The 57,362-nt window shown below is 61.2% G+C and carries 49 protein-coding genes (1 of these 49 only partly in view); 14 read left to right on the top strand and 35 right to left on the bottom strand.

From position 1 onward, the window contains the following. Positions 1–29 precede the first annotated feature (29 nt). Positions 30–950, bottom strand: coding sequence for a DUF72 domain-containing protein (locus tag IC234_RS15635; protein ID WP_190926363.1), 921 nt, complete (start codon positions 948–950; stop codon positions 30–32). A gap of 347 nt (positions 951–1,297) precedes the next feature. Between IC234_RS15635 and IC234_RS15630 the strand changes: the two genes are divergently transcribed. The 4 genes from IC234_RS15630 to IC234_RS15615 all read left to right on the top strand — a co-directional run bounded on the left by IC234_RS15630 (position 1,298) and on the right by IC234_RS15615 (position 6,544). Next, positions 1,298–2,179 (top strand): septal ring lytic transglycosylase RlpA family protein, encoded by an 882-nt coding sequence (locus IC234_RS15630; protein ID WP_190926360.1) that lies wholly within the window; start codon positions 1,298–1,300, stop codon positions 2,177–2,179. Positions 2,180–2,347: 168 nt separating this feature from the next. Continuing rightward, the gene (locus tag IC234_RS15625; protein WP_190926358.1) at positions 2,348–4,813 is read left to right on the top strand and encodes a penicillin acylase family protein; all 2,466 of its coding nucleotides are present in this window, start codon (positions 2,348–2,350) and stop codon (positions 4,811–4,813) included. A 49-nt stretch (positions 4,814–4,862) separates the two neighbouring features. After that, positions 4,863–5,354: an energy transducer TonB gene (locus IC234_RS15620; protein WP_190926356.1), complete on the top strand. Its 492-nt coding sequence runs from the start codon at positions 4,863–4,865 to the stop codon at positions 5,352–5,354. A gap of 122 nt (positions 5,355–5,476) precedes the next feature. Further along, positions 5,477–6,544: a TonB family protein gene (locus IC234_RS15615; RefSeq protein WP_190926354.1), complete on the top strand. Its 1,068-nt coding sequence runs from the start codon at positions 5,477–5,479 to the stop codon at positions 6,542–6,544. A 71-nt stretch (positions 6,545–6,615) separates the two neighbouring features. Here the strand turns inward: IC234_RS15615 and IC234_RS15610 are convergent, their stop codons facing one another. From IC234_RS15610 to IC234_RS15595, 4 genes are all read right to left on the bottom strand, one after another. Beyond that, the gene (locus tag IC234_RS15610) at positions 6,616–6,936 is read right to left on the bottom strand and encodes a hypothetical protein (protein ID WP_190926352.1); all 321 of its coding nucleotides are present in this window, start codon (positions 6,934–6,936) and stop codon (positions 6,616–6,618) included. A gap of 189 nt (positions 6,937–7,125) precedes the next feature. Then, positions 7,126–8,703: a DUF1501 domain-containing protein gene (locus IC234_RS15605; RefSeq protein ID WP_190926350.1), complete on the bottom strand. Its 1,578-nt coding sequence runs from the start codon at positions 8,701–8,703 to the stop codon at positions 7,126–7,128. Between the two features lie 19 nt (positions 8,704–8,722). After that, entirely contained in the window at positions 8,723–10,450 is a 1,728-nt protein-coding gene (locus IC234_RS15600; RefSeq protein WP_190926348.1) for a DUF1800 domain-containing protein, read from the bottom strand. Between the two features lie 248 nt (positions 10,451–10,698). Then, positions 10,699–11,385 carry a C40 family peptidase gene (locus IC234_RS15595; protein WP_190926346.1) on the bottom strand — a complete coding sequence of 229 codons (687 nt, stop codon included), beginning with the start codon at positions 11,383–11,385 and terminating at the stop codon, positions 10,699–10,701. Positions 11,386–11,720: 335 nt separating this feature from the next. Between IC234_RS15595 and IC234_RS15590 the strand changes: the two genes are divergently transcribed. Both IC234_RS15590 and IC234_RS15585 read left to right on the top strand, forming a co-directional pair. Next, positions 11,721–12,071 carry a DUF4157 domain-containing protein gene (locus IC234_RS15590; RefSeq protein ID WP_190926344.1) on the top strand — a complete coding sequence of 117 codons (351 nt, stop codon included), beginning with the start codon at positions 11,721–11,723 and terminating at the stop codon, positions 12,069–12,071. A gap of 167 nt (positions 12,072–12,238) precedes the next feature. Continuing rightward, complete coding sequence (locus IC234_RS15585; RefSeq protein WP_190926342.1) at positions 12,239–13,096, top strand: hypothetical protein; 858 nt, start codon at positions 12,239–12,241, stop codon at positions 13,094–13,096. Positions 13,097–13,184: 88 nt separating this feature from the next. On the opposite strand, the gene IC234_RS15580 is transcribed toward IC234_RS15585, so the two are convergent. Beyond that, entirely contained in the window at positions 13,185–14,111 is a 927-nt protein-coding gene (locus tag IC234_RS15580) for a helix-turn-helix domain-containing protein (RefSeq protein WP_190926340.1), read from the bottom strand. Positions 14,112–14,269: 158 nt separating this feature from the next. Further along, a complete protein-coding gene (locus IC234_RS15575; RefSeq protein ID WP_190926338.1) occupies positions 14,270–15,430 on the bottom strand; it encodes an acyl-CoA dehydrogenase in 1,161 nt (386 codons plus the stop codon). A gap of 193 nt (positions 15,431–15,623) precedes the next feature. Here IC234_RS15575 and IC234_RS15570 point away from each other — a divergent pair, with 193 nt between their 5' ends. Next, positions 15,624–15,980, top strand: a complete 357-nt coding sequence (locus IC234_RS15570; protein ID WP_190926336.1) for a DoxX family protein — start codon at positions 15,624–15,626, stop codon at positions 15,978–15,980. A 46-nt stretch (positions 15,981–16,026) separates the two neighbouring features. Continuing rightward, positions 16,027–16,605 carry a hypothetical protein gene (locus IC234_RS15565; RefSeq protein ID WP_190926334.1) on the top strand — a complete coding sequence of 193 codons (579 nt, stop codon included), beginning with the start codon at positions 16,027–16,029 and terminating at the stop codon, positions 16,603–16,605. 14 nt (positions 16,606–16,619) lie between these two features. On the opposite strand, the gene recJ is transcribed toward IC234_RS15565, so the two are convergent. The 12 genes from recJ to pdhA form a co-directional block, all read right to left on the bottom strand. After that, positions 16,620–18,359, bottom strand: coding sequence for a single-stranded-DNA-specific exonuclease RecJ (recJ, locus tag IC234_RS15560; protein WP_190926332.1), 1,740 nt, complete (start codon positions 18,357–18,359; stop codon positions 16,620–16,622). A 233-nt stretch (positions 18,360–18,592) separates the two neighbouring features. Beyond that, complete coding sequence (locus tag IC234_RS15555) at positions 18,593–20,416, bottom strand: tetratricopeptide repeat protein (RefSeq protein ID WP_190926330.1); 1,824 nt, start codon at positions 20,414–20,416, stop codon at positions 18,593–18,595. 189 nt (positions 20,417–20,605) lie between these two features. Further along, positions 20,606–22,729, bottom strand: coding sequence for a SurA N-terminal domain-containing protein (locus IC234_RS15550; protein ID WP_190926328.1), 2,124 nt, complete (start codon positions 22,727–22,729; stop codon positions 20,606–20,608). 176 nt (positions 22,730–22,905) lie between these two features. Next, on the bottom strand, positions 22,906–23,169 hold the full coding sequence (locus IC234_RS15545; protein WP_190926326.1) for a hypothetical protein: 264 nt from the start codon (positions 23,167–23,169) through the stop codon (positions 22,906–22,908). Positions 23,170–23,193: 24 nt separating this feature from the next. Continuing rightward, on the bottom strand, positions 23,194–23,763 hold the full coding sequence (lptC, locus tag IC234_RS15540; protein ID WP_190926324.1) for an LPS export ABC transporter periplasmic protein LptC: 570 nt from the start codon (positions 23,761–23,763) through the stop codon (positions 23,194–23,196). A 27-nt stretch (positions 23,764–23,790) separates the two neighbouring features. Next, entirely contained in the window at positions 23,791–25,134 is a 1,344-nt protein-coding gene (locus tag IC234_RS15535; protein WP_190926322.1) for a hypothetical protein, read from the bottom strand. Further along, a complete protein-coding gene (locus IC234_RS15530) occupies positions 25,121–25,861 on the bottom strand; it encodes a type III pantothenate kinase (protein ID WP_190926320.1) in 741 nt (246 codons plus the stop codon). The genes IC234_RS15535 and IC234_RS15530 overlap by 14 nt, the downstream gene beginning before the upstream one ends. A gap of 83 nt (positions 25,862–25,944) precedes the next feature. Next, the gene (locus IC234_RS15525; RefSeq protein ID WP_223827716.1) at positions 25,945–27,867 is read right to left on the bottom strand and encodes a pseudouridine synthase; all 1,923 of its coding nucleotides are present in this window, start codon (positions 27,865–27,867) and stop codon (positions 25,945–25,947) included. 153 nt (positions 27,868–28,020) lie between these two features. Beyond that, entirely contained in the window at positions 28,021–28,404 is a 384-nt protein-coding gene (locus IC234_RS15520) for a TraR/DksA family transcriptional regulator (protein ID WP_190926318.1), read from the bottom strand. A gap of 185 nt (positions 28,405–28,589) precedes the next feature. After that, positions 28,590–29,066 carry a 6,7-dimethyl-8-ribityllumazine synthase gene (ribH, locus tag IC234_RS15515; RefSeq protein WP_190926316.1) on the bottom strand — a complete coding sequence of 159 codons (477 nt, stop codon included), beginning with the start codon at positions 29,064–29,066 and terminating at the stop codon, positions 28,590–28,592. 123 nt (positions 29,067–29,189) lie between these two features. Beyond that, on the bottom strand, positions 29,190–29,957 hold the full coding sequence (locus tag IC234_RS15510) for a tetratricopeptide repeat protein (protein ID WP_190926314.1): 768 nt from the start codon (positions 29,955–29,957) through the stop codon (positions 29,190–29,192). Between the two features lie 114 nt (positions 29,958–30,071). After that, positions 30,072–31,103, bottom strand: coding sequence for a pyruvate dehydrogenase (acetyl-transferring) E1 component subunit alpha (pdhA, locus tag IC234_RS15505; protein WP_190927132.1), 1,032 nt, complete (start codon positions 31,101–31,103; stop codon positions 30,072–30,074). Positions 31,104–31,315: 212 nt separating this feature from the next. On the opposite strand from pdhA, the gene recF reads away from it, so the two are divergent. Together recF and IC234_RS15495 are read left to right on the top strand one after the other, a co-directional pair. After that, the gene (recF, locus tag IC234_RS15500) at positions 31,316–32,431 is read left to right on the top strand and encodes a DNA replication/repair protein RecF (RefSeq protein ID WP_190926312.1); all 1,116 of its coding nucleotides are present in this window, start codon (positions 31,316–31,318) and stop codon (positions 32,429–32,431) included. A gap of 70 nt (positions 32,432–32,501) precedes the next feature. Next, a complete protein-coding gene (locus IC234_RS15495; protein ID WP_317173389.1) occupies positions 32,502–32,810 on the top strand; it encodes a DUF721 domain-containing protein in 309 nt (102 codons plus the stop codon). Between the two features lie 272 nt (positions 32,811–33,082). Here IC234_RS15495 and IC234_RS15490 read toward each other — a convergent pair whose 3' ends face one another. Next, a complete protein-coding gene (locus IC234_RS15490; RefSeq protein ID WP_190926310.1) occupies positions 33,083–33,469 on the bottom strand; it encodes a helix-turn-helix domain-containing protein in 387 nt (128 codons plus the stop codon). Between the two features lie 262 nt (positions 33,470–33,731). Further along, positions 33,732–34,586 (bottom strand): glycerophosphodiester phosphodiesterase family protein, encoded by an 855-nt coding sequence (locus IC234_RS15485; RefSeq protein WP_190926308.1) that lies wholly within the window; start codon positions 34,584–34,586, stop codon positions 33,732–33,734. A 139-nt stretch (positions 34,587–34,725) separates the two neighbouring features. On the opposite strand from IC234_RS15485, the gene IC234_RS15480 reads away from it, so the two are divergent. Then, positions 34,726–35,349, top strand: coding sequence for a hypothetical protein (locus IC234_RS15480; RefSeq protein WP_190926306.1), 624 nt, complete (start codon positions 34,726–34,728; stop codon positions 35,347–35,349). 82 nt (positions 35,350–35,431) lie between these two features. Here the strand turns inward: IC234_RS15480 and IC234_RS15475 are convergent, their stop codons facing one another. The 3 genes from IC234_RS15475 to IC234_RS15465 form a co-directional block, all read right to left on the bottom strand. After that, entirely contained in the window at positions 35,432–35,701 is a 270-nt protein-coding gene (locus tag IC234_RS15475) for a PLD nuclease N-terminal domain-containing protein (protein WP_190926304.1), read from the bottom strand. A 101-nt stretch (positions 35,702–35,802) separates the two neighbouring features. Beyond that, positions 35,803–36,453, bottom strand: coding sequence for a rhomboid family intramembrane serine protease (locus IC234_RS15470; protein WP_317173388.1), 651 nt, complete (start codon positions 36,451–36,453; stop codon positions 35,803–35,805). Positions 36,454–36,459: 6 nt separating this feature from the next. Beyond that, on the bottom strand, positions 36,460–37,431 hold the full coding sequence (locus IC234_RS15465) for a polyprenyl synthetase family protein (protein ID WP_190926302.1): 972 nt from the start codon (positions 37,429–37,431) through the stop codon (positions 36,460–36,462). A 153-nt stretch (positions 37,432–37,584) separates the two neighbouring features. Here IC234_RS15465 and IC234_RS15460 point away from each other — a divergent pair, with 153 nt between their 5' ends. After that, positions 37,585–37,821: a hypothetical protein gene (locus IC234_RS15460; RefSeq protein ID WP_190926300.1), complete on the top strand. Its 237-nt coding sequence runs from the start codon at positions 37,585–37,587 to the stop codon at positions 37,819–37,821. A 208-nt stretch (positions 37,822–38,029) separates the two neighbouring features. Here the strand turns inward: IC234_RS15460 and rnr are convergent, their stop codons facing one another. The 8 genes from rnr to IC234_RS15420 all read right to left on the bottom strand — a co-directional run bounded on the left by rnr (position 38,030) and on the right by IC234_RS15420 (position 52,928). Beyond that, positions 38,030–40,513, bottom strand: coding sequence for a ribonuclease R (rnr, locus tag IC234_RS15455; protein ID WP_190926298.1), 2,484 nt, complete (start codon positions 40,511–40,513; stop codon positions 38,030–38,032). Between the two features lie 336 nt (positions 40,514–40,849). Continuing rightward, positions 40,850–42,754, bottom strand: a complete 1,905-nt coding sequence (locus IC234_RS15450) for an ABC transporter ATP-binding protein (protein ID WP_190926295.1) — start codon at positions 42,752–42,754, stop codon at positions 40,850–40,852. Between the two features lie 156 nt (positions 42,755–42,910). Next, positions 42,911–43,270, bottom strand: a complete 360-nt coding sequence (locus tag IC234_RS15445) for a hypothetical protein (RefSeq protein WP_190926293.1) — start codon at positions 43,268–43,270, stop codon at positions 42,911–42,913. A 118-nt stretch (positions 43,271–43,388) separates the two neighbouring features. Continuing rightward, positions 43,389–44,057, bottom strand: coding sequence for a lipoprotein signal peptidase (locus IC234_RS15440; protein ID WP_190926291.1), 669 nt, complete (start codon positions 44,055–44,057; stop codon positions 43,389–43,391). Between the two features lie 268 nt (positions 44,058–44,325). Beyond that, positions 44,326–44,997 (bottom strand): lipoprotein signal peptidase, encoded by a 672-nt coding sequence (locus tag IC234_RS15435; protein WP_190926289.1) that lies wholly within the window; start codon positions 44,995–44,997, stop codon positions 44,326–44,328. Between the two features lie 167 nt (positions 44,998–45,164). Continuing rightward, positions 45,165–48,605 carry an isoleucine--tRNA ligase gene (ileS, locus tag IC234_RS15430; RefSeq protein WP_190926287.1) on the bottom strand — a complete coding sequence of 1,147 codons (3,441 nt, stop codon included), beginning with the start codon at positions 48,603–48,605 and terminating at the stop codon, positions 45,165–45,167. Positions 48,606–48,739: 134 nt separating this feature from the next. Next, entirely contained in the window at positions 48,740–51,187 is a 2,448-nt protein-coding gene (locus tag IC234_RS15425; RefSeq protein ID WP_190926285.1) for an efflux RND transporter permease subunit, read from the bottom strand. Positions 51,188–51,425: 238 nt separating this feature from the next. After that, complete coding sequence (locus IC234_RS15420) at positions 51,426–52,928, bottom strand: glycine--tRNA ligase (RefSeq protein WP_190926283.1); 1,503 nt, start codon at positions 52,926–52,928, stop codon at positions 51,426–51,428. 291 nt (positions 52,929–53,219) lie between these two features. On the opposite strand from IC234_RS15420, the gene IC234_RS15415 reads away from it, so the two are divergent. Then, positions 53,220–54,629 (top strand): inorganic phosphate transporter, encoded by a 1,410-nt coding sequence (locus IC234_RS15415; RefSeq protein ID WP_190926281.1) that lies wholly within the window; start codon positions 53,220–53,222, stop codon positions 54,627–54,629. Between the two features lie 186 nt (positions 54,630–54,815). On the opposite strand, the gene IC234_RS15410 is transcribed toward IC234_RS15415, so the two are convergent. Both IC234_RS15410 and IC234_RS15405 read right to left on the bottom strand, forming a co-directional pair. Next, positions 54,816–55,301: a hypothetical protein gene (locus IC234_RS15410; protein WP_223827715.1), complete on the bottom strand. Its 486-nt coding sequence runs from the start codon at positions 55,299–55,301 to the stop codon at positions 54,816–54,818. Positions 55,302–55,417: 116 nt separating this feature from the next. Next, positions 55,418–55,912: a DUF4385 domain-containing protein gene (locus IC234_RS15405; protein WP_190926279.1), complete on the bottom strand. Its 495-nt coding sequence runs from the start codon at positions 55,910–55,912 to the stop codon at positions 55,418–55,420. Positions 55,913–56,292: 380 nt separating this feature from the next. On the opposite strand from IC234_RS15405, the gene IC234_RS21890 reads away from it, so the two are divergent. After that, positions 56,293–56,622 carry a hypothetical protein gene (locus IC234_RS21890; protein WP_223827714.1) on the top strand — a complete coding sequence of 110 codons (330 nt, stop codon included), beginning with the start codon at positions 56,293–56,295 and terminating at the stop codon, positions 56,620–56,622. A gap of 301 nt (positions 56,623–56,923) precedes the next feature. Here the strand turns inward: IC234_RS21890 and IC234_RS15400 are convergent, their stop codons facing one another. After that, a protein-coding gene (locus tag IC234_RS15400) for an Ig-like domain-containing protein (RefSeq protein WP_190926277.1) crosses the window boundary here: on the bottom strand, positions 56,924–57,362 show its end. 1,196 nt of this gene lie beyond the right edge of the window; the window shows 439 of its 1,635 coding nt (coding positions 1,197–1,635); its start codon lies beyond the right edge, outside the window; its stop codon occupies positions 56,924–56,926.

Raw genomic sequence — 57,362 nt, 5'->3', positions numbered from 1 at the left:
GACAGGTGATTTACGGATGTTACTGTTCCTCAAAACCCAAACAGATTTCCCTGCACTGGCTGCGGGATGATGAACGGCGGCGGCACCACTATGCCCGTGAGCAGGCGCATTTTCTCCAGGAAATACTGGGCAAACACCGGGGCGTGGCGCACGTCTTTCTGGTGAATGAAGAAGTAGATGTCGTGCACGCCCTGGGCCACCCAGGCGGCCAGGCGTTCGGCCCAGGCGTCGGCGCGCTGGTAGTCGGTGCTGTGCAGGCCGTGGCCGTTGAAGCGGATGAAGGCCACCGGCGTGGTGAGGCGCATGGGCAGCACGTCGCGCCGGCCGGCCACGTCGGTTATCACCAGCGTTTTGTTGAGGGCCTCGAAGGTGGCAAACACCGCGTCGGCCAGCACGGGGTCCGAGTACCAGCGCGGGTGGCGCAGCTCCACGGCCAGCGGCACCGACTCCGGAAAGTCGAGCAGAAACCGCTCCAGCCGCGGCAGGTGCTCGGGGCCGAAGTGCGGCGGCAGCTGCAGAAACGCCCAGCCCAGGTTCTCCTCCAGCGCCGCAAACGCCCGCTCCATGGGCACCACCAAGTCATCGGCCTGAAACAGTTCCCGCTCGTGGCTGATGCTGCGCGGCAGCTTGGGGCAAAACTTGAAACCGGGGCCCACGGCCTCGCGCCAGCGCCGCACCGTGCCGGCGTCGGGAATGCGGTAGTGCGTGGTATTCAGCTCGATGCTGTTGAACTGCTGGGCGTAGTAGTGCAGGTAATCGGGCTCCTTGATGCCGGCCGGAAAGTAGCTGCCCAGCCACTCCTTGTTGGTCCAGATGGGGCAGCCCACGTGCAAACGAGCGGGCGCGGGCTGCGCAGGACGGGCCCGGGCCAGCACGCGGGCGGTTTCGGGGTGGTCGGGCGGCAGCCGAAAATCAACGTAGCGTAAGTCGGGCAAACGGCCGAAATCCATGGGGCAAAGGTAGGGTTGGCGAGCCGGCGAGCGGGCACTGCTCTTACGAAAAAAGCTGGACTTATGCAACCGGGTTTCGAAGAAGGCAACCCCACCGATGCCCGAATTTTATACACGCCGCATAATCTAATTTTTGCACCTGCGCAATGGGTTGGCCCGTTTTCGGCAAAATATAGTTTGAGGCATCCTCACGGCTACTTTTCTTACCAACATGAAGATTAATTAAATGCAAGTTTTCTAGCAAAAGGACAATTTTTATCCCAATGCGGTTAGAAGTCGGATTTGGAATTTAGCATTCACTTGGCGGGGTAGGCCTATGTTTGTTTTGCTCACCATCTGCAAAACGCATGATTTTATTTCGTCCCTCGGTAGTACTCGTCCTTTCCAGTTGCTTCTTCTTTCTGCTGACTTTCCTGGGCGCTCCGGCGCACGCCACCACTGCCCGTGGCACCCACAAAGCAGCTTTTTCTGCCCCCAGCGCCGCCGGCACCACGGTATTGCGCGGCCGGGCCTCCTGGTACGCGAGTAGCTTTCAGGGACGACGCACCACCAGCGGGGAGCGTTATAACCGCTTCAAATACACCTGCGCCCACAAAACGCTGCCCTTCGGCACCCGCCTGCGGGTGACCAACGTGAAGAACGGCAAGTCGGTGGTGGTGCGCGTGTCGGACCGCGGCCCCTTCCGCCACCAGCGCATTCTGGACCTTTCCGAGATTGCCGCCCGCCCGCTGGGCATCACCGAATGCGGCGCCGCCACCGTGGTGGCCGAAATAGTGGCCGAAACCACCCCCCTGGGCCCTGCCACCACGCCCGAAAACCTGGCCGCCCTCTACGCCGCCGACCCCAACCCCGACGCGGCCTTTACCACTTACTTGGTGCCCGCCGCAGTCGACTCGGCCGCTTCGAGCGTGAAGCCGGCCCTGGTGGCCGCTTCGGCAGCGCCCAAGGGCAAGGCCACCACTCCGACCGAAGCCGTGAATTGCCCGGTGGGCTTCCTCATTCAGGCCGGCTCGTTTGTGGACGCGGCCAACGCCCAAGCGGTGCAGGCCAAGATTAAATCCCTGCTGCCCGAGGTGAGCGTGAGCATTTCGCAAGAGCTGCTCGACGGCCGCCAGCGCAGCCGGGTGCTGGTGGGCAACTTCGGCGAAAAGCCCGAGGCCGAAGCCGTGCGCCAGCAACTGCTGGTGTGGGGCATTGGCGGGCTGGTGCGCGAGGTGGCGCTGCGGTGATTTTAGTTGCTGGTTTTTAGTTGTCAGTTGTTAGGCCTGCTTGTTTGAGAAGCTGGGTTCGGTTGATGGCGACAGTTTTCGTAAAGGCCAATTGGCGACATTGTCGTTAATTGGCCTTTGCTTTTGCTCAATGACCGGACAACTGACAACAAGCAACTGACAACTAACATGATTAAAGCCCTGTTGGCGCTGGCCGCCAGCCTGACCCTGGTGTGGGTGCTGAACACCAAGCACGGCGATTTGCCGCCGTTTGGCAAGCTGCTAAGCCCGTACCGCGGCTTCTGGCAAAACGGCGAGGCCGCCGACGACTTTCCGGCGCAGCAAACGCTGGCACTACCCGGCCTGCAGGCCCCCGTGACGGTGCGCTACGACGACCACCGCGTGCCGCACATTTTTGCCCAAAACGACCACGACCTCTACTTCGCCCAGGGCTACCTCACGGCCCGCGACCGGCTCTGGCAGATGGATTTCGTGACGCACGTGGCCGCCGGCCGGCTGGCCGAAATCGTGGGCCCGGCCCGGCTCGAAACCGACCGGTTTTTCCGGCGCATGGGCCTGCCCTTCGGCGCGGCCAATTCGCTGAAGGCCATGCGGGCCAGCCCCACGACGAAGGTGGTGCTGGACTCCTATTCGGCGGGCGTCAACGCCTACATCGGCCAGCTCACGCCGAGCACGCTGCCCTTTGAGTACAAGCTGCTGGACTACCAGCCCGAGCCCTGGGAGCCGCTGAAATGCGCCTTGCTGCTCAAGTACATGGCCTGGGACCTGAGCGGCCGCACCGACGACCTGCGCATGAGCAACATCCTGCGCAAGTACGGCCCGGCCGTGACCAAGGACCTGTTTCCGGACTACCCCACGCGCGAAGACCCCATCGTGCCGGTGGGCACGCCGCTGGATTTTAAGCCGCTGCCTGCGCCGCCGGTGCCGCAGTCGTTTGAGGCGGCTTACGCGGCCCACCAGCTGCGCGACGAGCCCGACCCGGAGCTGGGCTCCAACAACTTTGCGGTGAGCGGCGAAAAGGCGGCCTCGGGCTACCCGCTGCTGGCCAACGACCCCCACCTGCAGCTCAACCTGCCCAGCATCTGGTACCAGGTGCAGCTGAGCGCGCCGGGCGTGAACGTGTACGGCGTCACCATTCCGGGGGCGCCCACGGTCATCATCGGCTTTAACGAGCAGGCGGCCTGGGGCGTGACCAATGTGGCGGCCGACGTGCTGGACTTTTACCAACTGAAGTTCAAAGACAAAGCCATGCGCGAGTACTGGCACGACGGCCGCTGGAAGCCCGTGCGCCGCGTGGTGGAACACATTAAGGTGCGCGGGCAGCCCGACCGGCTCGACACGGTGCTGTATACCCACCACGGCCCGGTGGTGTACGACAAGCCCGAAAAGCCCTTCCTGAACCAGACGCCCATTGCCCACGCCATGCGCTGGACCGCCCACGACGGAGCCGACGAGATATTGACCCTGTACCGGCTCAACCGCGCCCGCTCCTACGCCGACTACACCGCCGCGCTGGCTTCGTGGGGCTCGCCGGCCCAGAACTTCATTTTTGCGGATAACGAGAAAGACATTGCCATCTGGCCCAACGGGCGCTTTCCGCTGAAGTGGCGCGACCAGGGCAAGTTCATCCTCGACGGCACCGACCCGGCCAATGACTGGCAGGGCTGGATTCCGCAGGCCCAGAATCCCCACGTGAAGAACCCGGCGCGGGGCTTCGTGAGCTCGGCCAACCAGTTTTCGGCCGGCCCCGACTACCCGTACTACCTGAACTGGACCTTTGGCAGCTACGAGCGCGGCCACCGCATCAACGAACGCCTGGCGGCCATGAGCGGCATCACGCCCGACAGCCTGCGCGCGCTGCAAAACGACGTCCTCGACCTCAACGCCCAACTCATGCTGCCGCGCCTGCTGGCCTTGGTGAGCGAGCACAATAGCGGCGCCACGCCTCCCGCCGCCGACTCGCCCGAAGGCCGGGTGCTGGCCGAAATGCGCCGCTGGCGCTACCAATTCGCCGCCGATGCCATCGGGCCCAGCGTGTTCAACCTGTGGTACAACGACCTGGTGAAACGGCTGTGGGAAGACGACTTCCCTTCCACGCCCAACGGGCCGGCCTACCGCTACCCAGCCCGCGACCGCACCAACAACCTGATTCTGCGCGAGCTCAATTCGCCCTGGGTAGACAACCGCAACACCGCGGCCAAAGAGACGCTGCCGCAGCTGGCGCTGCAAAGCCTGCACTTCGCCACCGACTCGCTCACCCGCAAGTTTGGGCCGCTGTCGGCCAAATGGCGCTGGGCCAGCCAGAAAAGTACCGACATCCTGCACCTGCTCCAGCTCCCCGGCTTCGGGCAGATGGACGTGGACTGCGGCGGCGGCGCGGGCATTGTGAACGCCACCTCGGAGCGCAACGGGCCCTCCTGGCGCATGGTGGTGGCGCTGGGCCCGCAGGTGAAAGCTTACGGCGTGTACCCCGGCGGCCAGAGCGGCAACCCGGGCTCGCCCTACTACAATAGCATGCTGGAAACCTGGCGCGTGGGCCAACTCGATGAGCTGGTGTTTCTGCGCTCGGCCCAGGAAACCAACCCCCGCGTGAAAGCCGCCTGGACCCTAAGCAGCTCCGCCAGCGCCCGGTAGCGGCGGGGCCGTGGCTACCTTTGAATTCGCCCTCTTTCCTCGTCTCATAATGCCCTGCTCACCCGTGTTTCTACCCCGCATTCTCAGCCTCGCGACGGCTTTTTTCTTTGTTGGAATCGGCTTTGCCGCTGCCCAAACGGCGGCGCCCGTGCCCGAGCCGGCTAAACCAGGCAACGGCCAAGAAGTCGTTATTGACGGCAAAGTGTATACATACGTGGAGCAAATGCCCCAACTGCCCGGCGGCGGCGGCAATCGGGCCATTGTCAACGCCATTCAAGCCAACGTAAAGTACCCCGCGGAGGCACTGAAGCATGCGGCGCAAGGCCGCGTGTTCGTGTCTTTCACAATAGGCGAAGACGGCATGGTGCGCGACAGCAAAATTGTGAAAGGCATCGGCTGGGGCTGCGACGAAGCCGTGCTGGAGGCGGTGAAGCAGCTGCCTCAATTCACGCCCGGCACCCAACAGGGCCGCCCCGTGTCGGTAAGCTTCACGGTGCCCGTCACCTTTCAAATAACCATGCCGCCCCCCGCCAGAAAGTAGAACGTACAGAGCCAAAACCATTCGAACGGGTTTTGCCCTGGTTATACATTTGCGGCATGGATAACCGCGCTGTTTTGCTTCCATTTCGGTTCCATTCCGGACGTATCTCCTGGGCGGCTGGGATGCTTTGCCTGCTGCTTACCGGGCGCCCGCGCCCTGCGGCGGCGCAGTACTACGGCCGCTATGAGCCCGATACGGCCCAAGTGTTCAGCTACGTAGAACAAATGCCGTCCCTACCCACGGGCGGCGGCAACCTAGCCTTGGTAAAAGCCGTGCAGAAACAACTGCAGCTGCCCGCCGAAGTGCGCGAAGGCCGCGTGGAGGGCCGCGTGTTTGTGCGCGTGGTGATTGGGGTGAGCGGCGTGGCCCGGCAAGCCGCCGTGGTGCAGTCGCTGAGCCCTGCCTGCGACGCTGCGGCGCTGGCGGCCGTGCGGCGCATGCCGCGCTTGCTGCCCGGCCGCTACATCGGCCAGCCCGTGGCCACGATGCTCACCGTGCCGGTTATGTTCCTCTCGCCGCGCCACGTATTCGCCGCCAACGAAGTGGCGCAGGCGGCCCGCTTTCCGGGCGGGGAGGCCGCGCTGGAGCAATACGTGCAAAAGAACCTGAGCACGCCCGACGAAGTGCGCCAGCGCGACTTGCAGGGCCGCGTCACGGTGCGCTTCGTGCTGAAGGCCGATGGCCGCGTGGGCGCTGCCGAAGTGATGAGCCCGCTCTGCACCACCTGTGACGAAGAAGCGCTGCGCCTGGTGCGCAGCCAGCCGCGCTGGCAGCCCGCCCTAGGCTACGACGACCAGCCCGTGGCCGTGTACCAGACGCTGAACATCTGGTTTCGGCCCCCGGCCCCGGCAGCGGGCGTGGCGCCGCCCGTGCCCGAAAGCCAGGTGTATAGCCAGGTAGAGCAAATGCCGGAGCTGCCCGAGCACAGCGGCCCCGGCGCCCTGCAATCGGCTTTGCAGGAGCTCATCCGCTACCCGGAGCGGGCGGCCAGCGGCGAGGGCCAGGTGAGCTTCGTGGTGGAGCCCGACGGCCGCGTGACCCGGCCCGTGATGCTCAAAAGCATCTCCGGCCCTGTAGACGACGCCGTGGTGGCCGCCGCACTGCGCCTGCCGCGCTTCACCCCCGGCCGGCACCGCGGGCAGGCCGTGGCGGTGCGGCTGGTGGTGCCCGTGGTGGTCGACATTCGCTGAGCGGGCCAGCCTCCGGGCACAAAAAAAGCGGCGCCTTCTCGGGCGCCGCTTTTCGGGGTTCGTTTCCGAACCTATTTCTTGTCTTGGTCTTTGCCGCCCAGCTGACGCTTGCTGTCGCGGTTGCTCACGTCGCGGGCTTCGCCTTCGTGGTCGTCGTCGCTGGTGGCGCGGTTGATGAGCACCACGGCCACCGCGGCCAGCGCCGCAATGCCAACCACCATTTGGGTGGGCGTGAAGCGCTGCGCGGCTTTGCGCAGCAGCACGCCGCCGTTTTTCAGCAGGTCGTCCATGTGCTCGTGGTTGCCCTGAAACACGTGGTAGGCACTCTCAAACGTCCGGGCGAGGTCTTCGGGCAGAATTTTTTCGAGTTGTTGTTCGATTTGCGCTTCCATAAAGAAGGGAATGAAGGAGGAGGTGAAAGGAATCGGGGCCCAGGCAGGCCCCGAAAAATCCTCTACGCAAAAGGGCTTGGCGGGGCTACTTTTTCCTGCACTTTCCCGCAAAAAACCGACAATAGCGCCGGCCACCTCCTGAAGGCAAGGCCGGCGCTATTGTCGGTTATATTCTGCTGGTTAGCCTGCTTACTCCACCACCACGATGCGCGAGCCGGTGCGACGGGCTTCGCGCACCTGGCAGTAGTAGGCGCCAGCGGCCAGCCCGCTCAGGTCGAGGGGAAGTTGCTGGGCGCCGCGGGGCAGTTCGCGGTCCACGGCGCGGCGCACCTCGCGGCCCAGCGTGTCGAGCAGCACCACCTGCACGTGGCCGCCGGCGCTGTCGTAGGCCACGGTCGTGCGGCCGTCGCGCGGGGCCGGGTTTGGATACACCGTAAAGTCGGCCACTTCGGCCGGGCCGGCGGTGGCCAGCAGGGCACCGGGCCGCAGCACCGGCACGTAGGGAAAGCTGCGCCCAAACAGCTGCGTGAGCGTGGCCGGCGTCACCTGGAACCAGTCTTGCAGGATGCTGGTGTAAATGCTGCGGAAGTCGAACTGCATGGCCACGTTGTCGTTCACGCCGGCGTTGGCCGGCAGCGTGGGGTTGGGGCCGTGCACCATGGGGTTCACCTTAGTGCCGAACACCAGCAGCGGGGCCGCCGAGCCGTGGTCGGTGCCATTGCCGGAATTGGACTTGATGCGCCGCCCGAACTCCGAGAACGTGAGGCCCACCACCCGGTCCTGCACCGAGTGCCGCCGCAGGTCGTCCTGAAAGGCGTTCACGGCCTCGGCAATCTTGCCCAGCAGCGTGGCGTGGGTGCCGGTGGTGGTGCTGCCCGTGGCGGGCACCTGCAGGGTGTGGGTATCGAAGCCGCCCAGGGTGCACACGTAAATGCGCGTTTGCAGCCCGCCCGATACGAGCTGGGCCACAATTTTGAGCTGGTCGGCCAAGGAGTTCTGGCCAGCGGCGGGGTACAAGGGCGAGAGCGTCTGCGCACGCGCCGCCGCCGCCTGAATGGCCGAGGTATACACCTGCGTCTGGCTCACCACCTGCCGGATGAACATGAGCTCGTGCCCGGCCGGCGTGTTGGGGGCGGCGTCGACGCCACCGCTCAGCAGCTGCAGAAACGACGTGGTGCTGGCAATGGCCATGCCCATGTTCACGCTCGGGCCCTGCACGCAGTTGCTCACCACCGAGCCGATGCTGATGGCCAGCGGGTCGGGGTTCTGCGCGTTGGGGAAACCCGTGGGGAAGCCGGGGTATTCGCCGTCGAGGTAGCGGCCGGCCCAGCCCGTGGTCAGCGTCACGTTCGAGTCGGAGCCCGACGTCCAGATGTCGGTGGCCCGGAAGTGCGAGAAGTTGGGGTTGGGGTAGCCCACGCTTTGCACCACGCCCACCTGCCCGTTCTGGTAGAGGTTGTGCAGCGCCGCCATGGCTGGGTGAATGCCCGTGGCCGTGGTGAGCGGCAGCACCGACGTCTGGGGCAGGGCAATGTTGCCGCGCGCCGCCATCAGGGCCGGGTACTGGTCCAGCGGAATTATCATGTTCAGGCCATCATTGCCGCCCTGCAGCTGGATGATAACCAATACCTTGTCCGACTGCGTGGTGGCGTTGGTGAGGGCCGCCAGCTGCGGCGAATACCCGTAGGCGCCAATGGGCATGCCGCTCAGCAGGGCGGTGCCGGCCGCAGCAGCGGCCGTGGTCTGTAAAAAGTCGCGACGCTTCATAGAGAGTAGGCCGTTGGCGTTAAGACAAATGGTATTCGGCCAGGCCCATCAGCGCGCGCAGCATGGCTTGCAGCTTGGTGGTCACGGCGGCTTTCTTGGCGGTGTTGGTGGGCGCGGCCAGGTACTGCTGCCACTCCACGGTCCACTCGAAGTCGGGCAGGCCGGGCAGCAAGGCGTTTTTCAGGAACGTGAGCTGGTTGGCCGTCAGCGGAATGGGCACCATCAGCCGCACAAACTCGGCAATGAGCAAGTTGCAGTCCGAAGCCGTGGCCGCGGGCATGGCCAGCGTGAGCGCCAGCGGGTCAATCACAATCTTGACGCCGTTGCGCGTGTAGCCGTTGCCGATGAGCAGGTCCGTAATCTGGTTGCGGCGCGGCAGCGTCACGGCGTTTATCCACAGCTCGTGGAACTGCGGGGTTTGGTAATAGGCGGCCCAGCCGGCCACGTTGGGCGGGTCGCCGAGGGTTTGCTGCTGCAGGGCCACCACGCCGTTGAGGTAGTTCCACATGCCGTATTGGGCCACCACGCCGGCGCTGGCCGCCGGAAACGCTATCTGCATCTGCCGGCACAGCCCCACCGTGAAATCGAGCGGGCTTTTGATGAGGCAGCCCATGTTCAGCACGTCGAAGAAATGCTCGGAGCTGAGCAGGGCGCGCAGCACCGGCGCCACCTCGTAGTTGTTCTGAATCAGCAGCGTGGCCAAGGGCTGAATGATGTCGGTTTCCACCTGCGCATCAATCACATAGTACACAAACCAACGGTAGAGCTTGCGCACCAGAAACCGCGCCGTCTCGGCCTGCTGAAATATCAGGTTCACCAGGTCGAGGTATTCGCTGGCGCCGTTGGGCGCGATGCGGGCGTTGCCGAAGCAGGACGAGAACACCTTGGTGGTGCCGTCGTGCCGGCTGGCGGTAAAGTAGCTGCCCACCGGCGCGGCCTGGTCGCGCCAGCCGGTGAGGACTTTGGCGGCGGCCTGCACGTCGGCCTCGGTGTAGTTGGTGTAGTTGCCGGGCGCTATCAGCGGGCCCTTGCCCACGGTAAACAGCTCCAGCAGCTCGCGGCCGTAGTTTTCGTTGGGCGCGCCGGCGGTGCTCTGGTTGCCGTTGAGGTAGCGCAGCATGGCCGGCGTGACGGTCACGTCCTTGGCCAGCTGCTTCACGTTGCCCAGAGCGTGCTGGCGCAGCAGCCGGCAGTACTCGTAGCCCATGCGGGCGTCGTTGATGTCGCCCAGCTCCACCACAAAGTGGTTGTGCCAAAAGAGCGTCATCTTCTCGGCCAGCGAGGCGCCCTGGCCCAGCAGCTGCCCCAGCCACCAGTCGCGCAACGAGGCGCGGCGCACGCCCTCGAAGTTTTGGTCAAATACTTCCGCCGTCCACGTCTGGCCAATGGGAACGCTCGTGTCGGTGGTCGACACGTTCACGGGCGGGGCCGGCGCGGCGGGCGCCGTGAGCAAGCCGTTGAGCACGGCCGACAAGCTGGAAGCCGCCGCTGCCTGAATTTCGGGGCGCGTCGGGCCGAACAGGGTGCGCCGCAGCAGGTGTGCGGCCTGCTCGTAGCCCCACGGGCCGGCGTAGGGCACCAGCGTGCTCGTAGCCCGCGACAGGCCCGTGGGCAGCACCTTGTTGGCGTAGCGGCTCACCTTTTCGGGCGGGTCTTGCGCGGCCGTGGCGGCCGTAGGCGTCGCTGCCGCTGCAGTTGGAGTCTTGAGAACGGCGGCGTTTCGTTGGAGGAAAAGTCTACGATTCATAAGCAGGCGCGTGAATGTGAAGCCCAAAAAACTCGTCGGGTCCTGTGATGACTCAACAGCTTTTTCTTATCACCCAATGGTTTAGCATAGACCTGCAAGCGCAGCGCGGGTTTAACTACAATATCTACTTTCTTTCATTAAGCTGCAATGCCCGCTCCGCCAACGGCACCAATCTCTCGGCCAACGCCCAAAAAAAGCGCCCGGCCGTGGGGCCGGGCGCGGTGCCTTACAAGTCGGTTGGGCAAGAATTAATTGTCCGTAGCGTCGGCCTCGGCGGCGCGCACGCGGCCGGCAGCGTAAAAATTGCGGTGGTAGTACGGCTGGTTCAGGGAGCTCACCATCACGCCGCCGTTGGTGGCGGAGTGGGCAAACTTGCCGTCTTTCAGGTAGATGCCTACGTGGTAAATCGGACCTTTGCCCCGGCGGAAAAACACCAAGTCGCCGGTTTCCATCTCGGCCTTGGCCACCCGCTTGGTGGTGCTGAACATGGCGCGCGACGAGTGCACCAGGTTGATGCCGTAGACCTCCCGGAACACGCGCGTCACGAAGCCGGAGCAGTCGGTGCCTTTGCGCGAGTTGCTGCCATACGAATAGGGCGTCCCAATCCAGTCGGTCACGGTGCGGAGCAGGTCCTTGTTCTCGTCGAACGCCAGGCGCAGGCCCAGGGTTTGGGCATAGTAGTGGTAGGCCAGCGAGTCGCGCGAGGCGGCCAGTTCGGCGGCGGTGGGCGCGGCGGGCTTTTCTACGGGCGTATTGGCGGGCGTGCAGGCGGGTTTAATGGGCTCGCTCATCGTCAGGGTCGGAAGCAGCGATGCTTCGGCTACGACCGGTGCCGCGGTGGCACGAGCCGTGGCCGAAGCATCGGGAGCACGTTCGAAGAAGAAAGAGAGGGCCAGGGAGCCAGCGGCGAGGCAATACAGAATGCTATGTTTCATTGTCCGTCGTTAGGGGTTGGGAGCACAAATCCGGGTTTCTGCAAAGGCGCAAAAAGAGCCGGGCTAGTAGTTTTCTTAGGCGATAGGCGAAGCCGTGTTGGGCCGGATGAAAAGAAGTGAAAAGGCAGTCGGACCGGGAAAATTATATTCCCTTTAAAATTGGTCGTTGGGTAAAGCTAACCTAAACTTTTGATAAGCTCAGCACTTTTTGTGAAAAAAATTCAATTTTTCTTTGTTAAATATAATTTATTAACCGAATAATGTTCTTTCCTCTTGCAACCATGCCTTTCCCTTTGCCGTAATAGCGCGGCTTCACTATTTCGCTATCTTGCTTTATGCAAAATCTCCGGACCTGGACACGTTCTCCCCTCGCCCGCGTTGCCCGACTGGTGCTGCGTGCCCCTCGTGTGGCCATGGTGGTGGGCCAAACGGTGCACCTGAGCGGCGCCACCCGCGAAGAGTTTCTGGCCGACGCCGAATGGGTGGCCCACGAAGCCGTGCACCTGCGCCAATACCGGGAACACGGCTTGGTGCGCTTCCTCTGGAAATACCTCGTGGAATCGGCGCGGGTGGGCTACTTCCACAACAAGTATGAGGTAGAAGCCCGCGAAGAAGCCCGCCGCGTGGTGCTGGCCGACCCCGCCCACGTGCTGCGGCCATTGCCCCGGCACGCCACCCGGCCCTAGCCAGCGGCGGGCACCGCGCGGGCCCGTAGACGCGGGCTTGGCTGGCCAAAAGATTGAGTGCTAACGCAACTTATCCCGGAGGTCTTACGAATAAAAGCCCCCGTAGCCCTCCGGCTGCGGTTAGCTTTTCCTTTCCATTTCCACCTCCACATTTCCTTCCTTTCACCATGGATAACCAACCCAATCAACCGGGCTCGCCGATGGCGGGCGACGACGTGCGCAACCAGAACGCCGGCAACAGCACCGGCAGCACCGGCCTCGGCAACGACGCCACCGCGGGCGCCAATAGCCGCAAAACGACCACTAGCCGCAGCAACCCCAGCGCCCAGAACAGCTCGGCTACTCCCAACGCATCGGGCCAAACCTCGGCCAACGCCGGCGCCGAGCGCCAGGGCGAGGGCCAGCAGACCAACGGCGAGCAAAACAACCTGCTCGACACGGCCATGGAAAGCGGCAAAAAATGGATTCAGGATTCGGGCGTGCTCGACAGCGTGAACCAGCTGCCGCAAGGCGTGAAAGACTGGGGCTCGCGGGCACTGTCGCGCGTGGGCGAGCTCAGCACCACCCAAAAAGTAGTGGGCGGCGCCATTCTGGCCGCCGGCCTGGGCTGGCTGGCCCTGCGCAAAGGCAAGTCGTCTGACTCTTCTTCGTCTTCTTATAACTACGGCCGCCAAAGCAGCGGCAGCTACGGCCGCCGCAGCTACGGCTACCAGGCCCCCGACGCGTCCACGAGCCGTCGCTCGGCCTCGGGCACGGCCAGCCGCTCCGACAGCGGCTCGCCCTACGGCAACAGCGGTAGCCGCTATGGCGGCAGCGGCTCTGGCTACACTAGCGGCAACCGCTACGACAACAGTTCGGCTGGTTCCAGCCGCAGCAGCGCCAGCGGCAACACCGGCATCTTAGGTGGCGGCCGTTCGGACAGCGGCTCGGGCTTCGGCTCGTCGTCTTCCGCTGCCGGCGGCGACTACGGCTCCCGCACCTCGGAAAGCAGCCGCACCGACGACAACTTCCGTAGCATCGAATAAGCTGCTCGTTTGCTGAGTAACCAAAAAGCCCCGCTTCGATACGAAGCGGGGCTTTTTGGTTGTGCCGAATGCACGTTGGCCACTCGGCTTAGATGTTCATGGCCGACTCGCGGCGGCGCATCTTGCCGGCCGGGATGCCGAACATCATCTTAAAGCGGCGGCAGAAGTAAGCCGTGTCTTTGTAGCCCACTTCCTTGCCGATGTCGCGGATGCTTTTCTTGGTGGTGCGCAGCAGGAACACGGCGCGCTCCATGCGCTGGTACTCGATGTAGTCCTGCGGGTTGATGTTGGTCAGCATCTTGAAGTACTGGCCCACGTAGTCCTCGCTCACGTTGGCCACGCCCGAGAGGACTTTGTTCGAGAGGTCGCCGCCCAGGTTCTCCTTGATGTAGTTGAACAGGTCAATCAGACGCGGGTCTTTGAAGTAGGTGCTGTTGGTGGCCAGTTGCTCCACAAACATGTTGTTGCGCAGCACGTAGCGCACCACTTCCACCACGATGTTTTCGGTGTAGATGTTGATGAGGCGCTCGCGGCCGGGCAGGTCCTGAATGCTCTCCTCTACCACCTTAATCACGAGGTTGGCCAGCTTGGGCTGCCCCGAGATGAGGAAGGCCGGCACGTCGAGCGAGGCGAAGAAGTTAACCGAATCAAACACCTTGGCCTCGAAGCTCACGAAGCTGTGGCTTTCGTCGGCTTCGCCGATGAGGTCGAGGTTGTCGTTGGAATGAAAGAACTTGTCCTTATTAGTGATGAGGTCGTCGTTGGTGATGACGCGGCCTTTGGGGTCTTGGCCGTAGCTTACGCGGGTGGGGCGGCCACCGGGAATGAACAGCATTTCACCCTCCTCCACTACCATCTCTTCCTCGCCAAACGTGATGTGGCCTTTGTGCAGCAGGATGAGGTTATTGCCGACGTCGTAGGAATTGCGCACGGTGAAAGGCTGGTGCAACACCAGGTTCTTCGCTTTGATGTAGCGCACGCCCAACGATTCGATGACTTTATTGTAATCTTCCATAATTCAAGGTGCCAAAGCGGCGGATTTAGGGAGCGGCTGGACCGGATGTGCGGCTACCGCAGTGCAAGATAACACCTTGAAATTCACAAAAACTAAAAACCCAGCCAAAAAGTGGCTGGGTTTTGTGCAATGAATCTGAATTTTAGGCAATTCGCGGTTTACTTGAGGATATCCCGCGAAATCACAATTTTCTGAATTTCAGAAGTACCCTCGTAAATCTGGGTAATCTTGGCGTCGCGCATCAGGCGCTCCACGTGGTACTCCTTCACAAACCCGTAGCCGCCGTGAATCTGGACGGCTTCCACGGCCGCGTCCATCGCCACTTTCGAGGCGAAGAGCTTGGCCATGGCGCCCGACTTGCCGTAGTCCTGGCCGGCGTCTTTGTCGGCGGCGGCTTGCAGGCAGAGCAGGCGGGCGGCGTCCACGTTGGTGGCCATGTCGGCGAGCTTGAATTGGATGGCCTGATGCTGCGAAATGGGCACGCCGAAAGCTTTGCGCTCCTTGGCGTACTTCAGGCTCAGTTCCAGCGAGCCCGAGGCAATGCCCAGGGCCTGCGCCGCAATGCCGATGCGGCCGCCGGCCAGCACCTGCATGGCGAACTTGAAGCCGAAGCCGTCGTCGCCGATGCGGTTTTCCTTGGGCACTTTCACGTCGGTGAACATCAGCGAGCAGGTGTCGGAGCCGCGGATGCCGAGCTTGTTCTCTTTCGGGCCCTGCACGAAGCCGGGCATGTCCTTGTCCACAATCAGCACGTTGATGCCGCGCGACTTCAGCTCGGGGTTGGTTTGGGCAATGACGAGGTACACCGAGGCGGTGGTGCCGTTGGTAATCCAGTTTTTGGTGCCGTTCAGCAGGTAGTGGTCGCCTTTGTCTTCGGCGGTGGTGCGCTGGCTGGTGGCGTCGGAGCCGGCTTCGGGTTCCGAGAGGGCGAAGGCGCCGATGATTTCGCCCGAGCACAGGCGGGGCAGGTACTTGCGCTTCTGCTCTTCGGTGCCGTATTTCTCCAGGCCCCAGCACACCAGCGAGTTGTTCACGCTCATGATGACCGAGCAGGAGGCGTCGACCTTCGAGATTTCTTCCATGGCCAGCACGTAGCTCACGGTGTCGAGGCCGGAGCCGCCGTATTCGGGGCTCACCATCATGCCCATGAAGCCCAGCTCGCCCATCTTCTTCACCTGCTCGGCGGGGAATTTCTGGTGCTCGTCGCGCTCAATGACGCCGGCCCACAGCTCGCTCTGAGCAAAGTCGCGGGCGGCGTCGCGCACGGCGAGCTGCTCTTCGGAAAGTTGGTAAATGTTAGAGGACGTGGCGGTTTGCATGGGCGTGGTGGGAATGATTATTTATTGACACAAAAGTACGACCCTAACGGGCGTTAGGCAAGGCAGGTCGTCCCGTCGGCCCGCCTTGCCTATGACAACCGCTGCAGGCCAAAAGATTCTTCCGCAACGCGGCATTTTCAGTATAAACCACTGAGGCTCGGGGGCAGCTTTTCTGCCGCACTTTTGCCGTCTCATGTCCCTTCGCCTGCTCAGTCGCGTTGCCCTGGCCCTGCTGTTTACGGCCGCTGGCTTTTGGCACTTTATCCACCCGGCCACTTACCTGGCCATCATGCCGCCGCAGTTGCCGCAGCCCTTGGCGCTGGTGTACGCGAGTGGGGCATTTGAAATTCTGGGTGGACTGGGGCTGCTGTTCGGTCCTACGCGCAAGCTGGCCGGCTGGGGGCTGTTGGCGCTGCTGGTCGCGGTGTTTCCGGCCAATGTGTACATGGCCCTCATCCACGAGAAGCTCGGCATTCCCGGCTGGGTGGCCTGGGGGCGGCTGCCGTTGCAGCTGCCACTGCTGTGGTGGGTGTGGCGGGCCATGCGATAAGCCAGCGCACAGTAGCTTGCGCCCGTTTTCTACCAACCTATTTTTTATGACCAGCAAACTTTTGCTGACCGGCCTGCTGCTGGGCAGCTCGGCCTGGGCCTGCGCCCAAACCACCTCCCAACCGGCAGCTTCAAACCTCACCCCCGACCAGGCCGCCCGCTACACCGCCGCTCACGACTCGCTGATGCGCCGCGTGGCCACCGTGCGCAGCGAAGCCGAAAGCCGCATGGGCTTTTTTAAGTCTTCGCAGGGCTCGCTCGGCAGTGCCCACCGCCGCGTGCAGGCCTACGCCAAGGCTAAGGGCGTGTCGTCGTTCTATTCCGGCGTGAGCACCCCGGCCGGGGCCGGCGTCGTCAAAACTCAAACCATCAAGCGGCGCTTCGGCGTGGAGCTGGAGAAGGTGGTATTCTACGACGCGAAGGGCCGCCAAACCCTGATTGAACGCCGCGAAAACCACGTACTCACGCGCTTGGAGCTGCGCGAATACCCGCAGGACCTCAGCCTGCCCAACTCGCGGTGGCTGTTTGTGCGCGGCGACTATTTGATGCACATGGCCCAGCCCACGCTGGCGCTGGCCACCAAGAAGACGTTTTACTATTTCCGGGCCCTGCCTACGGCCGACTAGCCGCCGGCCCCGGGCTACTCCCAGCGCACGTCGAGCAGGCGCAGCTGCACGCTGCGCTGGCCGCGGTACTCGTTCAGCTCCACCGTGTAGCAGGCGCTGAAGGGCTGGCCCTGCTCAATCTGGGGCAGGTAGTCGGCCAGGCCGAAACCGATGGCATCCACGGCCGGGCCCTGGGCGTCGGCCGAAGCCAGGCGCAGCTTGAGGTGGCCCTGGCCCACCACGCGGGCGCTGTGCGGCACGGCCACGAGGCGCTGCGAGGCGAACACCGGGTTGGGATTGCCGGGGCCGAAGGGCTCCATGCGCCGCAGCTCGGCGAAGAATTCTTCGTTGATGCGGCCAATGGGCAACACGGCCGCCACTTCCACCGGCCGCACCAGGTGCTCGGTGGTGAGGGTGCCGGCCACCACCTCCTCGAAGCGGCGCTGGAAGGCAGGCACGTTTTCGACCTTCAGCGTGAGGCCAGCGGCGGCGCGGTGCCCGCCAAACTGGTCGAGCAGTGGCGCGCAGGCCTCCAGGGCCTCGTGCACGTCGAAGCCGGCCACGGAGCGGGCCGAGCCGGTGGCTTTGCCGTCGCGCTGCGTCAGGATGACGGTAGGGCGGTAATACTGGTCCAGGCAGCGCGAGGCTACGATGCCGAGCACGCCCTGGTGCCAGTCGGCCTTGTAGAGCACGGTGGCGTGGGCATTTTGCAGCGTGGGGCTGCCCGCAATCATGTCCAGCGCTTCCTGGGTGGTGTGCTGGTCGGAGCCGCGGCGCTGCTGGTTCATTTGGTCCACCACTTCGGCGGTGTAGCGGGCTTCCTGCTGGTCGGGGGCCAGGAGCATGGCCACGGCGCGGCGGGCGTCGCCCATGCGGCCGGCGGCGTTGATGCGCGGCGCGAAGCCGAATATGAGGCTGCTGATGCCCAGCGGGCCCTCGCGCAGGGTGGCCAGCTCGCGCAGGGCCGCCAGGCCGGGCCGCAGCAAGTGGGCGTCTTCATTAAACCGGCGCAGCCCGTGGGCGGCCAGAATGCGGTTTTCGCCGGTGATGGGCACAATGTCGGCCGCAATGCTCACCGTCACGAGGTCGAGCAGGTCGTGCAGCGGCTCCTGCGGCAGCCCGAGGTGCTCCCCGAAAGCCTGCATCAGCTTGAAGCCCACGCCGCAGCCGGAAAGCTCCTTGTACGGGTACTCGCAGTCGGCACGCTTGGGGTCGAGCACGGCCACGGCGGCGGGCAGTTCCTCGCCGGGCAGGTGGTGGTCGCAGATGATGAAATCGACGCCGCGGCTGCTGGCGTAGGCCACCTGCTCCACGGCCTTGATGCCACAGTCGAGCGCCACGATGAGGGCAAAGCCGTTATCAGCCGCAAAATCGACGGCTTTCTGCGAGATGCCGTAGCCTTCGGTGTAGCGGTCAGGGATGTAGTCGCGCAGGCGCTCGGCGCCGAACAAGGGCGTGAGGTAGCTCATCACCGTGGCCACGGAGGTAATGCCGTCCACGTCGTAGTCGCCCAGCACCAGCACCTTCTCGCCTGCGCGGTGGGCGCGGGTGAGGCGTTCCACGGCGCGGTCCATGTCGCGCATCAGCAGCGGGTTGGGCAGCTGGCGCAGGTCGGGGTGGAAGAAGGCCGCGGCGGCGGCGGGCGTGTCGATGCCGCGCTGCACCAGCAGGGCGGCTATCTCAGGGGCAATGAAGAGGGCCTGCGTCAGCCGAAGGGCGGCAGCGGGGTCGGTTTCGGGGATATAATTCCAGCGCTTACCAGCGGATATGGGCATCGGATACTTCGTCAAAATGGCTGCAAAAGTACGACCAAACCGGGCCCGCAGCGGCGCGGCGTACCTTTGCCCGGCGCCTCCCCCATTGCCGCAGACCATGAGCAAACTACCAGAGCTTTACCGCAAATACCGCCAGTACATCGGCACCGATGTGCTGATGTATGGCACGTTTATTTTGGTGCTTGCGCTGATGTTCGTGTTTTTTGGGTAGTAGCTCAAACGGTGCTTGGGCATTACACCCCGTCGCCACGCAGCTTGCGGAAGCGCTTGCGGGCTTCGGCCACGTAAATACTGCCGGGGTACTTCACTATCACCTGGTTGTACAGCTCCTGGGCTTTGCCTTTGTCCTTGAGGTCTTCTTCCTGAATGCGGGCCATGAGAAAGAGGGCGTCGTCGCTCAGCACGTCGTATTTCACGTTGTTGGTGATGCGCTCGAGCGTGGCGATGGCGCCGGGGAAGTCGCCGGTGCGGCGCTGCAGCTGGGCCTTGAGGTAATAGGTATCGTCGGACAGCGAATGGCCGGGAAACTTCTCCAACAGGGCGTCAAGCCCGGCAATGGCTTCTTTTATCTTGTTCTGAAACACCAGCTGCTCCACGGCTGCGTAGGCCTTGAGGCCCAGGCCCAGCGTGTCTTCCACGGTGTTGTCCTGAATCAGCAGCGAGAGCTGCATGGCGTCGTTGGCTATCTCGCGGGTGGTGGCTTCTTTGAGGATGTCAAGGTGGCTTTGGGCCAGCTTGAAATCGCCGGCGTAGTAGCTCAGGCGGGCGTTGCGCAGCTTGGCTTCGTAGCCCAAGGGCGAGTCTTTGTGCGACTTTTCCACCTGCGAGTACAGCAGCGTGGCCTCCCAGGGCTCCCCTTTCAGCAGGTACAGGTCGCCCTGCGTGATTTTGGCCTCGTCCACCACGTCGTCGCTGGCCCGCGGCATGTCGATGACTTCCTGCAGCAAGGTCATGGCCTTGGGCCGGTCGTTGAGCTGGAAGGCGTACAGGTTGGCCAAGTTGCGCAGCACGGGGGCCGTGTCGGGGGTGCGGCCCAGCTCGGCCAGTAACTGCTCGTATTCCGTGACCAGGGCGCGCACTTTGGCCACGTCGACGGGGTAGGTGGTGCTTACCTGCGCTTCGCGCGCTTGCAGCAGACGCTGGCGGGCAAAATTGCCATACGGACCGTTGCGGTATTCCTTGGCCACATAGGCGTAGCCGTCGATGGCGCTTTCGTAGTCCTTGTTCTGCTGCGCAATGGCGGCCAGCTCAATCACGCGGCGGCCTTCTCCTTTGCTGCGCCGGTCAAGGGCCCGGGCCTGCACCAGCGCCCCGCTAAAATCCTTGCGCTGCACCTGCAGCCAGAGCAGCAGCTCGCTGTAGGCCGCTTGGTCGGGGTGCTCCTGCGTGGCGGTCAGCAACAGCTTCTCCAGCGCGTCGAAGTCTTTGTCGTCGCGCAGGGCATTCTGCAGCATGTTGCGCACAAAGGGCAGCTGCTTCTCATCCTGTGCCACCAAGTGCAGGGTTTCGGCCAGCACCTGGGGCTGGTTCTGGGTTTGGGTGTAGAGCTGGATGAGCTGCGGGGCGTATTCCGTGTCGTTTTTGGCCAGGGCGCGGCCGCGCAGGTAGGTGCGCTCGGTCCATTCGGGCAGCTCGCGCCGGCCAAACTCGGTGGCCACGGGCACTACCTGCGCGGTGTTGAGCTGGGCCAGCACCTTTTGCCACTGCTTGTCGGCCGCGAATTTATCGCCGGCGGCCGCGTACACGCCCCCCAGGGCCACGCCATACGTGGCGTCCTCCGGGTGCAGCTTCGCGGCTTTCTTGGCCACTTTTTCGGCGTCCTTGTAGCGCTTCAGGGCCTGCAGCGAATTCAGGTATACCGGAAACACGGCCAGGCTGGCCTGCTCTTCGGCCGGAAGCTTGTCGAACAGAAACACCACCTTCTCGTGCTCGCCGCGGCGGGCATAGTCCTGCGCCAGCGCGGTGCTGCTCACCGGGCCCCAGGTTTTGGTGGGCTGCGCCTGCGCCGGCAGCGCCAACAGCAGGGAAGCAGCAAGGAAGAAGGAATGCGGACGCATAGAATTTACGACGAAGGATTCGGTGGCCGAGGGCCTGGCGCTGAACGCAAACGTTGGGCGCCAGCGCGTTCGTTCAATGCCGACCCAGGCGTGGCCGGGCAGTTTGCGGCGCCTCGGGCAATGACGCCGAAAAACGAAAAAGGGCCGCACCCGAAGGTACGGCCCTTTTCAACCCAGCGTTTGGGCGCCTTAGAAAAACTTGGCGCGGTTGTCTTTCACGTTGGCGTGGGCCTTGATGGCCTCGTAAATCTTGCCGTCCTGCTGCTGGGCGCGCTGCTGGGCCAGCTGCTGCTGCACGGCCTTCAGGTCGGCGGGCGCCGGGGCGGTGGTCACGGTCTGGGGCTCTACCACCAGCACGCCCTGCTCGCCTTGGATGGGTGCCGACTTCTGGCCGGTTTTCAGGCCGAAGGCCTTGCCCACGGCCAGGGGCTCGAAGCCCACGTTGGTGAGGCTGCCCTGGCCCAGCACCACGTTGTCGGCGGTGCCTACCTGGGCGGTGGGGCCGTATTTGGCGGCCATTTCTTCCAGCGTGCCGGCGGTGGGCAGCTTGGCCATGATTTGCTTGGCCTTCTCCTCGTTGCGCACCAGGGCGGTGAGCTCGGGACGCAGGCTCTCCACGGTGGCGGTGCCTTTGGCGCGCTCATCGGTGAGGACCGCAATGACGTACTGGTCGCCCATTTCATACACTTCCGACACGTCGCCTACGTTGGTTTTGGCACCGTTCGGGTTGAAGCCGAAGGCCCAGCGCACCATCTCGCGGGCGTTTTGCAGGTTATTCACGGTGCGGGCCGAAGCGTCGAGGTTCTTGGCTTCCTGCTTCACCAGGGTCTTGTCCTTGGTGGTCAGGGCGCGGAAACTGGCCAGGTCCGTGGCCTGGCCTTTCAGGGCCTGGGCGCGGGCGTAGGCCGCGTCGCGGGTGGCGTCGCTCGGGGCAATGGTCTTCTTCACTTCAGCCACTTGGTAGGTCTGCTTGGTGGGAACGGCCGTGATTTTGATGACGTGGTAGCCAAACGACGTTTCCACCACGTTGGGCAGCAGGCCAGTGCTGGTGGCGCCGAAAATGGCTTTCTCGAACTCGGGCACCATGCGGCCCTGGCCGAACCAGCCGAGGTCGCCGCCCTGGTCTTTGGTGCCGTCGGTGCCGAACTGACGGGCCATGGCCGCAAAGTCAGCGCCGCCTTTGATTTTGTTCAAGATGTCCTGGGCCTTGGCCTTCGCGGCGGCTTTGGCTTCGGGCGTGGTGCCTTCGGGCTTAATGAGGATGTGACTGGCGCGGGCGGCAGCGTCTTTGCCGGTGCTCACGCCCGTTACCTTATACAGCGAGTACGTGCCGGCTTCGGCATAGGGGCCATACACTTTGCCAGTGGAGAGGGGCAGTTGCTTGCGCAGCTGCTCGGGCAGGTCGGCGGGGCTGCGGAAGGCCTTGTTGTAGGGCTGCTCCGAGTTCTGCATCACAAACAGTGAGTCGACCGGAGCCGAGGCAAATTGCGTGGTCAGCTCCGCAATCTGGCTCTTCACGGTTGCGCTGTCTTCCTTCGAGGCCACCACCGGAATGGTGATGTATTCCACCGAGCGGCCTTCTTCTACTTTGTACTTGCTCTTGTTCTTGTCGAGGTAGGCCTGCAGCTGCTCGTCGGTCACCTTCACGGCCGAGTCCGAGATGGTGGCATAGGGCACAAACAGGTACTTCACCACCGCCTTGGTGTTCTGGTTCATCCCGAAGCGCTTGGCTTCGGCCGAGGTCACGTACACCGAGTTTTTCAGCAGGGCGTTGTACTTGTTGGCCAGGCGCTCAGCGGGCAGGTTGGCTTCGAAGTTGCGCCAGGCGGCCTGGTTTTCGGGGGGCAGCTTGTCGAGGTTCTGCAGGTACTGGATGAGGCGGGCTTTGTCGAACTGGCCGGTTTTCTGGTCGGTGAAGGCCTGCTTGATGCCGGGGTTCACGTTGTCGCCCTGCACCATGTCCCACAGCTCGTCGTCGCTCACGGTCAGGCCCAGCTTTTCCCACTCCGGCTGAAAGGCCAGGCGGTAGATGGTCTGGTTCCAGGCCTGGTCGCGCAAGTAGCCGAGGGCCTGCTCGTCGGGCTGGCGCTGCTGCTGGGCCGCGAAGGCTTGCTTGGCTTGCTCCAGAGAGGCATTGTATTCTTCAAGCTCCACCTTTTGGCCGGCCACTTCGCCTACCACGGTGTCGTTGCGGTTAAACAGGCGGTTTTTACCGCCCACCAGGTCGCCGCCCACAATGAAGAGCAGCATGCCGATGGCCACAAGGCCCACCGCTACGCCTGATTTTTCCCGAATCGTGTTAATTAAAGCCATTTACTTGTCAAAAAATTCAGCGTCTGTATTGGTCAAAAGAGGCGCAAAATAACCAGAATTTGGCCGGGAATCAAAGTTTTGCCAGATTTAAAGTCCCAAACTAGCTCGCTAAAACCCACCCCGTTAGCCGTGGTTGGCCGGGGCATGCGCTTCGCGCCGAGCCCGGCGGCGCCGGCTTAGCGGCGCTTTTTGGTCGATTTGGCCGGGGTTTTGGCGCGGTTTTGCCGGGCCAGCTTGGCTTCCTGCTCGGCAATTTTGGCGGCCACCCGCTCCTGCTGCCGCCAGTACAGCAAGGGCATCCAGCACAGCATCGACACCATGAAAATCCAGTAGTTGCGGCCCAGGTCGTTGTAGTAAATGGTCTGGTAAATGCCAATGACCAGCGCCACCACGCCCACGGCAAACAGGACGGTGCGCATCAGGGATTTGTCGAATTTCATAAGTAGCAACGCCGGGCGGGCGCGTTAGAGGCCCGCGCCCACCTTGTCGATGATGCCCGTGGGGTTGTAGATGCGGTAGGGGTTCAGGTCCTGCTTGGCCCAGAGGCCGTGTCCGGACAAGATTTCCGTGGGCGTTTCTACCCGCACAGCCATGGCCGAGTCGGTGTAGATAATTTGTTTGTTCTTGTCGAAAAACAGCTCTTCGGTGTCCATGCGCTGGGCCTTGGGCACGTTCACCACCTGCACCGCGCCGCGCATGGTGTAGAGGTTTTTGGCCTTGTCGTACTTGCCGTACTTGGCCGTCAGGGTGTTCACGACAGTCTTCTTCCCGTCGGGTGAGTAGAAGGTTACCTTCACTCCCTTGGGCCACACAAAGTCGCTGTTTTCAAACTGCTGCTGCAGCGGCGCCGTGAGCTGAAACTTCAGCTTAGCCGAGTCGCTGATGAGCTCCACCACGTTGGTGGTTTCCATCAGCGGGCCGGTGTACACCAGCGTGGGGCCGGTCACTTTCTGCTTGTCGCAGCTGGTCAGGGCCAGCACCGCCAGCACCAAGCCCGCCGCACTCCCCCACCCTTGCTGCTTGCTCGTGCACACGTCGTTTGGCTGTGGTTAAAGCGTGGACTATTGCAGGCGGCGCTTGATGAACCAGCGGTTGTTCAGCGTGATGCCCAATTGCCCGCGGATGTAGTTTTCCTGCACGTTGCTGGTGCCCAGCGACGCGTTCAGCACGTCGGTGTTGCCGCGCACGCCGTAGGTGAAGGCCAGGCTAATGGTGGTCGCCTCCAGGGCCGAAGCCGTGGGCATCGGAAAGCCAAAGCCCCAGCTCACCGACCGGTCGTAGAGCGTCTTGCCGTTTACCTGGTAAGGCATCTGGCCCAGGCTAACACCGGCGCGGTACGACACGCGCTGGAAGTAGTGTTCCACCGAGCCGGGGTCCGGAGTGATTTCGCCGCCCAGGCCCACGCGCAGCGTGTTGCTCAGGGCCGGACCCGTGCCGTTGAAGTTGCTGAACTTCGACCACTGCTGCTGCGAGGCGTCGAGGTTCAGGCTCCAGTTTTTTTCGTTGTCGAAGCTGACGCCCACTTGCGCCAGAGCCGGCACGTAGGAACTGCCGCGGCCGTCGCTGATGGTGGTAGGCGCGCTGTTGAGGGTACCATCGGCGTTTTCGCGCTCTTGGGTGTTGGTTTGCTGGCCGTTGAGGTTGTGCGCGAAGCTATACACGCCGGCCAGGTTCATGCTCAGGTCTTTGGCAATGCTCTTGCGGTAGTGCCCGCCAGCCCTGAAGGCAAAGTCCGAATACCGCGTGTGCTGCCGTTCCACCACCTTCACCGAGCTGATGCTGTTGTCGGTCGTCGACACGGTGGTGGCGGTGGTTTCGTCAATCACCCCAAACACGTACGACGCCGTGAAGCCCAGCGTCAGGCCCTTGGCCACGCGGAACCCCTGGCCCAGGTAGGCCTCCGAAATACCGCCTTCGCCCCTGTACTGCTTCAGCGACTGCGCGGGCTGGCCGCTGGGGGTGTTCACCACCGCCTGCAGGATGTTCGATTCGTAGTCGACGGCGCTCAGGGGCTTGAGGCCCACGGCGGCGGCCCACTTCGAGCTCAGCGGCACCGACAGGGCTAGGTAGCCCAGCGTGCCGCTGCCGCTGCGGTTGGAAGCCGTGGCGTTTTTCACCGTTTTGTACTGGCCGTTGAAGCCCGCTTCAAACGTGGTGCGGTTGGTGTAATACAGCAACGCCGGGTTCAGCTCGTTCACATTCACTGCGTTGGGCGCCGCCAAGCCCACGCCGCCCATGCCCATCTGGCGCACGCCGCCGGTATTGGCGTTGAACTCGCCCAAGCCAATGCGCGAGTACGGCGAGTTGCCGAGGCCCTGCGCCTGCGCGCCACCGGCCAGCAACACCATCGACCCCACCAGCACCAGGCCCAACCCCGTGCGCCCCATCTCTTTATTTGACAACATGATAAGCTAAAATCCGATTTAGGCCGAGCAGCACCAGCTCAGGCACCACAAAGATACGAGCCGGGAGGCGGGCCGACAGAAAAGCGGCGTCGCCCCCGGTAAGCAGCACGCCGAGGCGCGGGTAGCGTTGCTGGTACTGCGCCAGCAGGCCCGTGATTTCGGCCACGGCCCCGTTCACCACGCCGCTCAGCAGGCTCCCGGTAGTGGAGTCGCCCACCAGCGGAATCGTTGCATCGGGGGCCGGCAGTTCCAACAGCGGCAACCGCCCGGTGAAGCTGTGCAGCGCCCGCAGCCGCATGCTCAGCCCCGGCGCAATGCTGCCGCCGTGGTAGGTGCCGTCGGCCGTCACGAGGTCGAGCTTCAGGGCCGTGCCTGCGTCGATGACGAGCGTGTCCTGGCCCGGCCGTAGCGCAGCCGCGCCCACGGCGCCTGCTAGCCGGTCGGCGCCCAGGGTGTGCAGCGTGGCGTAGGCATTGCGCAAGGGTACGGGCGTGGTGCCCGGGCTAAATGCCAGTATTTCGCCTGGCACTAGGTCCTGCAGGTCTTCCACGGCCAGCACAGCGGCCTCGGCCACCGAGGCCACGATGAGGCGCTGCGGCGCCCAGCGCTTCACCAGCGCCCGCACCTCGGCCGCCGTGAGGCCCGCCGCCATTTCGCGCAGCGCCGGGCCATCGAAACAGCCGGCCTTCACTGCCGTGTTGCCAATGTCGAGGGCAAGGGTGTGCATCGATAGAACAGGTTGCGATTTAAAAAGAACGTCATGCTTCGCTGCGCGCTGCATGACGTTCTTTTACCGAAAGGCGGAAAGCTTTACAGGAAATACTTCAAACGGATTACCTCTTGCTCGCTCAGGAAGCGCCACTTGCCGCGGGGCAGGTCTTTCTTGGTGAGGCCAGCGTACTGCACCCGGTCCAGGGCCACCACTTCGTAGCCGAGGTGCTCGAAAATGCGGCGCACAATGCGGTTGCGGCCAATGTGAATTTCGATGCCCACGAAGTGCGCATTACCGGCCACCACGGCCACGTCGTCCACCACGGCTTTGCCATCTTCCAGCTCCAGGCCGGCGGCGATTTTGCCCAGGTCTTCTTCCGTGAGCGGGCGACTAAGCTCCACTTGGTAGATTTTCTTGTTCTTGTGCGAGGGGTGCGAGAGCTTCTGGGCGACCTCACCGTCGTTGGTGAACAGCAGCAGGCCGGTGGTATTACGGTCGAGGCGGCCCACCGGGAAGATGCGTTCCTTCGAGGCGCCAGCCACCAGGTCCATCACCGTGCGGCGGCCTTCGGGGTCTTCGGTGGTGGTGATGAAGTCCTTGGGCTTGTTCAGCAGCACGTACACCGATTTCTCGCGGTTGAGGTTGGTTTTGCCGTACTGCACCGTGTCGGTGGGCTGCACCTTGTAGCCCATCTCCGTCACCACTTCGCCGTTCACCCGGATTTCGCCGGCGGCAATAAGCGCGTCGGCCTCGCGGCGCGAGCAAATGCCCGCGTTGGCGATGTAGCGGTTCAGGCGCGTCTCGTCGGTGCCGAAGTCATCGGCTTCTTCGCGCCGACGCTTGTTGCCGCGGTTCTTGTCCTGCTCGTAGTGCTTCAGGTTTTTGTAGTCGGGTGCCTCGCCGGGCTTTTCGCCGTAGCGGGGCTTGTCGGCGCGGTTGTCCAGCCCCACGGGGCGGGCCGGGCGGGGCTTGTCCACGCTGGCGCCGTAGCCGGTGCCCGAGCGGCGCACGCTGCGCTCCTGGGCTTTCAGGGCCTCGCGGCGCTCGGCAAAGCTGCCGGGCGCGGGTGCCCACTTTTCCTTCGGGCCGCGCTTTTCGTAGCTGCCGGGGCGCTCGCCGGTGCTGCGGCCCGCCGGGGCCCCATCGCGGCGGCCAAAGGCGCCGGGCGTAAACTTCCGGCCGAAAGCGGCCTGGTCGGCGCGGTAGTCGGCGTCGCCCTGCTCGTCACGGTCGGCACCGAAGCCGCGGCGCTCGCCTCGCTCTTCGCGCGGCTGCGGCGGGTTGGCCTCAAACGGCCGCGCCGCGCGAATGGGCCGGTTCGGGCCACGCTCCTCGCTGCGCTGGAAATCTTCGGGCTCGCGTGGGGTGCTGCGGCCGAAGCTGCCGCCGGGACGCGAATAAATGGTTTCGTCCTGCGGCGCGTTGGGGTTCTGCTTCTGGAACTTGCGGTTGCGCTCGCCGGGCAGGCCGCGCGGCACGGCCTTCTCGCCCTCGCGGCGGTAGGGCTGGCCCTGCCAGTTCTCCTTGGGCTGGTACTCGCGGACGGGACGACCGTCGGCCGAAGCCGGGCTGCTGCGCTCCGGACGCTCGGCGGTGCGGCCGTAGCTGGTGCCGCTGCGCTGCTCTCCGCCTACGCGCGGCCGGTCACGGTCGGCGCCGGGGCGGAAACCGCCCGGCTCGCGCTGGCCAAATTCCCGGGGCGCAAACTTATTGCCGCCAAAGCCTTTGTTGAAGCCGCTGCCGCCTTCGCGGTTGCCCGCGCCGTACGGACGCTTCTCGCCATCGCCAAAGCTGCGGCCACCGAAGGCCCCGCCCGCCGGGCGACCAAAGGCGCCGTTCGTGGGCGGACGGCCGTTGCCGGGGCGGGCGCTGGAGTAGCCACCTCGCTCGCCGCGGTCGGCACTGCGGCCGGCCGGGCCGCCCTGGCCTGCCCGCTCGTTGTTGCCAAAGCCGCCGGGGCCGCCCGTGTTGCGGCCGCCGCGACGGTCCGCCTTGTTGTCAGAAAAATGCTTCTTGCCCATGGGGAGAAAAGTTGCGTGCCGTATCGCTACGGTACAGGTTAAAAAGAGCGGCCGGTACTGCGCCGGCAGTAGTCAGAGCGGTTGAACAGCGTCAACGCAAAAAACATTCTGACTACTGCCGCGCAGTACCGACCACCAGGAAATTGTTGCCGTTTAGTCGCGGCGAGCCATTTTGGCTTCAATCGAATGCTGGGTGTGGGGCACCGCACGCAGGCGCTCCTTGGGGATGAGCTTGCCCGTGCCGATGCACACGCCGTAGGTGCCGTTTTTGATGCGGACCTGGGCGTTCTCGAGCTGCTGAATGAACTTCATCTGACGCGAAGCCAGCTGGTTCATGCTTTCTTTCTCGGCGGTGTCGGCGCCGTCTTCTAGCACCTTGGCCGACGAGGCCGTGGTGTCGGTGCCGGAGTCGTTGCTGCGGTTCAGGGTTTCCTTGATGAAGGACAACTCCTTGCGAGCCGCCGTCAGCTTCTCCTGAATAATCTGGTCGAACTCGTTGAGGTCCTCCCGGGAATAGCGAATGTTGTCGTCGTTCATCGAATGGGTAAAAAAAGACTGCGAAGTATGGTATGAAATTGCCCCATGCGCCGCACCGGCAACGCCATGGGCCCCTAAAAGGTTTAGCAGGTGCTAAGAACGGCTATTGCGTTGGCTTAAAGCCGTTGCGTGCTTCATTTTGCGGCCGCAAAGTTACGGCTTTTATCGCGCTTTTCGCTAACTGGTTAAAAACCCAGCATTTGGATGGCCGCCACGGCGGCTTCTACGCCCTTGTTGCCGTGCTTGCCGCCGGCCCGGTCCCAGGCTTGCTCCAGCGTATTGGTGGTCACGAGGCCGAAAATGACCGGTTTGTTAAATTTCAGTGCCACGTTGGTGATGCCCTGCGCCACGGCGTGGCAGATGTAATCGTCGTGCTTGGTTTCGCCCTGAATCACCACGCCCAGGCATATCACCGCGTCCATCTCGTCGTGCTGCGCCAAGAACTGGGCCCCCAGTGTCAGCTCGAAGCTGCCCGGCACGGTGTTGCGGAAGATGTTGTCGGGGTTGGCGCCGTGCTTGAGCAGGGTCTCGTAGGCGCCGGCGCTCAGCACGTCGGTTATCTCGCGGTTCCAGTCGGCCACCACCAGCCCAAACCGCTTTTCGCTGATGTCGATGAAGGAGGAAGCGTCGTAGTCGCTCAGATTCTGGAGGGCAGTTGCCATGGGATTGATGCGTAAAAAAGCGTCATCCTGAACGCGGCGAAGGACCTCATCACGGTTGAACGAGCTTCGTTCGGGTGCGACAAGGTCCTTCGCTGTGCTCAGGACGACCGGTAAGCTAAGTCTTTATTTGGCCAGTTTGGCCTTGTACTGGCGGGCTTCGGCTACTTCCTGGGCCGTGGGGTATTCGTTGATGATGCGGTCGTAAGCCTTCACGGCGCCGTCGGTGTCGCCGGCTACTTCGCGGGCCGTGGCTTCCTTCATCAGGTAGCCGGGCGAGAAGTACTCGTTGGCGTTGTGGTCGGCGGCTTTGGCGTACAGGTCGGCGGCTTCCTTGGGCTTGTTGAGCTCCAGCTGCGCGTCGCCCATCAGGGCGTAGGCGCGGCTCTGCACCAGGTAGTCGTCGGAGCTAAAGTCTTCGAGGTAGTCGAGGGCTTCTTTGAACTTGCCCTGCTTCAACGATGCCACACCGGCGTAGAAGTTGGCCAGGTTGCCGGCCTTGGTGTTGCCGTACTCGTTGGCCACCGTCACCAGACCCGGCGCTTTGCCGTCGCCCTTGATGGCTTTGTTCAGCGAGTCGGCTTCCCAGTTGTTCACGGCGCGGAACATGCTGGCCTGCGCTTTCTGGTCTTGCTGGTTGCGCCAAGTGTAGTAGCCGAAGCCGCCCACCACCGCCAGCACCACCACGGCCAGAATGGTCAGCAGCACGTTGCGGTTGTTGCGCACGAAATCTTCCGACTCGGCCAGGCGGGCAGCCAAGGCGTCCGGGTCTTCCAGCAACGGGTTTTCGGCCGGCAGGTTCTCGGCCGGTGCCAGCGGGTCGGCCGGCACGTTCTGGGTTACTTGCCCCTGGCGGGCCTGCTGGCTTTTGCCAGTGTACGGAATCTTCGACATATCAGAGAAGCTGCTAGCTATTAGCCGTCAGCTGCTAGCTTTTAGTTAACAATCGGGGTGGTTAGAATCTGTAAAGCTAATGGCTGCCAGCTATTCGCTCGCAGCCATTCCTGTTTAGTCGTGGATATAGGGATAGTCTTCCTGCACGTACACGTCCTTGTAGAGCTCGTCGGGCGTGGGGTAAGGCGAGGTCTCGGCAAACTCTACCGACTCGGCCACCTGGCCCTTCACGCGCTCATCAATGGCTTCGAGGTCGGCCTCCGTCGCCATGTTGTTGGTGAGGATGGTGTGGCGCACGGCTTCGATGGGGTCGCGGTGACGGTAGTCTTCCAGCTCTTCCTTGGTGCGGTACTTGGCGGGGTCGCTCATCGAGTGGCCCTTGTAGCGGTAGGTCTTGAACTCAAGCAGCGTGGGGCCTTCGCCGGCGCGGGCGCGCTCGGCGGCGCGGGCCACGGCCTCGTGCACGTCTTCCACGCGCATGCCGTTCACCGGCTCCGAAGGCATGTCGTAGCTCAGGCCAATCTTGTAGAGGTCGGTCACGTTGGAGGTGCGCTGCACCGACGTGCCCATGGCGTAGCCGTTGTTCTCAATCACGAAGATGACGGGCAGCTTCCACAGCATGGCCATGTTGAAGGCCTCGTGTAGGGCGCCCTGGCGCACGGCGCCGTCGCCCATCGAGCAAATGCAGAGCTTGCCGGTCTTGTTGTATTTCTCGGCGAAGGCAATGCCCGCGCCCATCGGCACCTGGCCGCCCACAATGCCGTGGCCGCCCATGAACCCTACTTCTTTGTCGAACATGTGCATTGAGCCGCCTTTGCCCTTCGAGCATCCGGTGGCTTTGGCAAACAGCTCGGCCATCACGGCATTGGGCGAGGTGCCCAGCGCCAACGGGTGGGCGTGGTCGCGGTAAGCGGTGATGTATTTGTCGCCCTTCTCCAACGCCGACACCTGACCGGCTACGCAGGCCTCCTGGCCGATGTAGAGGTGGCAGAAGCCTTTGATTTTTTGCTGGCCGTACAGCTGGCCGGCTTTATCCTCAAACTTGCGCATGAGCTGCATCTGCTCGTACCAGCGCAGGTAGGTTTCCTTGGGGAAGTTTGTTCCCGCCTTCGCCTCCTGGGACAGGTCGGTGCCCGAAGCCCCCATCTCGGGCGCATCGGTGCCGGGCATCACCGGGTCGGGCTGGCCACCGGTTGTAGCGGCTTTGCCGTTTGCTTTGGCTGCAGCTGCGCCATTAGATGCCGTCGTTTTTTTGGAAGCAGCTTTTACTTTCGTATCCGCCATAGCAAGTTCGAGGAAAAGAATATTTCGCGTTGGGAGGGCGAAATTACGTAAAAGTGCTGGCAATACCGAACCTTATGACCCTTGACTCCCTCCAGCTGCTTTTTTTTAAAAACTATGACGACGCGGCGCTTCGCCTTTCCCCTGGCCTCAATTGCTTCATCGGGGACAATGGCAGCGGAAAAACTAACCTGCTCGACGCCATTCACTACCTGTCGCTCACTAAAAGCGCCATCACCTCATCTGACGCTCTTTGCATCAAGCAAGGCTCTGATTTCTTTGTAGTTAAGGGTGTTTTTAGCTCGGAATTGCCTACTAGCCCCGAAACCATTCAGGTTAGCCTGCGCGCTGGGCAAAAAAAGACCCTTACCCACAACAAGCAGGCGTATGAGCGCATGGCCGACCACATCGGTCGCTACCCTGCCGTGCTGATTTCGCCTTACGACACCGACCTCATCCGCCAAGGCAGCGAGGAGCGCCGTAAGTATTTCGATAGCCTCATGGCTCAGTTAGACCACGAGTTTCTTGAACTACTCATTGCCTACAATGCCTTGCTCCGCCAGCGCAACGCGGTACTAAAGCAAGGGAGTGACCGGCCCGCGCATGGCTTCGACCGTGAGTACCTCTTGGCCTTGGATGAGCAGTTGGCTCCCATCGGCCAGCAGCTTACCCTCCTGCGCCAAGCCTTCCTGGATGAGTACGTGCCTATGTTCCAGCGGCACTACCAGCAGTTGGCTGATGGCCGGGAGCTCGTCACGCTCACGTACAAGAGCCAGCTCATTAGCGCCGACTTTGCGCAGCTGCTGCGCATGAATGAGCGACGCGACTTTGCCCTGCAGCGCAGCACAACCGGCTCGCACCGCGACGACTTTGTATTCCTTATGGACGAGTTGCCAGTGAAAAGCCATGCCTCTCAGGGTCAGCAGAAGTCTTTTGCCATTGCGCTGAAACTTGCGCAGTTTGAAATGCTCGCAGCCAAGCAGCAGCATAAACCCCTTTTGCTGCTCGACGACATCTTCGATAGGCTGGATGATAAACGCATTGCCCGCCTGCTCGAACTTGTCGCCGATGAAACCTTTGGCCAAGTGTTTTTGACCGACACGAACCTAGAGCGAACCGACCAAGCCCTTGCCCGCGTTACCATTCCCATCCTCCGTTTTCGGGTGCAGGATGGCAGTGTGGCGCCCGTTTAGCGGTACCCTTGCGCTACCTTTGCACTGCAAAACCGGGGCTTCTTTGCCCGTGGTTTAGGTTAACATTTCTGTGAAAAAGCACTCCTCCCCTTCCCGTTCCGGCGACATCTCTCTCAAGGAGGGTCTCGAAGCATTGGTCCGCACCTACCGCCTGCAAGGCAAGCTCAATGAGGTGACGGTGGTGTCGAGTTGGGAACGGGTCATGGGTAAGGCTGTGGCTTTGAAAACCCAGGAGGTGTACGTTAACAAAGGCCGCCTCTTTGTGCGCCTCACTTCGGCTCCCCTTAAGCACGAGTTGCTCATGGCGAAGACTAGGGTAGCCGAACTCATCAACGCAGAAGTAGGCGAAACGGTGGTTACCGAGGTTATTTTCCTCTAGGCGCCCGGCCTCTTCTTTCCTGCACCACCTCCCTCTACATAACCTTGGATTAAGGCTGCTTGGCAGCCTCCCTTCCCCACAGTCTGGCAGTGTCGGCTTGCGCGCCAGCAGCAATTCAGTGTAATCTTGTTTGGCAAAATCTGGGCTGTATAAGAACAGCAACTCGGTTGGCTCAGCAATCCTTTCGGCTACGCTTTTCACGCACAACAGTATTTGCGTGTTCAGCGTTCCGCTCAGCCACGAACAAAAATGTTTCACGTGGAACATTTTTGTCACTTAGGGCCATACACCTTCAACAGAAGTTCATTGTAGGCTTCTAGAAGGGAAATATACTTCGCCTGTAGTATTAAAAGCTGCTTAGCGGGGTCAGAATCTGATTGTTGAGGCTGTGTTACACGTTGCGTTACAGTATGTGTAACAACAGGCTTTTGTACAGGAGTTACAAATGGCAACATCGATTGTTGTAACGATGTAAAGTCATTAGAAAAATCATGATTGATGATGTCACCAATTCTTTTTACAAAGGTGTAATCAATTGTTTCTTCTTTGAATTTACGATAAATGGTAGGACGTGTAATCCCCATTTCCTCTACGATACGCGTAATGGAAATACCGCTGTTTTTGATGGCTTCCTGCAGGATTTCGCCTTGATGTGGCATATTGAGAGTGTTGCGTAACGCTGATGCAAATATGTTACTTATAATTCGATTAAACAAAACTGTTCGAATAAATATCGTACAGAAATGTACATAAATTACAAGTATTGCACTTGCGCAGAACGTTACATTTACAAAATATGTTTGTTGCAAATAGTGTAACACTGTATAAACAACAAAGTGTGTTACACCTAGATTGTAATTACACCAGTCTACTCGAGTCGGTTTGTACTAGCTGGCAATAGCTTGCTAGAAGGCAAAGGGCTTAAAATAGCTGGCCAAGCAGAGGCAGAAGTCGGTCGGGGTAGTCGGTGGTTATACCATCTACACCAAGCCGTATAAATCGACGCAGGTCGTCTGGCTCGTTTACAGTCCAGGGAACAATGCGAAGACCGGGGAATGCGGTACGCAGGGCTGTAACAGCCGTAACGGAAGCAGAATGAAAATCGGGACCCAGGGTAGTTGGAACGAAGCCTAGTTGTTGGACACTCTCTATCCAAGGCTGATGAGCTTCGAGCAGCAAGCAGGTGGCAAGGGAAGGCAAGGCGCGGTGGGCCAGTTGCAGTATGCGCGCATCAAAGCAAAGAAGTGTGGTGCGCGAAAGCACGCCCATGGAAGTGAGTTCAGCCAGCACCAAGGGCAGAAAATCGGAAGGTGATGGGGAAAAGATGTTATCGTATTCGGGCTCGCTTTTTATTTCAATGGAATAACCTACCGGGCGGCGCCCAAGCCGAAGGACCGCGCTTTCAACCGCGGCCAGAACTTCACTCAGCAGCGGCTTATAGGAGGGGTCAGCTACTTGTTCCGGGAAGCCCGGATGCGATTGCCCACAGTCGCACTGGCGAATGGAGACATAAGGCATACGGTACAGGTTGTGTTGCTGCGGAGGCGCATCTACGGCGATGGGATGCCCCTCGGGGCTGAGACAAAACAGCGGGTTGAGCCAGGGCTCATGCGAGACGACAACTTGCTTATCGGCCGAAATGACAACATCCATTTCCAGCACATCGACGCCCAACTCCAATGCGTGGAGAAAGGCGGAGAGAGTGTTCTCGGGACGTAGGCCGCGGCAGCCGCGGTGGCCGTGTACTTCGGGACGATGACGAACAGTGGGGTTCATATTGATTAGGCAAGGGAAACAAATTGGTTGTGAGCGGCCCAAACGTGCCGGAGGAAGCAGCTGATGGCAGAAAGCCATGGCCGCTTTTTACCCGCACTGTGGGGTACTTTTGCAGCTCACTTATCAGGCATATGCTTTCATGAAAAAACTGCTTCTACTTGTGTTGTTGCTGGCGCTAGGTGCCGGAGGCTATTACTACTACCGGAGCCTGAAAAATGGCCCCAAGGGTGCTTTGGTGTCGGCCGCGGCGGCGGTGCAGGCCCACGACATGGCTTCCTTTGAAAAGTACGTGGACGTAAACAGCGTCACTTCGCATCTGGTAGATGACGTGGCGCAGCAGGGCTCGGCGCTGACTTCTTTACTGCCGGGGGGCAGCCTGATGATGGGTGGCGCTCTGCGCATGCTCAAGCCCACGCTGGCCAAGGCTGCGCGGCAGGAGGTGCAACGCTACGTCGAAACGGGCTCGTTGGAGGCGGCTGCCGCGGCCGCACCGAAGCGGCTGGTGAACATCTCGCTGACGGGCCTGGCCGGGCGGGTGGTGAGTCCGGAAAGCGAATTTAAAGGCATCAAATACACCAGGGAGGAAGGCGACAACGCCTTTGTGGGTTTGGAGGTGACGCAGCCGAAATACGACACCACAATGGTGGTGGAAGTGAAGATGCGCCGGCAGGGCGACCATTGGCAGCTGACCCAAATCACGAACAGCGGCGAACTGCTGCGCGGCGTGGCCCGGCTCGAAAAGAAGCGGCTGTTGAACCGGTAGGACAACTAACGGTTGCTCGTTTCAAACAAAAAGCCCCGACCACATATGGTCGGGGCTTTTTGTTTGAAACGAGGTGGAACGACTACTTCCGGCCCGAGAAGAGGAAGTAGATAATGGAACCACCAATGGGGAAGAACCAGATAATAACGCCCCAGATGAGTTTCTTGCCTAGGCTCCAGTCTTGTTTCAGCAGGCTGATAACCGCTGCGATGGCGAGGATGAGGTAGATGACGCCGGCAATGGACAGGCTACCGTTGTCGTTGTAGCGGCTGCAGGAAGTGGCCAGCAACATCAGGGGAAGCAAAAGGGCCGTGAGGGGCAAGCGGGAAGCGAAGTGACGAAGGGTGTTCATGAGTAAGAGGGCAAAGTGAAAGAATGAACTTGCCCCTCATTACGCAACGCTCCACAAATAGATTATCTAAAAGCAATATTACTATTATAAATAGTTGTAAATCAAAACTTTGACTGAATAAACAAGCTAATTTGCTGCAGGAAGGCAGGGCCGGCTGTCGGAATGAAGGCTAATAGCAGCACTACGCCGAACAGCGCCCCGTAGAAGTGAGCGTCGTGGTTCACGTTGTCGGCGCGGCGGCGGGCCATGTAGTAGGAATAAGCGAGGTAGAGGAAGCCGAACAGGAACGGCTGAATGGGAAACGGGATGGGGAAAATGATGATGCCCTGCCCCGCGGGAGCAACCGGCATAAGCAGGATGCTGGCAAACAACACCGACGACACCCCGCCCGAAGCGCCAAGGCTGCGGTAGCCGGGGTCGTGCCGGTGCCGGAAATAGGTGGGCAAATCGGAAAGGATGATGCCTCCGAGGTACAGCGCCAGAAACAACCCAAGGCCTACGCCCTGGCCGTAGCCTTCGTATAGCGACCCCAACACGACCGGCGCGAAGGAATAGAAGGCAAACATGTTGAACAGGAGGTGGGCCCAGTCGGCGTGCAGGAAGCCGGAAGTGAGCAGGCGGTACCACTGGCCGCCGGAGCGGGCCATGCGGTAGGGGTCCATTATCCAGGAGTTCATCAGCTCGTCTTTCGACCAGGCATAGATGGAAATGGCGACCGTGAGGCCGATGAGAATGAGAACGGGACTGAGCACAGAAGATTAGTTTTCGCGGTCCATGAGCTGGAGCGCGAGGTGATGCAGGGGTTGCTTGCGCTCATTTAGCGCCGTTACGCGCTCCAAATGCTGCAGCGCGTCCTGGAAGTAGGTGTTGATGAGTGCCTCCGTCTGCGGGCGAATTTTGAGCTCATCGTAGATGGCCCGCACGGCCTGTACCTTGGCGTCGGCATCGGACACGGGCTGGCCGATGTGCTGAGCCAGGGTGGCCTGCTGAGCATCGTTAGCTTGGGCCTGGGCGGAGAGCAGGAGGAAGGTTTTCTTGTCGGAGATGATGTCGCCGCCCACGCGCTTGCCGAAGGTGGCGGCGTCGCCGTACACGTCGAGCAGGTCGTCGCGCAGCTGGAAGGCCAGGCCAATATCGGTGCCGAACTGGCGCAGGTGCTCGGCATCGTCCTCGGAAGCGCCGGCGAGGCGGGCGCCCAGCTCCAGGCAGAAGCCGAGGAGGACGGCCGTTTTCAGGCGAATCATGTCTAGGTATTGGGCGATGCTGACCTGGGGTTCGGTCTCGAAATTCATGTCCCACTGCTGGCCTTCGCAAACCTCGGCGGCCGTCTGGCTAAAGCGGGCGAGGATGCGCGGGAGCAGTGCGGACGGCACGTCCAGGAACAGTTCGTAGGCCCGCACCAGCATCACGTCGCCGGAGAGGATGGCGACGTTGGGGTTCCACTTTTCGTGCACGGTGGCCTGGCCGCGGCGCAGGGGGGCCTGGTCCATCAGGTCGTCGTGGAGCAGGGTGAAGTTGTGGAAGACTTCGGTGGCCAGGGCGGGCTTGAGGATGCCGCTAAGCTCATCGGTGAAAAGGTGGGCGCCGAGCAGCGTGAGCAGCGGTCGGATGCGTTTGCCGCCCAGGCCCATGATGTAGCGGATGGGAGCGTAGAGGGTATCGGGCTGCTCGCCGTAGCTGAGCTGCGCCAGGGCGGCGGTGATGTTAGCGGGGAAGTCGGCTGGGGTCATAGGTGGTACAAAGAACGGGGGCATCTGTCATTGCGAGTGAGACGCAGCGGAACGCGGCAATCTGTCCTCTCAAAGCCAGACGCCTGATAAAGCGACAAGCCCCGGCTCTAGTTAGAATCGGGGCTTGTCGAGCTTTAGATTTCCTCATTGTTCATGCATCGCTGCCCCGCTATTGGCACAATAAATCCAGTAGCCAAGGTGCAAGAGAAAGGCAATCGCGAAGAACATATCGGCTTTTTCAGGCCTGCCTTTCCGGAGGACTACGGTCGCCAAGAAGATGCTGAAAAGGTGCACAAGCAGCAAGAAGCCGGACAGCATCATCCCGAAGAAGATGGAATCATCATTGAAGTACTCCCGCCCATGTTCACCGTAGTGCAACTTGTATGCTGAGTTGAGAAACGTCAGATACAGTAAGCCGATTGAGGAGAAGGTGTACTTGATAAATCGGAGCATCAGCGAGGCCTGCAGGGTGCTGGTAAAGCTAGACGAAAAAGCCCCGACTCTGTAGAGCCAGGGCTTGTCACATCTCAAGGTTGGTTACATCGAGAGGAAGGATTGCCGCGGTTCGCTGCGCTCCCCTCGCAATGACAGGCGAAGGCTAGCGGCGCTTGTTGCCCTTGTGGCCACCCTTGCTGTGGCCCTTGCCGCTGCTGTGGTCGCGGTAGCCGCGGGGCTCGCTGTTGCGCTGCTTGCGCTCGTCGGCTTCGCGCTTTTTCACATGGTCGGGGCGGTCGTCGACCAGCTCGAAGTCGATGGTGCGGTCGAGCAGGTTGGCAGATTTTACGACCACCATCATCTCGTCGCCGAACTGGATGATGCGCTTGTTGCGGCGGCCCACGATGCGGTAGTTGTCCTTGTCGAGCTCGTACTCGTCGCCGGGAATGTCGCTGATGCGGACCATGCCCTCGCACTTGTTCTCCTCGATTTCGATGTACATGCCGCGCTCCGTCAGGCCCGACACCACGCCCTTGAAGACGTTGCCGATTTCATCGGCCATGAACTCGACCTGCTTGAATTTGATGCTGGCGCGCTCGGCGTTGGCCGCCAGTTTCTCGCGGGCCGAGGAGTGCTTGCACTCTTCTTCCACGGGCTCGACGGCCACGTTCTTGCCGCCGAGCAAGTAGTGCTCCAGCAGGCGGTGCGCCATCATATCCGGGTAGCGGCGGATGGGCGAGGTGAAGTGCGAGTAGTGGTCAAAAGCCAGGCCGAAGTGGCCGAGCGGCTCGGTGGTGTAGATGGCCTTGCTCATGGTGCGAATGGCCAGGCCCTGGAGCACATTCTGCTCGGGCTTGCCCATCACCTCGGAGCTAAGGTTGTTGAGCTCGGTGCTGATTTTTTTCGGGTTTTCGAGCTTGAGCTTGTAGCCGAATTTCTGGGCGAAGAGAGCGAAGGTCTGGAGGCGTTCGGGCTCGGGCGCGTCGTGGGTGCGGTACACCATCGTGAAGCGCGGCTTGGTCTTTTTGAGGTTGAACACGAACTCGGCCACCTTGCGGTTGGCCAGCAGCATGAACTCCTCAATCATCTTGTGGGCGTCCTTCCGCTCCTTCACATACACGCCGAGGGGCTTGCCGTTCTCGTCGAGCCGGAACTTCACTTCCTGGGTTTCGAAGGTGATGGCACCCTGCTTGAAGCGCAGCGCACACAGCTTATGCGCGATGCCGTTCATCAGATTTATCTCCTCGGCGTACTCGCCCTCCTTGCTTTCGATGCGCTCCTGCGCCTCCTCGTAGCTGAAGCGGCGGTCGGAGTGAATGATGGTTTTGCCGAACCACGACTCGTAGAGCTTGCCGTTTTCATCGAGCTCGAACACGGCCGAAAAGGTCAATTTGTCCTCGTGCGGGCGCAGCGAACAGAGGCCGTTGGAGAGACGCTCGGGCAGCATCGGAATCACGCGGTCGACCAGGTAAACCGAGGTGGCGCGGTGCTTGCCCTCGCGCTCCAGCTCGGTGCCGGGGCGCACGTAGTGGGTGACGTCGGCGATGTGCACGCCGATTTCCCAGTGGCCGTTTTCCAGCTTCTGAATGCTCAGGGCATCGTCGAAATCCTTGGCGTCGGCGGGGTCGATGGTGAAGGTGGTGATGTTGCGGAAGTCGCGGCGGCGGGCAATTTCATCCTGCTCAATAACCTCGCTGATGCCTTCCGATTCCTCTTCCACTTCGGAGGGGAATTCGAAGGGCAAACCGAACTCGGCCATGATGGCGTTTATCTCGGCCTCGTTGCCGCCGGCCGCGCCGAAGTTGCGGATGACCTCGCCCACCGGCTGCCGGCTGCTGTCCTCCGGAAACTCGTTGATGCGGACCAGCACCTTGTCGCCGTTGCGCGACTCGTGCAGCAAATGCGGCGGCACGAACACGTCGAAATACACCTTGCGGTTGTCGGGCTTCACGAAGCCGAGCGTGCCCTGAATCTGGATGCGGCCGACGATTTCGGGGCGCACCCGCTTGAGCACTTCCACCACGTCGCCCATCGGCCGGCCGTCGCGCGAGCCGCTGCGCAGGCGCACCCGCACCACGTCGCCCTGCAGGGCGAACTTGAGTTGGTCGGTGAACACGCGGATGTCGTCGCCACCATCTACACCCTCCGGCACCACGAAGGCAAAGCTTGGCGTAGCTAAATCGACGGTACCGATGATGGTGTTAGATGGAGCGCGTTCTGGTCGGTCGTCGCCGTCGACGTGGTCGAAGCCGGCGTAACGGCGGCGGTGCACAATGGGGTCCTGGCCAAACTCGGCCTGCACCGAACGGTTGCGGGGCGGGGCGATGGGCGAGTCGCCTTTTTTGGTTGATTTTTTGGCGCTGGACGGCATCAAAGCTGCTGCCACGGCGTCGGTATCGGCGAGGCGGTATTCGTCGTTTTGGAGCAGCGTAATAAGGCCGTTTTTGCGCAGCACCTTGATGTGGGCAAAAATCTCCTCGCGCTGGCCCTTGGTCGTGACGCCGAGGCGGCGCGAGAGCTGGCGGTAGGCGAGGACTTTGGTGGGGTTGTCGGCGAAGACGCGCAGGACTTGGTCTTGGGTGATGGCCGCGGGTTCGGGCTTTTCGCGCTTGGCGCGGGGAGCCCGGGAGTTTTCGGGGGTATTCATTTGGGTAAAAATTGGCCGCCGAAAAGTGGTTTGGTCGCAGGCGGCGAGAGCGGAAAAATGAGTGGCTGGCTGGGCCGCGCCGCTTAGTGAAACGCGGGCCGGGCCGGGAGGTTGTAGCGCGGGCTCTGTGAGTCCGCGCGGGGTTGGGATTGACGCCGTAGCCGCCAGAAGCTGGAGCTTCGCTGGCGCTGCTTGAGTAGCATCTGGCGGCGCAAGGTATTGAGGCAAGCGCGGAGTAGCGCGAACCCTGTAGCGTGGACTCTGCGAGTCCGCGCCTGGGCGAACGACATACCGCCCAACGATGCGCGGACTCGCAGAGTCCACGCTACAGCCCAGCTAGGCCCTACTGGCTACGGCGGCTTCGATGTCGGCCAGGCTGTCCTTCGGGATGGCGGCCAGCAGGCCTTGGGTGTATTCGTGTTGGGGAGCGGCGTAGATGGCCGCCGCCGGGCCGCTTTCCACGATGCGGCCCTGGTGCATGACCAGCAGCCGGTCGCTCATAAACCGGGCCACGGACAGGTCGTGCGTGATGAACAGATAGGTGATGCCGAACTCGCGTTTGAGGTCGTTGAGCAGGTTCAGAACCTGCGCCTGCACCGAGACATCGAGGGCCGAAACCGACTCGTCGCAGACAATCAATTTGGGCTGCAAGGCCAGCGCCCGGGCAATGCAGATGCGCTGCCGCTGCCCGCCACTGAACTCGTGCGGGTAGCGCTGGAAATGCTCGTCGCGCAGCCCCACGGTGCGCAGCAGCTCCAGCACTTTCGCCTTTTGCTGCTGGCGGGTGCCGCCCACGTTGTGCACGCGCATCGGCTCCCAGATGGCCTCGCCCACGGTCAGCATCGGGTTGAGGGCCGCGTAGGGGTCCTGAAACACCAGCTGCAAATCACGCCGACGGCGGCGCAGGTCCTCGCTCGACAGCTTCGCCAAATCGGTCCCTTCAAACAGGATGCTGCCCGCCGTTGGTTCCGTGAGGCGGAGCAGCGCCCGACCCAGCGTGGTCTTGCCGCAGCCCGACTCGCCCACGAGGCCGATGGTTTCGCCGGGGTAGAGCGTGAAGCTGACATCGTCCACGGCCCGCACGTAATCGGTAGCGCGGCGGAAGAAGCCTTTGCGGAGCGGGAAGTAGACCTGGAGGTTTTGAACCTGGAGAAGCGGTTCAGCACCGTTGGGCGCGGCGGTCACGGTGGGGGCGGCAACGGGCGCCGAAGTAAGCTCGGCAGGGCGTGGAACATCCCCCAAAACGCCATGTTCCACGGGGAACGTTTTGGCGGTTTCAATTTTATCGTGTAACTGCTGGGCCTCCACTTCGGGCGAAGATTCCGCAAGTGCCTCATCTGGCAGCGGAAGCACGGGCTCGGGCTGGGCCAATAATTGCCCGCTGGCGTCTTCCCGCATGAAATCGGCCACCACAGGGAGGCGTTTTTTGCCCACCGAAAGGCGCGGACGGCACGCCAAGAGGCCTTTTGTGTACGGATGTTGCGGATTTTTAAAAATATCCAGCACCCTCCCCTGTTCCACGATTTTGCCCCGGTACATCACCAGGATGCGGTCGGCGATTTCGGCCACCACGCCGAGGTCGTGGGTAATGAAGAGGACGGCCGTGTTGTGCTGGCGGCGCAGGTCGTCAATCAGGCGCAGCATGCGGGCCTGCACGGTCACGTCGAGGGCCGTGGTGGGCTCGTCGGCGATGAGCAGGGCCGGGCGGCAGGCCATGGCCATGGCAATCATGACGCGCTGCTTCTGGCCGCCCGAGATTTCGTGCGGGTAGCTGCCGAAAATGGCTTCGGGGCGCGGCAGCTGCGCCTCGGTGAATAGCTCGATGGTGCGGGCCTTGGCGGCGGCCTCGCTGAGGTCGGTGTGGAGGCGCAGGGCTTCCACCACCTGGCTGCCGCAGGTGTACACGGGGTTCAGCGAGGTCATCGGCTCCTGGAAAATCATGCCGATGTCGTTGCCGCGCACCTGGCGCAGGTCGGCTTCGGAGAGCTTCAGCAGGTCGGTCTGGCCCAGCTTTTCGGACTGGAAGAGGGCCTGCCCGCTGCTGATGCGGCCGGGCGGCATCGGAATCAGCCCCAGCAGCGCCAGCGACGACACGGACTTGCCCGAGCCCGACTCGCCCACAATGGCCAGCGTTTCGCCCCGGTGCAGTTCAAACGACACGTTGTCCACGGCCCGCACGTCGCCGCGGTGGCTGGAGAAGTCAATGGTGAGGTTGGAAACGGTGAGCAGCGGGTTGGGCACGGAGGGAATTATGGGTGGCAGTTTGGGGTGGTTTCGAACCGGTTTAAGCAGTTTGGATACGCAAGAACGTCAATACACCAGAACGTCATGCTGAGCGTAGTCGAAGCATCTCTACCGCTTCGTTAAGAAACCGTAGAGATGTATTGCGTTTTAGAGCTATTTGGTAAAAACGGTGTCGCTCTTATAGATTTTCCAAACGCCTGACATTTGTCTCACCGCGTGCGCTTCAATAGCAGCAGTAGCTTTTTCTCCTCCTAATTTGATACGAAGAACAACCGAGTCTTCAGAAGAAGTCAGTGAGTTTAGACTGTATTCCTCAGAATAAATTTCCCCTGTTCGACGGAGTATCCTTAGCGAACTTTTAGCACCGTGTATAGCTGCAAGAACTGCCTCGGAATGGTCGCCTAACTTCTGTTTGTACATGAAGTCACTCAGGAAGTCGAAAGAAAAATAGAACACAATCCCTACTGCTAAAATCAGTAAGTATTTTTTCAGCGAGAATCTTCCTATTTGCATGAATGACAATTAATTAATTCACTTCTCTCAACGAAGCGGTAGAGATGCTTCGACTGCGCTCAGCATGACGTTCTAGTATCACCATTCAACTATCGTTCAACGTTCTGCCTCTCCCCTACTACGCCAGCTTCTCAGCATCGGCAGCGACTAGGGGCTGGGGCTCGTTGGGAGCGGCGGCGGGCTGCGATTCGTTGAAAAAGCGGCTCTGGTTGAGCAGAATCAAGGCGACGCCGATGAAGATGGACGAATCGGCGATGTTGAAGATGGGGAAGCCGCCGCTGTACGAGCCGCCGATGAGGGGCCAGGATTTGGGGAAATAACCCACGTACAGCGGCACGTAAATCATGTCGATGACCTGGCCGTAGAACCAGCGCGTAGGCGAGCCTACAGGGGCATTATTGTAGATAATTCCGTAGAAAATCGAGTCAATCAGGTTGCCCACGGCCCCGCCGAGGATGAGGGCCATGCAGGCGATGTAGCCGGCCGCCACGCGCTGGCGGCAAAGGCGAATAATGTAGTAAATCAGCCCGCCCACGGCCAGCATGCGGAAGCCGGTGAGTACCAGCTTGCCGTAGGGCGCGGGCAGCTCGGCCCCGAAAGCCATACCGGGGTTCAGCGTGTAGGTGAGCTTGGCCCACTGGCCGAAAATCGGGATTTCGCCGGCCGAACCGAGCTGCATGTAGGTGTGCACCAAATACTTCGAGAGCTGGTCGATGGCAATGATGAACAGGGCAAGTAGGAAGAATTTAGCCGCAGAATGCTGGCGGGTAGTGAGCGTTGGGTGCATTTTAGAATAGGGCAATGGGAATGCAAAGAACGGCAGGAAGTGTCGGCCTTGGCGTCAACCTCACCCCCTGACCCCCTCTCCAAAAAAGAGGGGGCACCGGATATGCCGCAACGATTCATAAACGAAAAGAGCCCAACGCATTGCGCTGGGCTCTTTGTTCTAACTGCTCCGAACCGGTGCCCCCTCTTTTTTGGAGAGGGGGTCAGGGGGTGAGGTTGACGGCAGGCGAAGCGAGCGAGATGCCTCGGCTACGCTCGGCATGACGTTCCTACCCCAGATTCTCCGAGTCGGGAGCTACCAGCGGCTCGCGCTGTTTCTCAGCCACGGCCACCGGCTCTTCCTGCTTGAAAAAACGGCTCTGATTGAGCAGAATCAAGGCCACGCCAACGAAAATGGCGGAATCGGCGATGTTGAAAATGGGCCAGAGCGAGACGTACTTCCCTCCTATCAACGGCCAGTTTTGGGGCAGGAAGCCTTCGTAAATGTCCACGTAGAGCATGTCGATGACCTGGCCGTAGAACCAGCGCGTGGGCGAACCAAAAGGCGCGTTGTCGTAGATAACGCCGTAGAAAACCGAGTCAATCAGGTTGCCCACAGCGCCGCCGAGGATGAGGGCCATGCAGGCGATGTAGCCGCCGGCGGCGCGCTGCCGGCAGAGGCGAATGATGTAGTAGCTCAAGCCAAATACGGCCAGCAGGCGGAACCCACTGAGCACCAGCTTGCCATACGGTGCGGGCAGCTCGGCGCCGAAGGCCATGCCGGGGTTCAGCGTGTAGTGCAGCTTGAACCAGTGGCCGAAAACGGGGATTTCGCCCCCCATGCCGGGCTGCATGTAGGTGTGCACGGCCCACTTCGAGAGCTGGTCGAGGGCAATGACGAACAGCGCCAGCAGGAAGAATTTAGCCGCGTTTTGCTGGCGAGTGGTGAGCGTTGGATGCATGCAGACGGGGCCAAAAGTGGCGGGAGCGACGGCCTGTTTTATTACCGTCCTTTTGTACCTTTTACAACTGATTGTCTGAGGCTTTGTGCGACCAAAGACGAGCTTATTGATTGTTTGTGCGGCCGAGGACTCGCCGGGGATTTCACCTCCCAACGAGTCGTTCAGCCTCAGGTAGTTGCGACCTCCAGCCGAACCGGCACGGAGTAGTCATCAAATTCGAGCACCGAGCCGCCGCTGATTTCGGGCGCGAATTCGAGCGCGAGGGCCTGCGTTTCGGTGCGGATGTAGTCGCCGAACGCGGCCACGGCGGCCGTGAGCTCGGGCTGCTGGTCAGCCAGCGTGACGCGGATTTTGTCCTGCACTTCCAGGCCCGAGTCTTTGCGCAGATTTTGCAGGCGGTTCACCAGCTCGCGGGCTAGGCCTTCCTGGCGCAGCTCGTCGGTCAGGGTCACGTCGAGGGCTACGGTGAGGGGGCCGTCGGTGGCCACGAGCCAGCCGGGCAGGTCGTCGGTGCGGATTTCCACATCGTCGGGCGCTAGCGTGATGGGCTGGCCATCCACCTCCACGGCGAGGCTTCCCTCCTTCTCCAGCTTTGAGATTTCGGCGGCCGTCATCTGCTGAATGCGGGCGCCCACGGCCTTCAGGCGCGGGCCATATTGCTGGCCGAGGCGCTTGAAATTGGGCTTCACCGACTTCACCAGCACGCCGCTTTCGTCGTCGAGGAATTCGATGTGCTTTACGTTGATTTCGGCGCAAATCAGGTCCTCCACGAGGCCCACTTGCTCCTTGGTCGAGTCGTTCAGCACCGGCACTAGGATGCGCTGCAGGGGCTGGCGCACCTTCAGCACCGACTTTTTGCGCAGCGAGTGGGCCAGCGAGCTGATGCGTTGGGCCAGTTCCATGCGCTCCTCCAGCTTCGGGTCGATGCGGGCCGTATCGGCCTCCACCAGCAGCGTCAGATGCACCGATTCCGGGGCCAGGGGCGTGTTTTTGGCCACGGCCTCGGCGCGCATGCCGTCGGTCATGTTCTTGTACAGCCACTCGCCGAAGAAGGGCGCGATGGGCGACATCAGCTGCGCCACCACCACCAGGCATTCCTGCAGGGTTTCGAAGGCAGCGCGCTTATCCTGAGTGAGTTCGCCTTTCCAGAAACGGCGGCGCGACAGGCGCACGTACCAGTTCGAGAGCTGGTCGGTCACGAAATCCTGGATGGCGCGGGCGGCCTTCGTGGGGTCGTAGTTGTCGAGGTGCCCGCGCGCTTCCACAATCAGCGACTGCAGTTTGCTCAGCACCCAGCGGTCCAGCTCGCTCAATTCGGCGTGCGGCACGCGGTCGAATTCGCTGGTCTGAAACTCGTCCAGGTTCGCGTAAAGCGCATAGAACGAGTACGTATTGAAGAGCGTGCCGAAGAAACGACGCTGCACTTCGGTCACGCCGGCGGGGTCGAACTTGAGGTTGTCCCACGGTGGCGCGTTGGCAATCATGTACCAGCGGGTGGCATCGGGGCCGAACTGCTTGATGGTGGCAAACGGGTCGACGGCATTGCCGAGGCGCTTGCTCATCTTGTTGCCGTTCTTATCGAGCACCAAGCCGTTGGCAATCACGTTTTTGAAAGCCACGGAGTCTTCCAGCATCACGGCCAGGGCGTGCAGTGTGAAGAACCAGCCGCGCGTTTGGTCCACGCCTTCGGCGATGAAATCGGCGGGGAAATTCTTCTGGAACTGGCCCTCGTTTTCAATCGGATAGTGCCACTGGGCGTAGGGCATGGCGCCGCTGTCGAACCATACGTCGATGAGGTCAGGCTCGCGGTACATGGGCTGGCCGGTGGGCGAGACGAGGAAAATATCGTCGACGTAAGGCCGGTGCAGGTCCACTTTTTCGCCGTTGGCGTAGGGGTTGTGGGTCATGATTTCGGCCGCCACGGCCTTGTCAATCTCCGCCTTCAGCTCGGCGATGCTGCCGATGCAGATTTCCTCCGTCCGGTCCTGGGTGCGCCAGATGGACAGCGGCGTGCCCCAGTAGCGCGAGCGGCTTAAGTTCCAGTCTACCAGGTTCTCCAGCCAGTTGCCGAAACGGCCGGTGCCGGTGCTTTCGGGCTTCCAGTTGATGGTTTTGTTGAGCTCGATGAGCCGGTCCTTCACCGCCGTGGTCTTGATGAACCAGGAATCGAGCGGGTAGTAGAGCACGGGCTTGTCGGTGCGCCAGCAGTGCGGGTAGGTGTGCTCGTACTTCTCCACCTTGAAGGCCGTGCCGTCGCCCTTCATCTTGATGACGATGCTCTCGTCCAGCGTTTTATAGTCGGCGCCGGTTTCGTCGTGGCCGTCGTAGTTCTTCACCCAGCGGCCCGCAAACTCGCCCATTTGGGGCACGTAGCGGCCCGTCCGGTCCACGATGGGGCCGAGCGTGCCTTCGGCATCCGGCACCATCAGCGCCGGGATGTCGGCCAGCTGCGCGGCCCGGAAGTCGTCGGCGCCAAACGTGGGCGAGATGTGCACGATGCCCGTGCCGTCCTCCGTGGTCACGAAGTCGCCGTTGATAACGCGGAAAGCCCGCTCCTGCCCTTCGAAATGGGGGAAGCCTTGGTCTGGGCCGAACAGTCGCTCGTAGTTGATACCGACAAGGTCGGCACCGGTAAATTCTTCAAATACGTTCCAGCGGGTAACTAGGCCCTTTTTGTCTACGATTGGGTCATCAACATTCCACCGGAAATCTACATTGTCCAGGTTGTTATCCTCAGTAGTCGAGAAATACTTCCCGAATAACGCTTTCGCAAGGACTACTTGTTGCTCCTTATTTGTGTACGGGTTAACGGTATTAACCAACAAATACTGAATGTTCTTGCCAACAGCTAACCCCGTGTTAGCAGGCAAAGTCCAGGGAGTAGTTGTCCACGCAAGGATGTATACATCACCTGACTGATGAGAAGGGCTGAATAACAATTCTTCCGACTTCTCATCTCGCTTCACCTTGAACTGCGCCACCACGGTCGTGTCCTTCACGTCCTTGTAGGTGCCGGGCTGGTTCAACTCGTGCGACGAAAGGCCGGTGCCGGCAGCCGGCGAGTACGGCTGGATGGTGTAGCCCTTGTAGAGCAAGCCTTTGTCGTAGAGCTTCTTGAGCAGCGCCCAGCAGCTCTCGATATACTCCGGCTCGAAGGTCACGTAGGGGTCGTTGAGGTCGACCCAGTAGCCCATTTTCTCGGTCAGGTCGTCCCACTGCGCCTTGAAGCGCATGACGGTTTCCTTGCAGCGCTGGTTGTAGTCCTCCACGCTGATTTTCTTGCCGATATCCTCCTTCGTGATGCCCAGCTCCTTCTCCACCTGCAGCTCGATGGGCAGGCCGTGGGTATCCCAGCCGCCTTTGCGGGGCACTTGCTTGCCCAGCAGCGTCTGGTAGCGGCCGAAAATGTCCTTCACCGTGCGCGCCATCACGTGGTGGATGCCGGGCGCACCGTTGGCCGACGGGGGACCTTCGTAAAACACGAACGTGGGCTGGCCTTCGCGGCTGCTCACGCTCTTTTCAAAGATGCCGTGCTCCTTCCACCAGGCGAGGACATCCTCGCCGAGCTGGCCGTAGTTGAGCGGCTGCTTGTATTCGGGGTATTTCATTGTTCAGTTTTAGAACGATGTAGAGACGCATACTTGCGTCTCGTCGTTGAACGGTAATCGATAGAATTTCAGGGCAAACGAGGCCCGCACGACGCGGACGACGAGACGCAAATATGCGTCTCTACATCGTTCATTTAAATCGAGTAATCGCCTTCGTAGTCGGAGGCTTTGTGCATTTCTTTCAGGTTCAGGTCGGCATCATCGTCCTCCTCGTGGTACGACTCATCGTAGTGCCGGATGAGGGCGTTGTTGTCGATGTCGCTGCTCTTGCCGTGCTCGAACGTCACGAGCAAAGCGGGCAACAGAATCAGGTTGGAGAAGTTCGTTATCAACAACGACGCCGCCATTAACAATCCCAAGGCCTTGGTGCCGCCAAACTCGCTGAAAGCGAAGATGCTGAACCCTACAAACAACACAATGCTTGTGTAAATCATGCTGGTACCCGCCTCGCTCAGCGTCACGGATACGGCTTCGCGCACGCGCTGGCCATTCAGGGCCATTTCCTGGCGAAATTTTGCTAATAGGTGAATGGAGTTATCCCCATCTATCCCCAGCGCAATCACGAAAATCAGGGCCGTACTGGGCTTGAGCGCAATGTTGAAATAGCCCATAATGCCGGCCGTGAGAATCAGCGTCACGGCATTAGGGATGAGCGCAAACAGCACCGTTTTAAACGAGCGGAACAGGATGAGCACCACCAAACCCACCAGCCCGAAAGCCATCAACAGGCTCTCCTGGAGGGTGTGAATGACGTATTCGTTGCCCTTCGTGAAGATGATTGTCGTGCCCGTGGGGCGGATGTCCATGCCCGTGCCTTTGAAGATGCGATTCATCTCCGGGATGATTTTCGTGTTCATCAGCGTGTCCAGGTTCTGGGAACCGATGTCGGCGATTTTTAGGCTGATGCGGGCTTTCTGGCCGGTGCTGTCGGCGAAGGAGCGCAGGAGCTTGCTGTTCATGCCCGCGCCGGCGGCGTTGCCTTTGGAGTTGGCCAGGGCGCTGAGGATGAAGTTCTTCTCGGAATTGTCCGGGAGGCGGAAGAAGCTGGGGTCGCCGTTGTAGAAGGCCTGGGTGCTGGCCTTGAGGAAGGTGACCAAGCTGACGGGCGGCGACAGCTCCGGCTGGGTCCGCAGAAACTTCTCGAACTGGTCGATTTTCTCCAGGTTCTTCAGCTTCAGCAGGCCGCGCTTCTTGTGGGTATCCACCTCAAATTCCAGCGGCATCACGCCGTTGAAGTGGCTTTCAAAGAAGGCCAAATCGGCGTTCACGGAGCTTTTCTTGGGCAAGTCGTCGACCATGTACGACACGGCGTCGATGCGCGAGATGCCGATGGCGGCAATGCCCACCATCACCAGGGCCGCAATGTAGACCGTGGGCCGACGGTCGAGCACGAGGTAGTCGAAAAACTCCAGGAGCTTGGTGAGCGGCTTGGCGTCGAGGTGTTCCAGCTGCTTGGGCGTGGGCGGCGGCAGGTAGGTAAACACGGCCGGAATCAGGATGAAGCTGATGACGAAGGCCGCGAAAATGTTGATGGTGGCCACCAAGCCAAACTGGTAGAGAATGGCAATGTCGGTGAAGGCAAACACAATGAAGCCCACGGCCGTGGTTGTGTTGTTCATGAGGGTGACAAGGCCGATTTTGCGGATTACCCGCGTCATGGCCAGCATCTGGTTGCCCGATTTGCGGTAGTCGTAGTGGTAGCGCGAGAGCAGGTAAGTGCAGTTCGGGATGCCGATAACGATGATGATACTCGGTATTAACCCCGTTAATAGGTTGATTTTAAAGCCCAGCAGCACAATGGAGCCGATGCACCAGACGACGGTGACGCCCACCACAATGAGCGGAAACAGCACCGCCGACCACGTGCGGAAGAACACCAGCAGCGTGATGCCGGTCACAATCATGGCCAGAATGGTGAAAAATTTCATTTCCCCGGCCACTTTGCTCGTCATCGTGGAGCGCACGTAGGGCAGGCCGGCGTAGTGCAGCTTGATGCCGGTTTTCTTCTCAAACTTCTCCGAGAAGCCTAAGATGTTGTTCATCACCGCCTGGCGCTTCGAGGAGTTCAGGTATTTCGGGTCCATGGTGAGGGCCAGCAGCGTGGCGCCCGTGGTGGGGCTGATGAGCTGGCCCTTGTAAAACTCTACGCTGTTCACCACGCGCATCAGGCTGTCGAGCTGCTTCTGGCTGCGGGGCGGCGTCCGGAAAATGGGCGCGGCTTTGAAGCTGTTATTCGCGGTGTCCTTGCTGATGTTGAGCAGCTTGCTCACGCTAAGCACCCCGTTCACGCCTTCTACTTTGGCCAGGGTATCGGTGAGGATGCGGAACTCATTGAAGTTGCCCAGCTTGTACACCGAACTGTCCTGCATGCCGATAACCAGCACGTTGCCGTCTTCCCCAAACCGCTGCTTGAACTGCTTGAAGTAAATCATGTCCGGGTCCTGCTCGCTCACCACCTGAGCGAAGTCGTAGGTCATTTCCACGTCCTTGGCCTTCCAGGCCATGAACACGGTGATGGCGGCCAGCACCGCAATCAGCGACAGGCGAAACCGGATGATGAAGACGGCGAGCTGTTCCCACATAAAACCCTGCAAAAACGCAAAGTTACGCCAAGGGCGGGCGCGCCTTTGTCATCGCAAGCGGAACACAGTGCGGCGCGGCAATCCGTCCTCTCCCTGCGACTAGCTTCGAGAGGCGACAAAACGCAAACAAAAAGCCCCGGCTCATGGCAGAACCGGGGCTTTTCACACTAGAAGGCTGCTCGCTGAGAACAGGACGGATTGCCACGGCCTGCGGCCTCGCAACGACAGAGGCCCGTTCCTATAGCTGCTCGAAGATGCGGCGGGGGCTCACGGCCTCGCCGATGTAGGCGCGCAGTTCCGAGATGGCCATGCGGGTTTGCTCGCGCGAGTCGCGGTGGCGCACGGTCACGGTGTTGTCCTCCAGCGTCTGGCCATCGACCACGATGCAGAAGGGCGTGCCGATGAGGTCCTGGCGAGTGTAGCGCTTGCCGATGGCGTCGCGCTCCTCCAGCACCAGGCGGAAGTCATACTTCAGCGCGTCGAAGATTTCCTGGGCTTTCTCGGGCATGCCGTCTTTGCGCACCAGCGGGAAGATGGCGGCTTTCACCGGGGCCAGGGCCGGGTGCAGCTTCAGGAAGGTGCGGGTTTTGGTTTGCTGGGCCTCGCCCTCCCCTTCGGTAATGGTTTCTTCCTGGTAGGCGTTGCAGAGCGTGGCCAGGAACAGACGGTCGGCGCCCACCGAGGTTTCGACCACGAAGGGCACGTAGTTGCCGTAGGCCTTGCCGGTGGCGGGGTCGATGTCGGCGTCGAAGTACTGCTGCTTCTTGCGGCTCAGGTTCTGGTGCTGGGTCAGGTCGAAGTCGGAGCGGGAGTGAATGCCCTCGATTTCCTTGAAGCCGAAGGGAAACTCAAACTCGATGTCGACGGCCGCCTTGGCGTAGTGGGCCAGCTTGTCGTGGTCGTGGAAGCGCAGCTTCTCGGCCGGCAGGCCAATGGCCTCGTGGAACTTACGGCGGGCAGCTTTCCAGGTGTCGTACCACTCGCCTTCGGTGCCAGGGCGCACGAAGAATTGCATCTCCATCTGCTCAAACTCCCGCATGCGGAAGATGAACTGCCGGGCCACAATCTCGTTCCGGAAAGCCTTGCCGATTTGGGCAATGCCGAACGGAATTTTCATGCGGGCCGACTTCTGCACGTTCAGGAAGTTCACGAAAATGCCCTGGGCGGTTTCGGGGCGCAGGTACACGGGCGGCGCCTCCGAGTCCACGGCCGAGCCTTGGGTGGAGAACATCAGGTTGAACTGACGCACTTCGGTCCAGTTGCCGGTGCCGGATACGGGGCACTTAATTTTCTCGTCGAGGATGAGCTGGCGCACGCCGGCCAAGTCGTTGGCCGTGAGCAGGCGGCCCATCTCGGCGGTGAGGGCGGCGCCGCGGGCGGGGTCGCCGGCGTTTTCGTACTCAGCGGCTTTTTCTTCGAGCAACACGTCGGCGCGGTAGCGCTTTTTGCTGTCGAGGTTGTCAATGAGCGGGTCGTTGAAGCCGGCGATGTGGCCGCTGGCTTCCCAGGTGCGCGGGTCCATGAAAATGGCGGCGTCGATGCCCACCACGTTGCCGTGCAGCTGGGTCATGGCGTCCCACCACAGGCGCTTGAGGTTGTTTTTGAGCTCCACGCCGTTGGGGCCGTAGTCGTACACGGCGGCCAGGCCGTCGTAGATTTCCGAGGACTGGAACACGAAACCGTATTCCTTGGCGTGGGCCACGATATCTTTTAGTTGCGCGGGTTCTGCTGCTGGGTTCATGCGTGCAAAAGTAGCCCGATGTGGCGCAAGCTGAAACTTCTGCGTAGAAGGCGCGAAATCCGGAACGTGATTAGAACCCCATTAAAAGAACACCCAGCCGAACCCAGCCAGCACATTTCCCCGGGGCAGGCCCTACCCACTCTCGCGGCAAAGAAGCTTCGGCTACCTTTCGCAGCACGTTCTGCGGCATTCTCCCCGGCCCCTGTTCACAATTCGGTAACATGCCGTCTGTGAGCCACCTCCCTACCTTTGACCCATGATTACACTCAATTTCCCACAAAACCGCCTTTTATGTTTGGTTTAGGTTTAGAGCCTCACGTGCTTATTCTGCTCGTCCTGTGCCTGCTTGCGGCCTGCGCGTTCGAGTTCGTGAACGGCTTCCACGACACGGCCAACGCCGTGGCCACCGTGATTTACACCAACGCCCTCCGGCCGTGGGTGGCCGTGGTCTGGTCTGCCTTCTGGAATTTCATCGGCGTATTTGCCGGCGGCATCGGGGTGGCCATGGGCATCATTTACTTGCTGCCCGTCGAAACATTGGTCGACCAGAACGTTTACCACGGCATTTCCATGGTGGGCGCGCTCATCCTGGCCGCCATCATCTGGAACGTCGGCACCTGGTACTACGGCATTCCGGCTTCGAGCTCGCACGCCCTCATCGGGTCCATTTTGGGGGTGGGCATCGCGTTTTCGCTGCTGCCCGAGTCCAAGGGCGCGGCCGTGAACTGGAGCAAGGCCGGCGAAACCGGCATTGCCTTGCTCGTGGGCCCGCTGCTGGGTTTCGCGCTCACCATCGGCCTGATGTTCCTGTTCAAGCGCTTCGTGCGCAGCAAGGCCATTTTTAAGGAGCCGCACAAGCGCAAGCCCCCGCCCCTCTGGATTCGCCTCACCCTGATTACGACTTGCACGCTGGTGAGCTTCTTTCACGGCTCCAACGATGGCCAAAAGGGCGTGGGCTTGGTGATGCTGATTCTGATTGGCATCGTGCCCTTCCGCTTTGCTCTCGACGAAACCAAGAACCCGCTCGACCTGCGCGGGTCCCTCACCAAGGTGGAGTACGTGATGAGCCGCGTCAACCAAGCCGACCTCAGCCCCAACGACCAGAAAACCCTGGCCGAAATACAGGCCGAAACCGCCGACCTCGACCGCATCTTCGCCGGCAAAACCGACATCAAGCAACTGCCCCAGCAAACGCGCTTCGAGATTCGGCGCGACGTGCTGCTGCTCACCAGCAAAGCCAAAAAGCTCCTCGGCTCCGAGAAAGTGAGCCTGAGCTCGGCCGACCGCAAAACCTACGACGACGCCACCAAGGAGATGAAAACCTTCACCGACTACGCCCCCTGGTGGGTGCTGCTGATGGTGAGCCTTTCCTTGGCCGTGGGCACCATGATAGGCTGGCAGCGCATCGTGAAAACCATCGGCGAGCGCATCGGCAAGGAGCACCTGAGCTACGCGCAGGGCGCCAGCTCCGAGCTGGTGGCCGCCGCCATGATTGGCGCCAGCACCTGGCTGAAGCTTCCCTCTTCGACCACCCACGTGCTCACGTCGAGCATCGCGGGCAGCATGGTGGCCAGCCGCGGCGTGAAGAACATCAACCCCGGCATGGTGCGCAACATCGCGCTGGCCTGGGTGCTCACGCTGCCCGTCACCATGGTGCTCTCGGGCTTGCTGTTCCTGCTGTTCCGCGCGGTGCTGGGCTAGCTTGCGCCACGCTTACACAAACAAAAAGGCTGCTCCTCAACGGGGCAGCCTTTTTGTTTGCTCGCCTTGTTAGCAAACCGGGTGCGTGCTAGCAAAACGCAAAATCTGGGGGATAACCCCACTGTTTTTAGTTACTTATCCACTTATCCACAGCAAAAACAAGACTAAATGTGGATAACCAAGCAATTACTTGGGCCACTGCACCTCCATGTCGTCGTTGATGAAGACGCCGAAATTGACGAATTGCAGCTCGCCTTCTTCGAAGTACAGGTCAATCATCGACTTCTCGTAGGAGAGGCGCACGGCGCCCTCTTCCATGGTTTCAATTTCGGGCGTGGGCTGGCTGTGGCGCTGCATGAGTGCCTTCACCTGGTCGATGCTCCGGCCGTAGATGGCCTCGCCGAACAGGCGCATGTTGGGGTTGTCGGTTTCGATGCAGCTCAGGCGGAAGTCGTCTTCGCGGTCGAAGTAGAGGGAGAGGAGGTAGTCTTCCTCGTGGTAGTTCCAGGCTTGGTGCTCGAAGTCGTCGTCGTCGTCGGACTCTTCAATTTCTTCGGGCTCGCCCACTAGGGTGCGCACCTCGTCCATGGTGGCGCCAAAGCGCAACGGGCCCATGCCGGTGCCCAGAATAATTTCGTTTTCCTCGATGCTGGAGGATTGGGGAGTGCTCATGGCGTTGGGGTGAAGGGTAGTAGGCAAAGGTAGGGTTGTATTGATTAGTGGTTAACGGTTAGTGGTTAATGATTGTGCATCTGAGCCATTAATCACTAGCCGTTAACCACTAATCATTATTTGCCATACTTTTCCATGAATGCCTCCTTCTGCCGCAGGTACTCGGGATTGGCCTTGGCCTCGTCCCATTTGCGCTTGAAAATGGCAGCGGCCTCCACCTTGTCCGGGTCGGGGTGCGTGGTGCGGGGCAACTCGGCGCGGCCGTGGGCGCCGCTCTGGCCTTTTTTGTTGTCGGGCACGGGGCCGGCGTATTTCTTGCCGCCTTTGTGGTTGGCGTAGCGCCGGGCCCGCGTAAAGCCCATCTGAATGAATTTGCGGGCCATGTCAGCGCCCACAAAATCGTGGGTCTTCAAATAAGCCTCAAACAAGCCGTAAATCGTCTCCGACGACTCCCGGGCCGCCGCAGCGTCTTTGAAGCGCCAGTGCGGCAAAATTTCGCCCTTGTAGGGCTGCACCAGCAGTACGCCCTGCTCGCCCCGGCCCACGCGATATAGTTCGGGGTGCTGGCGAAAGTCAACGGTATGGAAATCGAGGGTGTAGTCGAACGGCATTCCAGAATAGGGGAGGTGTGCCCGGTTTGTACGCAAGCAGTGGAAAACCGGTGGGAGCAGGTGGAAAACCCTTCCCCGGCGAGCCGCCGGAAAATCCTGAGTCGGACTACTTCTTTCTGACCCGAGCCAAACGCTTGCGGCCCGGGCCGACCCCTGAGCCGGGACCAAGTACCTGAAGCGCGTCCCAAACCTTTGAACCAGGACAAAACGCTTGAGTCGCGTTTTCCCCAACCTTAACTTTTTATTAAATTTTTTCTAAAAAACTCTTTTTGTTTCCACTCATTAGGGACGTTGATAAGTGGATAAGCCGAAAGGGTTATCCCCAGCGGGGAAAACGTGGGGGTAACGTGAGCCTTTTCCACCCACTATCCACCGGCATTGTGGATAATAAAATACTGTTTAACAAACACTTGATTGATTTTTCAACATCCGGACGGGGTTTCCACATTTTTATTATCCCCGCCCAAATGGGCATGTGGGAAGGGCCGCTGGCCCGGAGAAGTTATCCCCGGTTATCCCCGTGGAAAAACCCCTGTGCGGAGCGGGAAACGACCAAAAAAACTTGTGCCCGCTTTATCCCCCGGCTAGCCCAATGTTTCCACCAGGTTATCCCCGAAATTTCCCACACCGTCAAAACCGTGTGGAAAAGCCCGTGGAAAAACGGTGGATTAGTGCCCAAAATGGACCTCAGTTACTGGAATCAGGCATAAGTTTTCCACGAAATGGGGGAAACGGGGCCTTTAAGGCGCATGAAACCGCCTCCGAACTCCTGTATAGCGCCAGGGCCGAGCTGTGCGGCCAATCATTAAAACAGAATCGTTGCTGAGAGAGTGAACGGCCCGGTGGGCCACGCTCCTCCCCTACGCCGTGCAGGCGTAACATCCACGCACCAGGGCAACACCAGCGCCTTTCCCGGCCGTTGAGCAGCGGCAAACAAGGACCGGGCCCGGTCGGAAGGCGGGTGCCGTCTGACCGGGCCCGGTGACCTCAGTTGAAAACCAGAAAGGGGAATTAGAAGCTCAGCGGCTCCTCAAGGTCGAAGCCGGCGCGCACCTGCTGAGGGCGCGGGTGAAGGTACACGGGCTCGGCGGGCAGCAGCAGGTTGGGGTCGCCGTCGCGCCAGCGGCCGTCGCCGTCGGCGTCGATGAGCACGCGCAGGCGGTAGGTGCCGGGCGCGATGTCGGAAAACACATAGCGGCCTTTGGGCGACACCAAGCTGGCTACTACCTGGAATTTGTCGTCGAGCAGCTGCAGCTCAAAATTCTTCGCCTTGGTGCTGATGGTGCCCGCAAGGCTGGTGGACACGTCCTGCTGGCTGATGCCAAGGCGCAGGGGTTTGAGGCGCAGGTTCTGGCCGGTGATGGTGGTAATGGCCGTGCTGTCGAGCAGGATGTCGAGGCGGTTTTTGGCCCGGCTGTTGAAGCGCACGGTGAGCTGGCTGCGGTCGGCG

This window comes from Hymenobacter armeniacus (assembly GCF_014699055.1).
Classification (GTDB): Bacteria; Bacteroidota; Bacteroidia; order Cytophagales; family Hymenobacteraceae; genus Hymenobacter; species Hymenobacter armeniacus.
This window is presented reverse-complemented; position numbering and strand designations above follow the sequence as displayed.

Coding starts and splice junctions, on each gene's coding strand:
- IC234_RS15635 (WP_190926363.1), bottom strand. CDS start 950: ATGGATTTCGGCCGTTTGCCCGACTTACGCTACGTTGATTTTCGGCTG.
- IC234_RS15630 (WP_190926360.1), top strand. CDS start 1,298: ATGATTTTATTTCGTCCCTCGGTAGTACTCGTCCTTTCCAGTTGCTTC.
- IC234_RS15625 (WP_190926358.1), top strand. CDS start 2,348: ATGATTAAAGCCCTGTTGGCGCTGGCCGCCAGCCTGACCCTGGTGTGG.
- IC234_RS15620 (WP_190926356.1), top strand. CDS start 4,863: ATGCCCTGCTCACCCGTGTTTCTACCCCGCATTCTCAGCCTCGCGACG.
- IC234_RS15615 (WP_190926354.1), top strand. CDS start 5,477: ATGCTTTGCCTGCTGCTTACCGGGCGCCCGCGCCCTGCGGCGGCGCAG.
- IC234_RS15610 (WP_190926352.1), bottom strand. CDS start 6,936: ATGGAAGCGCAAATCGAACAACAACTCGAAAAAATTCTGCCCGAAGAC.
- IC234_RS15605 (WP_190926350.1), bottom strand. CDS start 8,703: ATGAAGCGTCGCGACTTTTTACAGACCACGGCCGCTGCTGCGGCCGGC.
- IC234_RS15600 (WP_190926348.1), bottom strand. CDS start 10,450: ATGAATCGTAGACTTTTCCTCCAACGAAACGCCGCCGTTCTCAAGACT.
- IC234_RS15595 (WP_190926346.1), bottom strand. CDS start 11,385: ATGAAACATAGCATTCTGTATTGCCTCGCCGCTGGCTCCCTGGCCCTC.
- IC234_RS15590 (WP_190926344.1), top strand. CDS start 11,721: ATGCAAAATCTCCGGACCTGGACACGTTCTCCCCTCGCCCGCGTTGCC.
- IC234_RS15585 (WP_190926342.1), top strand. CDS start 12,239: ATGGATAACCAACCCAATCAACCGGGCTCGCCGATGGCGGGCGACGAC.
- IC234_RS15580 (WP_190926340.1), bottom strand. CDS start 14,111: ATGGAAGATTACAATAAAGTCATCGAATCGTTGGGCGTGCGCTACATC.
- IC234_RS15575 (WP_190926338.1), bottom strand. CDS start 15,430: ATGCAAACCGCCACGTCCTCTAACATTTACCAACTTTCCGAAGAGCAG.
- IC234_RS15570 (WP_190926336.1), top strand. CDS start 15,624: ATGTCCCTTCGCCTGCTCAGTCGCGTTGCCCTGGCCCTGCTGTTTACG.
- IC234_RS15565 (WP_190926334.1), top strand. CDS start 16,027: ATGACCAGCAAACTTTTGCTGACCGGCCTGCTGCTGGGCAGCTCGGCC.
- recJ (WP_190926332.1), bottom strand. CDS start 18,359: ATGCCCATATCCGCTGGTAAGCGCTGGAATTATATCCCCGAAACCGAC.
- IC234_RS15555 (WP_190926330.1), bottom strand. CDS start 20,416: ATGCGTCCGCATTCCTTCTTCCTTGCTGCTTCCCTGCTGTTGGCGCTG.
- IC234_RS15550 (WP_190926328.1), bottom strand. CDS start 22,729: ATGGCTTTAATTAACACGATTCGGGAAAAATCAGGCGTAGCGGTGGGC.
- IC234_RS15545 (WP_190926326.1), bottom strand. CDS start 23,169: ATGAAATTCGACAAATCCCTGATGCGCACCGTCCTGTTTGCCGTGGGC.
- IC234_RS15535 (WP_190926322.1), bottom strand. CDS start 25,134: ATGTTGTCAAATAAAGAGATGGGGCGCACGGGGTTGGGCCTGGTGCTG.
- IC234_RS15530 (WP_190926320.1), bottom strand. CDS start 25,861: ATGCACACCCTTGCCCTCGACATTGGCAACACGGCAGTGAAGGCCGGC.
- IC234_RS15525 (WP_223827716.1), bottom strand. CDS start 27,867: ATGGGCAAGAAGCATTTTTCTGACAACAAGGCGGACCGTCGCGGCGGC.
- IC234_RS15520 (WP_190926318.1), bottom strand. CDS start 28,404: ATGAACGACGACAACATTCGCTATTCCCGGGAGGACCTCAACGAGTTC.
- ribH (WP_190926316.1), bottom strand. CDS start 29,066: ATGGCAACTGCCCTCCAGAATCTGAGCGACTACGACGCTTCCTCCTTC.
- IC234_RS15510 (WP_190926314.1), bottom strand. CDS start 29,957: ATGTCGAAGATTCCGTACACTGGCAAAAGCCAGCAGGCCCGCCAGGGG.
- pdhA (WP_190927132.1), bottom strand. CDS start 31,103: ATGGGGGCTTCGGGCACCGACCTGTCCCAGGAGGCGAAGGCGGGAACA.
- recF (WP_190926312.1), top strand. CDS start 31,316: ATGACCCTTGACTCCCTCCAGCTGCTTTTTTTTAAAAACTATGACGAC.
- IC234_RS15490 (WP_190926310.1), bottom strand. CDS start 33,469: ATGCCACATCAAGGCGAAATCCTGCAGGAAGCCATCAAAAACAGCGGT.
- IC234_RS15485 (WP_190926308.1), bottom strand. CDS start 34,586: ATGAACCCCACTGTTCGTCATCGTCCCGAAGTACACGGCCACCGCGGC.
- IC234_RS15480 (WP_190926306.1), top strand. CDS start 34,726: ATGAAAAAACTGCTTCTACTTGTGTTGTTGCTGGCGCTAGGTGCCGGA.
- IC234_RS15475 (WP_190926304.1), bottom strand. CDS start 35,701: ATGAACACCCTTCGTCACTTCGCTTCCCGCTTGCCCCTCACGGCCCTT.
- IC234_RS15465 (WP_190926302.1), bottom strand. CDS start 37,431: ATGACCCCAGCCGACTTCCCCGCTAACATCACCGCCGCCCTGGCGCAG.
- IC234_RS15460 (WP_190926300.1), top strand. CDS start 37,585: ATGCATCGCTGCCCCGCTATTGGCACAATAAATCCAGTAGCCAAGGTG.
- rnr (WP_190926298.1), bottom strand. CDS start 40,513: ATGAATACCCCCGAAAACTCCCGGGCTCCCCGCGCCAAGCGCGAAAAG.
- IC234_RS15445 (WP_190926293.1), bottom strand. CDS start 43,270: ATGCAAATAGGAAGATTCTCGCTGAAAAAATACTTACTGATTTTAGCA.
- IC234_RS15440 (WP_190926291.1), bottom strand. CDS start 44,057: ATGCACCCAACGCTCACTACCCGCCAGCATTCTGCGGCTAAATTCTTC.
- IC234_RS15435 (WP_190926289.1), bottom strand. CDS start 44,997: ATGCATCCAACGCTCACCACTCGCCAGCAAAACGCGGCTAAATTCTTC.
- ileS (WP_190926287.1), bottom strand. CDS start 48,605: ATGAAATACCCCGAATACAAGCAGCCGCTCAACTACGGCCAGCTCGGC.
- IC234_RS15425 (WP_190926285.1), bottom strand. CDS start 51,187: ATGTGGGAACAGCTCGCCGTCTTCATCATCCGGTTTCGCCTGTCGCTG.
- IC234_RS15420 (WP_190926283.1), bottom strand. CDS start 52,928: ATGAACCCAGCAGCAGAACCCGCGCAACTAAAAGATATCGTGGCCCAC.
- IC234_RS15415 (WP_190926281.1), top strand. CDS start 53,220: ATGTTTGGTTTAGGTTTAGAGCCTCACGTGCTTATTCTGCTCGTCCTG.
- IC234_RS15410 (WP_223827715.1), bottom strand. CDS start 55,301: ATGAGCACTCCCCAATCCTCCAGCATCGAGGAAAACGAAATTATTCTG.
- IC234_RS15405 (WP_190926279.1), bottom strand. CDS start 55,912: ATGCCGTTCGACTACACCCTCGATTTCCATACCGTTGACTTTCGCCAG.